The following is a 57,671-nucleotide window of genomic DNA, read 5'->3' as shown; positions in this document are numbered from 1 at the left end:
GGACACCACGGCGTTGCTGAGCACCGAGGGGCTGAGGGGGCCGATGACGGTGAAGAGGTTCGGGAACCCGGCCGAGAGCAGGCCCAGGTGGTTGCGGGGGCCGTCGGCCCACTTCTCCCTGAGGGTGGTGCCGCCCTTGCCGACGATGTCCACGGCGACCTGGGATCCGGTCATGGCGTCGAAGCCGGTGGCGAAGACGATGACGTCGACGGCGTGCTCCCGGTCCGAGGTCTTGATGCCTCGCGGTGTGATCTCCACGATCGGCGTCTCGGTGAGGTCCACGACGTTCACGTGCGGCTCGTTGTAGGTGGCGTAGTAATTGGTGTCCAGGCAGGGACGCTTGGTGCCGAAGGGGAAGGTGCGCGGCGAGAGCGTCTCGGCCGTGGCCGGGTCGGTGACGATCGAGCGGATCTTGGAGCGGACGAACTCGGCGACGGTCTCGTTGGCGGCCCGGTCGGCGAGGATGTCGGTGTACGTGCGCAGGAGGCCGCTGAGCAGGCCCGTCTCCCAGCCCTTCTCGTAGGTGGCCGTGCGCTCCGCCTCGTCCACTTCCAGGGCCGAGCGGGTCGGCAGCTCGAAGACGGTGCCTCCGCGGGAGCGGCGCTGGGCGGCGCGGAACTCCGGGTAGTGGGCCTTGAATGCGGCGTTCTCCGCTGCGGACAGCGGCCGGTTCAGGGCGGGCAGCGCGTAGACGGGCGTGCGCTGGAAGACCGTGAGTGAGGCGGCCTGTTCGGCGAGGAGCGGGATGGCCTGGACGCCGGAGCAGCCGGTGCCGATCACGGCGACCCGTCTGCCGGTGAGGTCGACGCCCTCGTGCGGCCAGTCGGCGGTGTGCAGGGCCCGGCCGGCGAAGGTGCCGGCTCCGGGTATGTCCGGTTCCTTGACGGCCGACATGCAGCCGGTGGCCAGCACGACGAACCGGGTGGTGACCGTCTCCCCGCTGTCGGTGGTGACCTGCCAGAGGTGAGCGCCCTCGTCGTACACCGCGCGGGTCACGCGGGTCTGCAGGGTGACGTCCTTGCGCAGGTCGAAGCGGTCGGCGACGTGGTGGAGGTAGCGCAGGAGCTCCGGCTGCGTCGCGTACCGCTCGCTCCACTCCCACTCCTGGTCCAGTTCGGGAGAGAAGGAGAAGGAGTACGACGTGCTCTCGACGTCGCAGCGGGCTCCGGGGTACCGGTTCCGGTACCACGTTCCGCCGATGTCCTCGCACGCTTCGAAGACGCGGGTGCGCAGGCCCAGTTCGCGCAGCCGGTACAGCTGGTAGAGGCCGGAGAAGCCGGCCCCGACGACGACGGCGTCCAGTTGCGGGGCGACGGGGGCGGACGGGGAGGGGGGCCGGGGGGCGGTGTGCATGCCGTTCTCCTGACAGGTCTCTCGTACCGGGGTCGTACGGGCGGACGCGTGCCGGTGCCGGGGCGGCGGCCTCCGGCGCCCCCGGCCGGCGGTCCCGGCCGACGAGGCCGCCGGTGCCGGTGCCGGTGACCGGCTCCTTCACGTGCTTCCCGTGGCGACACATCCTGGTTCACGCACCGGCGTTCCGGGAAGACCTGCAGCCGGGCCGCCGTCGCTCGCGGCCACGTTCGTTCAGCTCGTCACTGCGGCCTTGTGGTGGGCTTTCCGGAACCGCCAGGGCCGGTCGTCGTACGCGCCCGGCGCGAAGCGTTCCACCGCGGCGACGATGAGGTCGTGGTGCTCGCGCCGGCGCCGGGGCCGGAACATGTTGCCCAGGGCGTAGTACGGCAGGGCCAGGGGTTGCTCCAGCGCACGGTCCTTCCAAGGAAGGGTGGCACCCGCGCGCACGCGGAGCACCAGGACGCCACGGTTCCGCGTGAACTGGACCGCGTCGAGGGCCGACCAGGGGACGGTCTCGACGCCGCGCCGCTGCACTTTACTGATGCCTGCCGCGTCGATCCGCAGTGCGGGCTGCCGCCACGAGCGGAGGAACACCGGCAGCGTGAGCACTCCCCCGGCCACCGGCAATGCCGTGTACCCGGCCACGTCGGGAAGCGTCATGATCTCCATGCCCGCGCTCGTCAGCAGCACGACTCCCAGGCCCGCGACCACTTCGAGCAGCAGCAGGCCCGCCACCACGGTCAGGACGATGCCGAGGTGCCCCACCGCGCGCCGCCCCTTCTCCGCGGGCAGCAGCAGACCACCGCCCCCTGCGGGATCGGCACATGCAGACATCGGGAACCTCCCTGGAAGACCTGGCCAGGGCTCTTGTCGGGCCCCGTTACGGATCGCGTCGGCGAACCGGATGAGAGGATCGTACGTTCGAAACCGGGGGCGAGGCGCAGCGCTGATCACTACGATGTGACGGCATACGAGTCCGAACCCGCAGCATGACCGGCCGTCACGGAGTTTCCATGTCCCCGCAGATGAAGCTCACGGCGATCACGCTCGACTGCGCGGACCCCGAGGCGCTGGCCGCCTTCTATCAGCAGGCCACCGGCCTTGAGCCGCACCCTAAATCTGACGGTGACTTCGCCGGCCTCACCCGCGAGGACGGGCTTTTCATCGGCTTCCAGCGGGTCGACGACTATCAGGCTCCCCGCTGGCCCGGCCGGACCGTGCCGCAGCAGATCCACCTCGACTTCGAGGTCGACGACCTCGACGAGGCGGAGGCCCTCCTCCTGGAGCTGGGAGCGGGCAAGCCGGAGTACCAACCGAACGAAAACAGATGGCGCGTCCTGACCGACCCGGCCGGGCATCCCTTCTGCCTGACCCGAGGCTGACGGGGATTCGTCCGCACGCAGTGGACGGCAACAGGCAAGGGGAATCACCCGCTCCTTGCCACTCTTAACTTATAGCGCACCAGGGGGCTTGCGGCAAGGCCCCGTTCGTACTGCACAATCATCAACCTCGGCCAGAGCCTGCGGAAATAACGGAGCCACGACGTACGTGTGCTGTTGTCCACGTACGGGTCACGCTGCGTGGTGGTGCAGGACGGTGCGTCCGGCATGCACGGCAGTCGGCCGAGATCTGACGTTGTCACATTTATGTTTGTTTGATGGGGGATTCATGATTGACGTCATCGTGGTCGGCGGCGGCCCGACCGGCTTGATGCTGGCCGGCGAGCTGCGGCTGCACGGCGTGCACGTGGTCGTGCTGGAGAAGCTGGCGGAGCCGACCACCGAGTCCCGCGGGCGGGGCCTGCACGTGCGCAGCGTCGAGGTGATGGACCAGCGCGGCCTGCTGGAGCGGTTCCGCGAGGTCAGCGAGCCGTTCACGGTCGGCGGTCCGTTCGCCGCCTTCCCCACGCCGTGGCCGGAGCAGATGGACACCGCGCACCCGTACGGCCTCGCCATGCCGCAGCCGGTCACCGAGCGCGTGCTGGGTGAGCGCGCCGCCGAGCTCGGCACCGAGGTGCGGCGCGGCTGCGAGGTGGCCGGGCTGAGCCAGGACGAGGACGGGGTGACCGTCGAGCTGACGGACGGCACGCGGCTGCGCTCGCGCTACGTCGTCGGCTGTGACGGCGGCCGCAGCACGGTGCGCAAGCTGATCGGCGTCGGCTTCCCCGGCGAGCCCCCCACGGTCGAGACGCTGCTGGGCGACATGGAGGTGGCCGAGGACCCGGCGACGGTGACCGCCGTGGCGGCCGAGGTCAGCAAGACCCACGTGCGGTTCGGCGTCGTCCCCAACGCGGACGGGACGACGTACCGCGTCATCGTGCCCGCCGACGGCGTGGCCGAGGAGCGTGCCGCACCGACCCTGGAGGAGTTCAAGCAGCGACTTCGGGAGGTCGCGGGCAGCGACTTCGGCGTGCACTCGCCGCGCTGGCTCTCCCGGTTCGGCGACGCCACCCGGCAGGCCGAGCGCTACCGGGTCGGCCGGGTGCTGCTGGCCGGCGACGCGGCGCACATCCACCCGCCGGTCGGCGGGCAGGGGCTCAACCTCGGTGTGCAGGACGCGTTCAACCTCGGCTGGAAGCTGGCCGCCGAGGTGGGCGGCTGGGCGCCGGAGGGGCTGCTGGACAGTTACCACGCCGAGCGGCACCCGGTGGGTGCCCGCGTCGTGCTCAACACCCGGGCGCAGAGCGTGCTGCTGCGGACCGATGCGGGCGCGATGGCACTGAAGGAGCTGTTCTCGGAGCTCCTGGAATTCGAGGTCGTGAACCGGTACGTGACCGAGATGATCACCGCGGTCGGGGTCCGCTACGACCTCGGCGAGGGCCACGAACTGCTCGGCCGGCGGATGCGGGACCTGCAGCTGAAGCAGGGGCGCCTCTACGAGCTGATGCACGGCGGCCGCGGTCTGCTGCTCGACCAGACCGGCCGCCTCTCGGTGGACGGCTGGGCCGACCGGGTCGACCACGTCGTCGACGTCAGCGAGGAACTGGACGCGCCCGCGGTGCTGCTGCGGCCGGACGGCCACGTGGCGTGGGCCGGTGAGGACCAGCAGGATCTGCTCGGCCACCTGCCGCGCTGGTTCGGCGCCGCCGCCAACTGACCTGCGGTCGCGGGCCCCGGAGACGGGGCCCGCGAAGCTGCCGCCCCCGGTGGGCGATCCTTGCGGGTCGGCTGCCTATGCTGCGTCGGTGGCTGAAGTGGACATGAAGAAATCGCAGGGCGGGACGGTGGACAGGGGTTTGTACCTCCTGTTCACCTTCGCCGTGGTGGGGCTCGGCTGGATCATTGCCGCGGTCAACACCGGAATCTCGTACGTCGCACTGGGCACGGACCTGATCCCGATCATCACCGGGCTCATCGGGTGCGGGGTCTTCGCGCTCGTCCTGCGTTTCCTCCACTGCGCCTGGTGGCTGGCCTTCCTCTCCTTCCTGCCGGCGGTGTTCGTGCTCGTGGGTTCGGTGCAGTACGCGCCCGAGTCCACGCTCGACGAGCGGGGCGTCCGCGAGACCGTCCGCATCTCCGCCGACAGCGGATCGGCCCACCGCTTCACTCTCACCGGCCGGTCGGGCGAGCTCAAGCAGACCCTGGACTACGACGGCGACCACCCGCAGTGGAAGGTGGGCGACCAGGTCGATGTCATCAGCGACCCGAAGGGCGTCGTCCCGCTGGAAGCGGCCTCCGACGTCGACCCGGACGGGCAGTTCGCCGCTCTCGTCACGGGCGTCGCCGGGTGGACGGGCATCGCCCTGCTCGCCGGCCGGCGCGGATTCGTACGGCGTCGCGCGGGCCGCCGCCCCGCGTTCGAGGACTTCGACTGATGCGAGGACTTCGACTGGGCCGGGCCCGGTGCCCGGCTCACTGGCTCGGTCCTTCGGCCTTTCAGCCCTTCGCTCGCTCCGCCGCGCTGCGCTCGACGCAGAACTCGTTGCCCTCGGGGTCGTGGAGCGTCACCCAGCCCGAGCCGTCGGCCTTGCGGTGGTCGCCCTGCATCACGGCGCCGAGGGACAGCAGGCGCTCGACCTCTTCGTCCCGGGTGCGGTCCTGGGGTTGGAGATCCAGGTGCACACGGTTCTTCACCGTCTTGCGGTCGTCGACCGTGACGAAGAGCAGCGAGACCGCCGCGCTCGTGACCGTGGCCTCCGGGTCTCCGGGGTAGTCGTCGTCGGCGAGCGAGCCGTCCAGGGCAGCAGCCCAGAACGTCGCCAGAGCGTAGGGGTCGGCGGAGTCGATGGTGACATGGCGTATCAAGGAGCTCATGTCCGCAACCTGATCACGATTCACCCATGCCGTCCAGCCCTTTCCGGGGCCTCCTCGCATCGGGAGAACCGGTCGGCTTCCGGTGGTCGTTTCACCAGCGCACGGCGGCGAAGTCGATGGGGCGGGGCCGGAGTTGACCGACGCGGGCGGTCAGGTCGCGAAGCCGTCGGGCCATGGCATCGGCCGGGAGGTGCCGGCGGTCGCCGTGGCCCGGCAGTACCCACTCGAAGCGCAGCCGTCCGGCCGTGCGGGCCAGTGACGCGGCCAGTTCCTCGATGGAGTACCAGGTGACGCTGTGGGCCACTTCCAGATCCGCCGTGGTGCGCGACCAGTAGAAGCTGTCGCCGCTGAAGCAGTACCGGTCGTCGGCGAGGTACAGCACGCTGCCGCGCGTGTGCCCGGGCAGCGGGTGCGCGGTCACTCCTTCGGCGATGCCGGCCGGCTCGGTGCCGCGCAGGATCCGGTCGGCGTCCGGGGCCGCGTCCAGGTCGCCCTCGTGGATCCAGAGCCGGGCGCCGAAGCGGTCGGCGTAGCGGCGGCCGTGCGCGGCGTGGTCCCGGTGGGTGAGGAGGACGTCGGTGACGGGGCCGAGTTCCGCGTAGCGTGCGGCGAGCGCCGGGCCCCAGCGCGGGGTGTCCACCATCATCAGGGTGCCGTCGGGGCGCCGCAGGAGGTAGGAGTTGGCCCCCGCGGTGTGCGGGGAGTTGTGGCCGCAGAGGTACACGGCGCCCGCGCCGGTGCCGGTGTCGTCCAGGGCCATCGGGAAGGGGTCCGGCGACGCGTCGAGGCGGCGGGTCGCGGGGCGGATGGACCGGGTGGGGCAGGCGTGTGCCGCGGCGCCGAGTCGCGCCGCCTCGGAGGGGTTCCGTGGCTGCCGGAGGAGGACCGACCGGCCGTCGGCCTCGCCGATCAGGTCCGGGGCGAGCTGCCGTGCGACGTCGCAGTTCGTGCAGCGCTCGTCGATGTACCAGCCGCTTTCCAAGGGCTTCTTGTGCACCGTATGCCTCCCCGTTCTCCCGTGCGACCGGTCCGGCGGTCGCCCTCCTTCATGGGTACTCCAGGCGTCCTCGGAAGGGGAAGACGGGCCGGATCTTGTTCTTGCGGAGCACCTCTGATCTGAAGAGCCCGGTTAGCGGCTTTTCCGGGGTATTGCCCGGCGCCCCGGCGACGGTGCACTCTGAGGCCCTATGAAGACAGGCATGATGACCGCGCCCGGGGCCGAGATCTACTACGAAGTACGCGGATCGGGCCCACCCCTTCTCCTCATCAACGGCGGTGACGGCGACGCGGCCGTGTTCGGCCCGCTGGCCGACACGCTGGCGGCGGACCACACCGTCATCACCTACGACCCCCGCGGCAACTCCCGCAGCCGCTTCACCGGCTCCCCCGCCCCGCAGTGGATCGAAGAGCACGCCCGCGACGCCCACTTGCTGCTGGACACGGTGGCCGCCGGCGAACCGGCGTACGTCTTCGGCACCAGCTACGGCGGCATGGTCGGCATGGACCTCCTGGTCCGGCACCCCGGCCGGGTGCGGGCGCTGGTCGCGCACGAGCCGTTCGTGATCGACCTGCTCCCCGACGCGGACGAGTGGCACGCGCTCTGCCAGGAGGTGTACGAGCTCTACCAACAGGCCGGCACCGACGTCGCGATGCAGAGGTTCAGTGCGGCGATCGGCGTGGAGGGACCACCTCCGGCGTCGGCGTCGGGCCTCCCCGCCCCGGTCCGGGAGATGCTGGCCCGCGTCCACGCCAACATGGAGACGTGCCTGGCGTACGAACTGCGCTCCTTCACCCGCTTCCGGCCCGACGTCGACGCGCTGCGCACGGCACCGTTCGCCCTGGTGGCCGGCAGCGAGGGGCCCGAGACACTGATGCACCGCGTCACGCGGACCCTGGCGGAGCACACCGGCAGCGACGTCGTCGGCTTCCCGGGCGGACACGTGGGATTCCTGACGCACCCGGCCGACTTCGCCGCGGCCCTGCGCGCGGCACTGGGTGCGGCAGCGGGCACGGCGGCACCAGAGCGCTGAGCCGCGCGGCGGGGCGGGGCGGGGCGGCGGGGCACCTCGTCGCCCCGCTCCGGTGCCGTCCGGACCCGTACAGACTGATGCAAGAAATTTGCTTTAAGCTGGCCGTATGAGTCGCAAGCCGATGGTTCGCCCCGGGGGCCGCAGCGCACGGGTCCAGCAGGCGGTCCACACCGCCGTCCGCGAACTCCAGGCCGAGGTGGGGCGCGCAGAACTGACCATCCCGCTGCTCGCGGCCCGTGCCGGAGTCACCCCCTCGACGATCTACCGACGCTGGGGCGACCTGCAGGAGCTGCTCTCGGACGTCGCCGTCGAGCACCTGCGTCCGGACACTCTCCCGGAGGACCGCGGCCGCCTGCTGGACGACCTGCAGAGCTGGGCCGAGCAGTTCCTGGAGGAGATGGCGACCCCGGCGGGACGGGCCTACATCCGCGACGCCCTGCTGGGAGACCCCGACGGGGACAACGCAGGGCAGTGCTCGGACTACGCGGCGGGCCAGATCGGCACCATGCTCGCCCGGGCCGCGGAGCGCGGCGAGGACGCCCCCGACGCCGAGACCGTGCTCGACCGGGTCGTGGCGCCGATGATGTACCGCATCCTGTTCCGCCCCGACGGCCTCACCCCCGCGTACGCGCGCCGTCTCGCGCAGGAGGCCGTGGAGGGCTTCGGCGCCGCCCGCTGATCCGCTGCCGGCACGACCCGCGCGCCCGACGGGAGCCCCACAGAATGCGCCGGGCCGGACGTCGCCGGTCACGGCTTCGAGCCGGTAGCCGTCGCCGTCGCCGACCACGCGCCCGGCGGTCGGCGAGGGGAAGTGCGTGCCGAGGACGAGAGCACCGGTGCCGGCGAGCCGGGCGAGGAGCGTGCGGCGGGTCGCCTCGGCCTGCACGGGGTCGATGTCGACGCAGCTGCCGATCTCCGGGTGCGCCAGCTGGACGGGGTGGTGGATGCAGTCGCCGGTGATGAGGGCCGTCGCACCCGCGCTGCTCACCTGCACGGCGACATGCCCGGGCGTATGCCCCGGGGCGGGTATCAGGCGCAGGCCGTCGGCCACGTCGATGCCGTCGTCCGGCACGTCGATCAGGTCGAGCAGTCCCGCCTCCTCGACCGGGAGGACGGAGTCGTCGAACATGCCGCGCCGCGCCTCGTCCATGTCGTACGCGGCCCAGAAGTCGTATTCCCTCTTCGCCGTGAGGTAGCGGGCGTTGGGGAAGGTCGGCACCCACGCGCCGCCGGCCTGCCGGGTGTTCCACCCGACGTGGTCGGTGTGCAGGTGGGTGAGCACGACCAGGTCGACGTTCTCGGGGGTGAATCCGGCGGCGGCGAGGCGTGCGAGGTAGTCCGTGCGGAGGTCGTGCCACGCGGGGTTCGCCCTCGTCTTGCCGTTGCCGATCCCGGTGTCGACGAGGACGCGCAGTCCGTCCACGACCAGTGCGAAGCTGTGGCTGTCGAGGCGCAGGACGCCGTCCGTGCCGGCGAAGTCGGGCCGCAGCCAGTCGTGTTCGGCGACGACGTCCGCCGTGGCGGCCGGCAGGAGCCACGGTCCGGTCGGGGGCGGCAGCGGGATCTCGTCGATGCGGTGGACCGCGACCTCCCCGACGGTCCAGTGGGCCGCGGAGGCACCGGAGGAGGGGGCCTGCTCGGCGAGCCGTGCTGTGCGCATGCGTGTGCTTCCTTTCCCGCGGCTCAAAAGGGGCCGGGATGACGGACCTTCGCAATAAAAGCTATGAGTTTGCTTTAAGCGACCGTAGGCCCTACTGTCCACTAACGCAAGCTGTTAGCTTTAGCGCTCAGGAAGGCACCGCATGTCCTTCACCGACCTCACTCCCCCCGAAGCCGCCCGCTGGGCCGCACGAGCCGGGCTCCCGCTGGTGCGGGAGCGCCACGCGGGAGTGGCCGCCACCGCCGACCACATCCATTCCGTCGTCTCCGTCCTGCGCGAGCTGGACTTCGGCGACACACCGCCGTCCGCCGCGTACCACGCGGGATGGGAGCAGCACGATGCAGCCGCATGAGCAGCACAAGCCGTACCAGGCCGACGGGTCGGACGAGCCCTACGCACTGACCCTGGCCGGCGCGGCCGAGGCCGTACGCACCCGGCGGATCTCGCCGGTCGAGCTGGTGGACTCGGTGCTGAAGCGCATCGAGCAGGTCGAGCCGCGGCTGGGAGCCTTCGTCACGGTGACGGCGGACCACGCGCGAGAGGCGGCGCGAAAGGCGGAGGCCGAGATCTCCGGCGGCGCGCCCAGAGGTCCGCTGCACGGCGTACCCGCCGGTTTGAAGGACCTCATCGACGTGGCCGGGATGCCCACCACGGCGAGTTCCCGGGTGCGGGCCCGTCACCGGGCGGAGACCGACAGCACGGTCGCCGCGCGCCTCGCCTCGGCCGGCGCGGTGTTCGTCGGCAAGACCCACACGCACGAGTTCGCCTACGGCCTGACCACGCCTCAGACCGCCAACGCCTGGGCCCGGGAGCGGGTGGCGGGCGGCTCCAGCGGCGGTTCGGCCGCCGCCGTGGCCGCGGGGGCCGCCACCTTCACCCTGGGCACCGACACCGGCGGGTCGATCCGGGTGCCCGCCGCGCTGAACGGCGTGGTCGGCCTGAAGCCGACGTACGGGCTGGTGCCCCGGTACGGGGTGACCTCGCTGGCCTGGTCGCTCGACCATGTCGGTCCCCTCACGCGCACGGTGGAGGACGCGGCGCTGGTCCTCGCCGCCCTGGTCGGTCACGACCCGCGCGACCCCGCGTCCGTCGCGGCTCCTCCCGTGGACTACCGGCCGGGCGCCGAAACGGACCTGACGGGGCTTCGGGTCGGCGTGCCGGGCAACTACTACTTCGACCGGGTGGACCCCGAAGTCGAAGCCTCCGTGCGCCGGGCCATCGGCCGGCTGGAGGAACTCGGCGCCCGGCTCGTCGAGGTCGAGATCCCGATGGCGCGCTACGTCCAGCCGACCCAGTGGGGCCTGATGGTGCCCGAGGCCTCCGCCTATCACGAGCGGACGCTGCGGGCGGTCCCCGGCCTGTACGGGGCCGACGTCCGCGTGCTCCTGGAGGCGGGCGAGCTCATGACGGCCGGGGACTACCTCCGGGCCCAGCGCGCCCGCACCCTGATGCAGCAGGCCTGGCGGGAGATGCTGAAGACGGTCGACGTCATCGCCGCACCGACCGTGCCGCTCACCGCCGTGGAGTCCGGCCGGCCGACCGTGACCTGGGGCGACGGGAGCGTGGAGAGCGTCTCCGACGCCTATGTGCGCCTGTCGGCGCCCGCCGACATCACCGGCGTCCCCTCCCTGACCCTGCCGGTCGGCCGGGACGCGGCGGGCATGCCCATCGGCATGCAGCTGATGGGGCGCCCCTTCGGCGAAGCCACGGTGCTCCGTGCGGGACACGCCTACGAACGGACCGTCCCCGCCCTCGGCCTGGCCCCGGCCGCGTAGTGCACGCCCCCGGGCCGCACGTCCCTCCAGGCGTCGCCCGGAGGGCGCGGCGCCGTACCGGCCGTTCCGTTCTGCTAAGCGCGGTAGTACAGATGCCACTGGTGGTCGTACTGGCCGGGGTGCCTCTCCTCGCGCTTGCAGCGGTACTCACGCCACTTGTTGTCCTTCTTGCCCTGCTCGCCGGCCTTCTTGCAGGCCGCCTCGTCGTCGTACCAGGCGCCCGGCTTCCAGTCGGCCTGCGCCTCCTCGCTCGGGGCACTGCTCGCCGGGGGCGGGGACTCGTCCGACGTAGCCGCGACGGCCGCCCCCGCCGTGCCGGCGAACAGCAGTCCCGCGGTGGCCACCGCCACCGCCGGAGCGAGGCGGAAGTTCCTCGATTTCACGGGTTTCCCTCTCTCGTTTCCAGCCTTCGCCCTGATAGTGGGCTCGGAACCGCGCCCTCGGAAGCCGGTGACCCGGGCGTGCGGAAGTGGGGTTCCCCGCGCTGCCTGCGCGGGCGGGTTCGAACCTCACGCGGCGTGAGGAGGCGGGGGTCGCCGGGCGTCCCTGTGACGCAATCGCCGATGAAGCAGGATCATGGAAGGGAAGGAGCAGAACCCCTTTCGGTACGAGGCGGTGGGAGCGATGGAGTTTCCTCTGGTCGTCGGTGTCGACGGCTCCGACGGCAGCCTCGTGGCGCTCGACTGGGCGGTGGAGGAAGCCGCTCGCTTCGGGCTTTCCTTGCGCGTCGTCCACGCCTCGCTGTGGGAGCGCTACGAAGGGCCCGTGCCGTCGTTCAATGATGAACGGCCCGCGGACGGGTTCATGGCCGAGCGTGTCCTCGCCGCCGCCCGGCAGCGCGCCGGGCAGCTGCATCCGGAGGTGAAGGTGGATGCCGTGACGGTGCCGAGCGACGCCGCGGATGCGCTCGTGGACGAGTCACGGAAGGCGGCCGCGCTGGTCACCGGTTCCTCGGGGCGCGGAGTGCTCAGAGGGATGCTGCTGGGGTCGGTGAGTCTCGCCGTGGCGGGCCGCGCGCACTGCCCGGTGACGGTCGTGCGCGGAGAGGAGCGCAACATCCGCGGCACGGCTCACAAGGTCGTCGTCGGCGTCGAGGAAGGACAGGAGGCGGCCGGCGCCGTGCGCTTCGCCCTGCGCGAGGCCGAACGGCGGGGCTGCGAGGTCGAGGCCGTACGGGCCTGGCGCGCGCCGCAGCAGCCCACGGACCCGCTCATGGTCCTGGACGACAGCGCACGCGTCTACGCGGAGCAGGCCACCGACGTCCTGGAGGAGGTGCTCGACGCGGCGCAGAGCGAGTACCCCCAGGTCACGATCCGGCGCACGATCGTCGAAGGACCAGCCCACAAGGCGCTGCTCCAGCCGTCGGCCGACGCCGGCCTGCTGGTGCTGGGCGCCTCCCGGCGGCAGGACCACCGGGGACTGCACCTCGGCCGGGTCAGCCACACGGCGCTGCACCACGCGGCCTGCCCCGTCGCCATCGTCCCGCACGGGTGAGCGAATCTTCACGCTTTGTTGTGAATAGAGGACGACTGAGGCTTACGCCGGCCGGTCCGGGCAGGTGTGCAGTACACGCGCCTGGCGCGTGGTACCGCCTACCGCGGAGGGAAACGGACCATGGCAACCGATCCCGCTACCGGACTCCAAGGAATCGACCCCGGCGTCTGGGACCAACTGGCCCGGGCCATCAACGAACGGAAGAAGGACGACGAGCCCGCCACCACCGCCGAGGAGGTGAAACAGCACTTCGTCTCCGAGGCCCGGCGCTTCGAGGCCGAGGGCGTCGAGCCGCCCACGATCATCAAGTCGGTGACCGGCGAGACCGACAGGTGGGAGCCCTGGGAGTTCCAGGTCATCGGCCCCATCAGCGTCTACGGCGGCATCGAGTTCAGCGGCGGCAGCGAGTGGACCGCCCGCGCCGAGGTGGGAATCAAGCTCTCCGGCAAGGTGATCTGGTCGGAAGGCTTCCACCTCACCTCCAAGATGAACAGCGTCAGCTGGGAGAAGAGCCTGGGCGTCGTCCGGGGCAAGCTCACCGTGGGCATCTTCGGTGACAACAAGTGCCTGAAGGTGACGGGCGAGGGCTGCTACTGGTGGGTCAAGTGGCGCTGCGCGGGCTTCGACGAGACGCTCGGGTGTTTCGGCTGACGGACGTCGTCACGCCCTGACGAGCACTGGGTGGAGGGGTTCTCCTGCTCCGGCGGGAGAACCCCTCCACCTGTCTTGCGCCCCCTCCACCTGTCTTGCCCCCTCCACCTGCCTGCGCAGGCGTGGCGACCACCACCATTCACCCCACCGGAGAGGCGAGCATTCCGTGGGGGCGCGGGACGGGATTCTGCGCGGGCAGCACCCATGTACGGGTGGCGCGGATGGCGTTGAGTGAGGCGTGCCGATCGGCCGGTACGACCCGATGTCAGCCGCGCGTCCCGCGCACTCGCCCCTCGGAGGAGGTGATCCGGATGAGCGTCCTCAAGCTGCAGAACATGGAGGCCCGCACCACGCAGAGCGCCGCTGCCACCGTCAGCCTGACGAGCAGCGGCAGCAACTGCTGCAGGTCCATGGAAGACCCGGGTACCCCGGAGTGACCTGACGGATCCGTGCGGGGGCTTGCCGGGCCTCCGCACGGATCCCGCCGTTCCCACCGGCCGCTGCGCCCGCGGCCCTCGCACGATCACAGAGGCTGACATGCGCAACGAACGATGGGTCAACCGCTTCCTCTTCGCCTGGAACAACACGCTCTTCTTCGACCCGCTCGACGTCTCCTACGAGCCGAGCGCGGACCACTTCCTCGCCGGGTTCGACGAGAAGACGCGGAGGCGGTTCGTCCGCAGCGGCATCTGGTGGAGTCACCGGCACCACCCGGACCTGCCGGCGCAAGGCTGGAAGATCCACGTGTCGTCGGGCCACCGCCATGTGCGTGAGGTCGCCGCCTCGGTGATCGGGTACCTGACGGAGCACGCGGTCGACTTCAAGATGGCTCTCGACCTCAACGTCTTCGAGATGCTCAACTCCAAGGCCGTCACCCGGGGCAGCGGCGGCAAGCTCGTCACCGTCTACCCGCGCGATGACGACGAGTTCAGGGCGTGCCTGGCCGGCCTGGCCCGCCTCCTGGAGGGCAAGGAGGGGGCCTACGTCCTGTCGGACCTGCGCTACCGGGACTGCAAGGCGCTCTACTTCCGCTACGGCCAGTTCCTCGACACCCACACCGTCGACGTCCTCGGGCGGCGCCTGCCGCGGATCCTCGGGCCGGACGGCCCCGTCCCGGACGACCGGCGCCCGGGGTACGCCCACCCGGACTGGGTACCCTGGCCGTTCGACGACTGGAAGCCCGCCGACGAGGACGACGACGGGGACGGCCTGCTCGGCGGCCGCTTCCGGGTGACCGGAGCGCTCCAGTTCTCCAACAGCGGCGGCGTGTACACCGCCGAGGACACGGAGAACGACGACCGGCCGGTGGTGCTCAAGGAGGCCCGCCCGTACACCAACCCCAACCCCCGCCAGGACCACGACGCAGTGGACATCCTCGACCGCGAGTGGATGTTCCTGAACCGGCTGGCCGGCGTCGGCGCGTTCCCCGCTCCGGTCGCGAGGTTCCGCCACTGGGAACACCACTACATCGCCGAGGAGTTCATCGACCGCACCGACATGCGCTCGGTGCTGCTCGAACACAACCCTCTCGCCCGACCGGGCTCCGACGTCGGGAAGTCCCGCGAGTACCTGCGGATCTTCCTCGCCGTCTTCCGCGGGCTGGCGCGCGCGATCCGGGCCGCGCACGACCGTGGTGTGGTCCTCGCCGACTTCACCGCCGCGAACCTGCTCATCGACCCGGACACCCACGAGGTGACCATCGTCGATCTGGAGGCCTGCCGGCTGACCGATACCGAAGCCGGCGCAGCGGACCTGAGCAAGCCCGTCGAGCTGTACACACCGGGGTTCAGCCTCTCCCGCAACCGCTTCAAGGCGTACGGGCCCGAAGGCGACCGGTACGCCCTGGCGTCCACCATGGCGTACTTCGTCTTCCCGATCGCGGCGATGTCGTACCTGCGTGAGGACGTCCTCGACCTGTACCGGATCTTCATCACCGAAGGTCTGGGCTGGCCGGAGCGGGTTCACCGGCTGATCACCGACCTCGCCCGGAACCGCATCGGCCTCACCGACGTGCTGGAGGCGCTGGAGGACGAGGAGGACCTGCTCCGCCGGGTCGAGGCCGCACCGGCGCGCCCGGTCGTCGAGGAGCGGCTCGGGCTGGTGGACGCGGAGGCGGGGGTGGCCGCGTTCGTCGAGGCCGCCGCCGACCCCGGCCGGGACACCCTCTTCCCCGTGGACCCGTTCGCCCACGTCACCAACCCGCTGAGCCTCGGCTTCGGGGCGAGCGGCGTCCTGTGGGCACTGAACGCCTCCGGCATCACGATCCGGCCCGAATGGCACGGCTGGCTGAGCGAGGAGCTGGCGGGCATCGACGTGGCGCGGTACCCGGACGGACTCATGAACGGCCTGTCGGGCATCGCCTGGGCCGCCGCCTCGCTCGGGCTCGGGGCACACGCCAGGGAACTGCTGGCCCAGGCCAACCGGCGCGCGGTGGAGAAGGGCGACTACACCTTCTACTACGGCCTCGCCGGGGTGGGGATGACGAACCTCCGCTTCTTCCTGCACGGCCGGGACCCGCACGACCTGGCCGCGGCACAGGAGTGCGCGCGCGTGCTCTGCGACACGGCGCAGCGTGACGGCGGCCGCGCCCACTGGCTCAACGAGTTCTCCGCCAAGGGGCCGCTGACCGGCCTGGGCTTCGGGCAGGCGGGTGTCGCGATGTTCCTGCTGCGCATGCACCAGGTCACAAAGGAGGAGCACTACCTGCGGCTCGGGCGGGAGGCGCTCGCCTGGGAGATGGCCCACGCGAAGCCCATCGACGGCGACGGCAACGGCACCGCCGACGGCCCGATCATGTTCGAGCACGAAGGGACCATGGAGCCGTACGTCGAGGTGGGATCCGCGGGCGTGGCGCAGGTGCTGCTGCGCTACGGGGACCACGCCGCGGCACGCACCGTCCTGCGCGGTCTGGACGTCAGGTACGCGATCCTCCCCGGGTACGGCTTCGGCATGAGCGGGATCGCCGACGCCCTGCTGGACGCGGCGGAGTTCACCGGCGACCGCTCGTACCGCGACACGGCGCTGCGGCAGCTCAACTTCGTCCGGAAGGTCTTCCTGTTCGAGCCCTCCGAGCGCTTCGCTCTGCCGCGCGAGGACGGCCGGAGCCTGCTGGCCCTTCCCGGCGAGGGGCTGCTGCGCTGCTCCACCGACTACCTGACCGGCTCGGCGGGCGTGCTGCGGGTGCTCCACCGCGTGAACACCGGGGGCACGGCCGACTTCCTGCTGGACGAGGTCGGGCGGTGAAGCAGCTCTGGCGCACCCTGCGGGGTCACCGGGCTCCGTACGTGGTGATCCTCGTCGCCGAGGCCGGCATGAGCGGGCTCGAGGCCCTGCTGCACCCGCTGCTGCTGAAGGCCCTGTTCGACCAGGCGATCCTGACCGCGGACTTCCGGCGGTTCCTCGTCCTCGGCTCGGCCTACCTCCTGCTGGGGCTGACCCTCAACGGCACCGGGTACTGGATCGCCTGCCGCCGCAAGCGGTTCGAGAACGCGTTCGTGCTGGTGCTGGAGACGGAGCTGCTGGGCCGCACGCTCGGCCTGGACGGCCGTAAGGTGTCGGAGGCGGGGAACGCCTCGTACGTCAGCCGCATCCACAACGACGTCTCCCAGGGCGTCCTGCCGGCCGTCGACGTCTCCCTGCGCATCGCGCGCCAAGCGGTCACGTCGGTCGTCTTCGTGGGTGTGCTGGTCTACCTGTCCTGGCAGGCCGGCCTCATCCTGCTGGTGATCGTGCCGCCGCTGGTGCTCGTCAGCAACCGGCTGGGCAAGCGGATCGAGAAGAACACCGGGCCCGAGCGCGAGGCGGAGGCGCGGTACGTCAACGTGCTGACCCGGACGCTGGAGGCGTTCCCGGCGCTGCGCGGTCTGCCCTCGCTGCTGCCGGGCACCCGCGCGGCGAACCAGGAGGCGTTGCGCGGATTCCTCGGCATCACCTTCGTCAACTTCCGCCTGTCCCAGAGGCAGCGCACCCTCAGCGACCTGGTCATGAACCTGTCGGACACCGCGTCGATGGTCGTCGGAGCCTTCTTCGTCTTCTCCGGGCGGATGTCGTTCGGCAGCTTCCTCGCCTTCGTGAACTCGCTGTGGCGGGCGGTGACCGGGATGTTCGACCTCGTCAACATGATCCCGCAGGCCCGCCGGAGCACCGCCGTCCTCCAGCGGATCGAGGCGCTGCGCGACGCCCGGGAGCGCCCGTACCACGAAGAAGGAGCCCTGGTGCGGATCCGCGGCGCCCGGGTCGGGTACGGCGACGGGGCCGAGGTGTCGATCGACGGCTTCGAGCTGCGCGCCGGCGAGCACGTGCTGCTCCGCGGCCCCAACGGCTGCGGAAAGACCACGCTCCTGCACCTGGTCTCCGGGACGCTCGCCCCCGACGCCGGGTCGGTCACCCTGCCGCCCCGGGTGGCGAGCCTGACCGCACCGGTGAACCTCCCCCCGCTGCCGGTGCGCGACCTGGTCCCCGACGCACGGCTCCGCGCCGCGATGGACCTGGACGGGCCGGCCGACCAGCTGCCCTCGGAACTGTCCTCCGGCCAGCGCCAGCGGGTCGGGGTCGCCGCGCTCCTGTGCGAGGACGCCGACGCGTACCTCGCCGACGAGCCGTTCGCCAACCTCGACGAGCACGGCAAGGAACTGGTGTTGCGCATGCTGCGCGAACGGACCGAGGGACGCGCCCTGCTCGTCGTGCACCACGGGGACGAGGAACTCGACGGCCGCTTCGACCGCGTGGTGACCTTGGCCGGGGCCGCCGCGCTCCCCTAGGCCTGTCCGGCCGGCAGGCCTTGCGGAACCAGGCCGCGGGCGGCGCTGGCGAACGCTCTGCGGTTCGGGTGGCCGGTCTTCTGGAGGAGGCTCGACACGTGCTTCTCGACGGTGCGCGGCGAGATGTGCAGCCGTCCGGCGATGTCCTTGTTGCCGATCCGTTCGGCGACCAGCCGGGCCACCTCGAACTCGCGGACGGTGATGCCGCAGCGGCGCAGTTCCGGCGGCACCTGCTCCGTACCCGTACGCCGCTGCCGGACCGAGGCGCCCATTCCGCGCAGCAGGGCCCGGCTCGCACCGGCGACCGCCCGGAGGCCGGCGCCGTGGAAGTACTCCTCCGCCTCGCGGAGCCACTCGACCGGCGCGCCCCAGCCGTCCTCGTACGCCGCCTGCGCGACCAGGCGCTGGCACAGGCGGCGCGCCATCGGGTAGGGCGCGGCCGCCTCCAGGGCCTTGCCCGCGGCGGCCGTCGCCCCGTCGGAGCGGCCTTCCCGGCCGAGCAGCACGGCGTGGGCCAGGCCGGTGAACTGGTGGTTCCAGCGGGTTCCGCCGACGCCCGTCCCGGCGGATTCGGCGTAGTGCCGCCGGCCCATGCGTCCGGCCAGGACGCCGAGCAGCAGGATGACGCCGTGTTTGCCGAACTCGCCGGTCGCGGGGTTCTCCGCGTCGTAGGCGAGAGCTTGCGCGAACTCCTGCCCGGCTGCGTCGTGCCGCTCTTCCAGCAGCGAGCAGAACGCCCGCGCCAGCCCGCACGACATCGCTCGCACGCCCGGCGCGGCGTCGACGAGCGGAGCAAGTCGCTCCAGCGCCTCCTCCATTTCGGCGCGCCGGCCCTGGTGGGCGCACCGTACGGCGTCGGCGAGCCGCAACGCGGCCAGCGCGCCGGCCAGTCCCCGTCGTTCCGCATCGGCCGCCCCCTCGCGGATCCGGTCCCGGGCCGCCGTGAACTCGCAGCGCCGGATCCGCTCCAGCGCGAGGGCGAAGCCCGCTTCGTGCGCCAGCGGTCGCAGGCCCATCTGCAGGGCCTCCTGCCGGGTCTGTTCGACACGGTCCGGCCGGCCGTCGCGACTCGCCGTGGCAACGGCCAGGTGCACCTCGGCGGACATGCGGTGCACGGGGAGCCGGTGAGCGAGGGCGATCGCACGAGCCTGTACGAAGTGGGCCGTGGCCGGCAGCTCGTCCTGTTCCCGGGCCAGCTGCCCGAGCAGCAGCAGCGCCGTGCACGCCCGGTCCGGCAGGCCGGCGCGCCGGGCGGTGTCCAGGGCCCGGTGGGCCGAGCGGGCGGCGGTGTGCAGCCGGTCGGGGGCCGGCCGGCTCAGCTCTGCGCGGGCCCCGGCGATGTCCACGAGGGTGGCGTGGTCATCGGTCGGTCGGCTCCCGAGCAGCCTCCGGGCGGTGTCCAGGTGCCGCAGGGCTTCCGCGGGACGGCCCCTCAGGGCGGCGATGTCGCTCAGGCGGGCGTGGAGCGCGGCGCGGCGCTGAGCGGGTACGGGGTGCTCGCCACCGGTGACGCCGGCGGTGTCTGGGTCACCGCCGCCGTCACCGCCGAGGATGTCCGGGGCGGAGGCCGGCGCGGGCAGCAGGTCGAACCGTGCCGAGCAGGCGACGGCGTCCAGCAGCTGCTCCAGCACCGTGGCGCGTACTTCGGGTGCGGCACCGGGCCCGAGATGGCGGTGGGCCCGGGCCAGCAGCACCGCCGCCCGTTCCACCGATCCCTCGCGCATCGCCCGCCCCGCCGCCTCGCCGTACAGGCGGGCGGCCTCACGGGTGTCGCCGGCGTGCTCGTGCAGCCGGGCGGCGTGCGCGCACCAGGCTCCGGGGAGACCTGGGTGGAGCGCGGTCAGGGCGAGCGCCGCCCGCCGCGCGTATCCGGCACGCTCACCCGGTCCGAGGCCGTCCAGCAGGGCCTCGGCCGCCACCTGGTAGCGGAAGGCGTACCACTGCGTGCCCGCGCCGTCCGGCGTGATCAGGCACGACGCGACCGCGGCGCGCAGCGTCGCGGACAGCTCCGCGTGATCGCGGCCGATCGCGTGCTCCAGCACCGGCAGCGGGAAGCGCTGACCGAACAGGGCCGCCGTGCTGAGGAACTCCACTCCGAGCGGGCCGAGCTTCTCGGCCCGGCGTCTGACGTCGCCGGCCACGGTGGAGGGGACGGGCGGGGTACAGGTGGCGTCGGGGGCGGGGCCGCCGGCGAGGTCGTGGACGAGCTCCTTGACCACGAACGGGACCCCGGCGCTGCCGGCCGCGGTGCGCTCGACGAGTCGGGGACAGACGTCGGCCGGGGCGATGCCCAGCTCGCTCGCGACGAGCAGGTGCACGTCGGCGCGGCTGAGCGGACGCAGGTCGAGAACCTCCGCGGCTCCGCGCCGGCGCGCCCGCGCTGCCAGGTCGGCCGCCGCGCAGGGTTCGCGCCCGGCGATGAGCAGGAGTACGGCCGGCTGGTGGCCGATGTGGTCCAGGAGGTATTCGACGACCGCCAGCGTCCCGGCGTCGGCGTCGTGCAGGTCGTCGAGGACGAGCAGGCAGCCCCGCTGTCCTCCGACGACGGCGAGCAGGCGCAGCATCGTTTCGGCGACCACGATGGGCGACGCCGCGCCGGGGCCCGCGGCGGGGGCCTTGCCGGGGCCGGTGCCGTCCCGGGGGGCGCCCAGCAGCCCGGCCAGGACCGGCCCGTAGCCGCCCAGCTCGTCCGGGTCCGGCAGCAGGCCGGCGCGGGCCAGCAGGAGCAGCGCTTCGACCAGGGGCCGGTACGGGACGGGCGAGCCCACCGTGGCGGCCCGTCCCCGTACCGTGATCATGTCCGCTCCGGCCGCCGCGGCGAGGGCCTCGGCAGCGAGCCGGGTCTTGCCGACGCCGGGCTCGCCGGTGACGACGAGCGCGCCGCCCCGCCCGGACCGGGCGGCGGCCAGCAGGGCCGCGACCCTTCCCATCTCGGCTTCGCGGCCGACGAGTTCCCCCCGCCTCGTGTGCGGGCCGCGTTCCGGTTCCGCGGCGGTACAGGCAGTGCGGGCAGTACAGGCCGTACAGGCGTCGTCCGGCAACGCCGGCCAGCAATCGGACACCGGCTCGTCCCCCTCCCGGCGGGCCGTCCGAGGCGCCGCCCGGGGATGACGTTAGGGAGGGCACGAGCACCTCTGAAGCCGTCTGTTTGGGGGGCTTGCGCCGGGTGGTCAGCCCGCTTCGAGGCTGTCCTCCCGCACCCGCCGGGCGAGGTCGAGCTTGGTGTACGTGGGGCGGCCCGCCTGCTGGTACTTGGCCTTGACCCGGTCCAGGTAGTCCTTGGCGGTGTGGACCGTGATGCCCGCGCGCCGGGCCGCGGACTTGAGGGTCATCCCGGAGGCGTAGTCGAGCAGGATCTGCCGCTCCCTGGGCGAGAGGCTGGGGCGGGCGGGGCTGTTGTCGTAGGCGCAGGCGAAGGCGAGTTCCGCGGAGTGGGCGCTGCGGCCCTCCGCGAGGTCTTTGACGGCGGCGACGAGCGTCGGCAGGTCGTGGTCCTTGGTCAGGTAGCCGTCGGCGCCGGCCCGGATGGACTCGATGATCGCGGAGCGGTCCGGCACCGTGCTGATCATCAGGATGCGGCTCCCGGTGCGCAGGAGCCGCCGGATGTTGTCGACGGGGGCGGAACCGTCGCGCAGGAGGAGGTCGAGCAGGACGACGTCGGCCGGGGTGTGCCCCGGCCCGCCGGAGCCGTACGGGAGCTGCGCGTCCGGTTCGCCGAGGAGCTCCCCGACGGTGGCCGCGGTCGCCACGAGCCGCAGTTCCGGCACCCGGCCCAGCCAGGCCCGCAGGCCGTCCAGGAGCATACGGTCGTCGTCGACCACCGCGACCGTGATCACCCGGGCCATCTCAGCTCCACTCGCACGCCCTCGCCGGGGGCGGTGTCCACGACGGCGCGGCCTCCCACCTCTGCCATCCGGCCGTGGACCGAACCGCTCAGCCCGAGGCCGGGCTCGTACCGCTCGAGGTCGAATCCGGGCCCCCGGTCGACCACGGTGACGACGGCTCCCCCTCCTCCGTCCGGGTCCCCGGTCGCGGTGAGGTAGGCGTGTCCGGTGCCCGCGTGCCGCCGTACGTTGTTGAGCGCCTCCCGCACGGCGTCGCCGAGGGCGGCGGCGACCTCGGGCGGCACCTGCGGCAGGTCGTGGTACTGGGCGGTGACGCGCAGCTGAAGGCTCTCGACGGAGCCGACCGCCTCCTCCAGGGCCGTACCGATCTCCCGGTGGTGGACCTCGTCGGCGGTCTGCTGGATCAGCCGGCGCAGGTACGCGGCCTCGCGGGCGCAACGTTCCCTCACCTGGGGGGCGTTGGCGTCGATCCCGCCGGCCGCCAGGGTGGTGAGCGTGGCGAGGACGGTGTCGTGCAGCGCCCGGTGGTGTTCCAGCCGCTCGGCGTAGCGCGCCTTGTGCGCCTCGGCCGCCAGCGCGCGGGCGTTGGCCTCGTCGAGGAGATGCCCTTGGCGGCGCAGGTACCACCTGAAGGCCCAGGTCAGTATCGCCGACGTCACCAGCGAGTTGAGGTGGCCGACGATCACGGCGGGGCTCGCGTCCACCGCCCGGTAGCCGATGAAGTGGGTCACCACGAGGAGCGCGACCACGGTGAGGGCCTGGAGCCGTTCGAGGGCGATGGCCGCGACGGCGCTCGCCGACCCGCCGAGCAGCATCGCCCAGCCGATCGTGGCGGGCTCGCGCACCCCGCCCCAGGCGCACAGGGCCAGGGGCAGCACGCATCCGGTCACGAGGACGTCCGCCCAGATGTGCCGCCGGTCGAACCAGCCGCGGCGCAGAGCAGTGCCGTAGACGAGCACGCTGACGCCCAGGGCCACGGCGAATCCCACGTACTGCAGGGGAAGGTGCGACCTGCGCTGGACGACGGCGAGGACGCCGACGGTCAGATGGCTCGCCCGGTAGAGCAAGGTGGCCACGATCATGAAGGACTGGGCCCGCTGCAGACCCGACCCCACCCCGGTCGTCCCCTGCCGCCGCAGTACTCGCATGCGCCGTATCGGTAAGGACAGCACTGCCAAGACCACACCCCCCGTAGCGGTGGCACCGCGGGGCCCCGGAGCCGCCCCGCGCGGGACGAGGTGGGGCCGCTCAGCCCGCAATTGCCAGTGACATCGCGCATTTTGCCGCAGCAGGTGCACGCCAAGAAGGTGCCGGCATGACTGCTCACGGCCTTGGCCGAGTCACTACCTCTGCTGGCCGGAAAGCGCTCGCAGCGCTGTCCGCGCATTCCACGGCAACGCTCGCTTCCCTCGCGGACTCGACACCCGACGCCTCAACCGGCCCGGATCCCGGCCCTGTTATGAGCATTACATTTCTTTGACTTCTTTTTGACCATCAGTTGCCGGTAGCGTCCCGTCTGGTCGGCGATGTCGATCAAGGCCGACCCCCAGGATCCGTTGGATGTCACCGGAGGATGCCATGCCTTCTCGTATCGCCGCAGCCGTCGCCACGTGCGCGCTGAGCCTCGGGGCCCTCGCCTCGGGTGCGAGCGTCGCCACAGCGGCTTCGCCGGCCCCCGCCACCGGATCCGCCGCCAAGGCGCCCTCGCTCCAGGCGGCGGTCACCGGGCGCGCCGCGGCCGTGGACCGGTGCAGCTACCAGGTCGTCCGCGACGACGACTCCCGCTACGTCTACTCCGTGAGCGGGATCATCGGCGGCGCCGTCCGCGAGCTGCCGCTGCAGAAGGAGGACTTCGTGAGGTTCTCCGGCCAGTGGCTCAAGGTCGCCCAGGTCGATGCGTGCGCGGGCGGACAGAGCCAGGCCCCCACCGCGCTCCGCATCACGGGGAAGCTGGACAACCCGGACGGCTATGACCCGTCCGTGCCGCGCACGATCCGCAGCAACGACATCAAGCCCGCCGCCTCCTCGGTGATCCCGAAGGCGCCGGCGGTGACGTCGATCGACCGTCTCGACGCCGCCACCGTCCGCGTCAACTGGAGCCCCGCGCAGGGCAGCCCCGACCAGGTCATGCTGATGGAGCGCAAGCCCTTCTACAGCAGCGAGATCGGCATATGGCACCCCTACACCTTCCAGCGGGACGCCCAGAGCGGCACCACCTCGATGAACCGCAAGCTGGAGCGCAGCTCCGACATCCCCGCCGGGGTCCGGGCCCACGGCTACTGGATGCGCGTGGCCAAGGGCGGCTTCGTCAGCGACCTGCGCGCGGAAAAGCCGACCGAGGTGCAGCCGTAACCCCCTGCTGACGCACTCGGCGATCTGCGATACGCCTCCCCCACCCGGCTCGGCGCCGTCGGCCCTCCCGACGCGCCGGGCCGGGTGCAGGCGCAGGTGCAGGTGCGGGTGCGGGTGCGGGTGCGGCCGCCATGATCAGGCTAGTCATTTTCATGACTACGATGGACCGCATCCGACGGCGAACGGCGGCAGTCATGGAGGAGGTCACCCGGTGGCACTACGGCACGCCGTGCTGGCGGCCCTGCTCGACGGAGAGCTCAGCGGTTATCAGCTGGCCAAGTCCTTCGACCTCGGCGTGGCGAACTTCTGGCACGCGCGGCCGCAGCAGCTCTACTCCGAGCTGAGCCGTCTGGAGAAGGACGGGCTCATCACCGGCAGGGAAGTGGCCCAGGAGAACCGCCCCAACAAGCGCCTGTTCCACGTCACCGAAGACGGCCGGGCGGAGCTGGCCCGGTTCGCCGCCACCAGTGCCAAGCCCTCCTTCATCCGCGACGACCTGTTCGTCAAGGTCCAGGCCGCCGACCACGTCGACGCCGGGCCTCTGATCGCACAGCTCACCGAACGCGCCGCCTTCGCCCGGGCCAAGGCCGAACTGTTCACGAAACTGCTGTGCGACATGCGGGGCGACCGGACGGAGGAGGACTTCCTTCGCCACGGTGACCGCATCGGCCCCTACCTGACCTGCCGGCGCGGCCTGGCCTTCGAAGAAGGCAACCGCGACTGGTGCCTGCACACGATCGCCGTCCTCCGGGAACGACAGCAGGCCTAGGGAGAGTCCCCCACGGCTCCCCACGACTCCCCCACGGCCGGACCGCCGGGACCGTCAGTGGTCGACGGTGACGACGATCTTCCCCACCTGCGCCCCCGCTTCCATGTAGCGATGCGCCTCGACGATCTCGTCCAGCCCGAAGGTGCGGTCCACGACGGGCCGGAAGGCACCCGTCTCCAGGCCGGAGGCGACGAAGGCCTCGGCCCGGCGCAGCCGCTGCGGATCGGTGGTCGTCTCGAAGAGCGTGAAGGTGCGCATGTTGAGCGCGGGCATGCCGAGTTCGAACCCGGGGTAGGGCGTCGGCTCGCCGCTCAGCGCCCCGTACAGGAAGAGCGTGCCGCCGGGGGCGACGGTCTTGGCCAGGTCCACGACACCGCGGCCGGCGACGGCGTCGAAGACGAACTCGGCGCCACGCCCGCCGGTCAGACCCAGCACCCGTTCGACGACGCTCTCCTCCTCGGTGACGATCACCTCGGCCGCACCCGCCTCCAGGAGGGCGTCCCTCTTGGCGGTGGTGCGGGTGGTGGCGATGGGCACCGCGCCGACGCGCCGGGCGATCTGGATCGCGGCCAGGCCCACGCTGCTGGAGGCGGCAGTCAGGACGACCGTGTCCCCGGGGCGCATTCCGCCGACCTCGACCAGCGCACCGTAGGCCGTCAGGTACGGCATCCACACCGCGGCGCCCTCGACCGCACCGAGGCCCTCGGGGCGGCGGACGACCGCGGCCGCGGGGACGATCGCGCGGTCGGCGTAGACGGCGTAGTCGTTCATCGAGAACGCGGGCACCACGCTGACCGGCTGACCGACCGCGAACCCCGTCACCCCGGCCCCCACGGCCTCGACCACTCCGGCGGCCTCGGACCCGAGCCGGGCGGGGAACTCCTTGACCTGCTCGATGTAGTGGCCGCCGCGGAACAGCACCTCCGCGCGGTTGAGGCCGATCGCGTCGACGCGGATCAGCAGCTCGCCGGGGCCGGGGTCACCGGCCTCCACGTCCTCCAGCCGCAGCACCTCGGGCCCGCCGTGTTCGTGGAACCGCACTGTTCTGGCCATCACGCATCCCCTCGGGTCGACGACGGCGACGCCGGTGCGTGCCGCCGTTCCCCACTCAAGCTCAAAGTACGACCACTGTCAAACTTTGATTCACGTCAAACTTCTACAGGAATCAAACTTCGGCGTACGTCATACTTTGATGTACGCCATACTTTGAAGCCGTAGGACCAGCCCAGCCCAGCACGCGAGCGGAAGGACGGCGCACCATGGCGGCGACTGCGCGACGAAGCGGACGGGACCGCGTCCCGCCCCACCCGGACATGCACACCATCACCCTTCAGCAGGTGCTCGAAGCGCTGGTCGACCCGGTACGCCGTCGCATCGTCCGCGAGTTGCACGCCGCCGGCGAAGACCTCACCTGCGGCACGATCGAACTGCCGGTGAGCAAGTCCACCGCCACCCACCACTTCCACGTGCTGCGCGAGGCCGGCCTCATCCGGCAGTACTACGTCGGCACGTCCCGCATGAACGCCCTGCGCAGCGACGAGTTCGACAAAGCCTTCCCCGGCCTCCTGAGCGCACTGATGGCACAGCGCGATCCGGAGTGAGCCGCGGGGCACGGTCCCGGCGCCCCCGAAGGCCGCCCTGCGCACGGCCTACCATGACCCCGTGATCCATTCTTCGCCGACCGCTCCCTTCGGCCGCTTCGACGCGTGCTGGCCGGCCGTCAGCCGCCCCGACCTCCTCGCGAAGCCCGTCGCCACAGCACTCGAGAAGTGCGGCGACGCCGGGCTCGTCGAGTCCGTGCTGGTCGTCGACACCGACCCGGAGGTGGCCGATACGGCGGCCTTCAGTGAGGCGTACGAGGTCCCGCTGGACCTCTCCGCGAACTGTGTCGTCATCGCCGCCAAGCGCGGCCAAGCGGTGACCCACGCGGCATGCGTCGCCCTCGCGAACACGCGCGTCGACGTCAATTCGGCTGTGCGCAAGCGCCTGGGCGCCCGCAAGGCCTCCTTCGCTCCGATGGACACGGCCGTGGCGGAGACCGGCATGGAGTACGGCGGGATCACCCCCGTCGGGCTGCCGGAGGACTGGCCCCTGCTCGTCGACGAGGCCGTCGCCGCCGCTCCGTACGTCCTCGTCGGCAGCGGCGTGCGCCGGAGCAAGCTGATCCTCCCCGGTGCGCTCCTGGCCCGGCTCCCGAACGCCGAGGTCGCCGCCGGGCTGGCCGGCTGAGCCCGGCCGGCCGGTTCCGCCCGCTCCGGGTGCCGGCGCCCCCTACCGTGAATCCATGACGGACAGGACCCGGGAACGCCGCCACGCCTTCGGGGAGGACCCCGAGCAGTACGACGCCGGCCGGATCGGGTACCCGGTGCAACTCGTCGAAGACGTCCTGGACTTCGCCGCCGGGGCCGGCACGGCACCCGCGCTGGAAGTCGGCGCCGGAACCGGAACAGCGACGGCGGCCTTCGCGAGGCGCGGTGTCCCGGTGACGTGCGTCGAGCCGGACGCACGGATGGCGCGGGTGCTGAGCCTCAAATGCGCCGGGCTGCCGGGTGTCTCCGTCGAGATCGCCGGCTTCGAGACCTGGCAGCCGGGCGGCCGCCGGTACGGCCTGTTGTTCTGCGCCCAGGCCTGGCACTGGGTGGATCCGGCCGTGAGGTGGACGCGGGCCGTGGCCGCGCTGCGGCCCGGAGGCGCTCTGGCGCTCTTCTGGAACCACTGGTTCCTTGACGACGAGGAGCTGGTGCGGCAGCTGACCGGCGCCCACGCCCGCCGGGAAGTGGAGATCCCGCGCCACACCCTCCTCGACCCGCGCCCGCGCCCGGCCCACCGGGGCTTCGAGGCCCGGCAGTGGCGGGAGATGGAGGCGCACGGCGGCTTCACGGACCTGGACGCGTTGCGGGGCCGTGACCGACCTGCCCCGCCGCCTGCCCCGCTCGTAGGCCGTACGCCATGCGCCTGCGGGCGCCGCCGCCCTCTCCTCGCGTTGTCGCCATAGGGCACGTGTGCGAACCTGGACGGAGGAAGATCAAGAGGGATGCGATGCCATGACTTCCTCATACCGCGAATTCCACGAACCCCACGGCCTCCCCGGAGGCCTCGGTGTCCTGGCGTACGCCGGCTGGCAGGTGCTGCTGGGTGCGGGCATCGCCGCGATGGCGCTGGGAGCCATCGTGCTCGCGTGGCCCGAAGCCTCGCTCATGGTCGTCGGCGTCCTCTTCGGCCTGTATCTGCTGGCGATCGGCATTCTGCAGCTCGTCGGCGCCTTCGCCGCCCACATTCCCGGCGCCCTGCGCGCCCTCGGGCTCGTCAGCGGCGGCCTGTGCGTACTGCTCGGACTGGTGTCCTTCCGGGGCCCCGCGCAGTCGATCCTGCTGCTCGCCCTGTGGATCGGCTTCGGCTGGCTGCTGCGCGGGGTGGTGCTGACGGGGGTGGCCCTCTCGACGAAGGACCTGCCGGCCCGGGGCTGGCAGGTGTTCGTCGGCCTCCTCAACGTCGTCGCCGGCATCCTGATGATCGACCTGCCCTTCGGGTCGATCGCCGCGCTGACCGTCGTGACGGGAATCTTCCTTCTGGTCATGGGCGTGTTCGAGGTCTTCCACGCCGTCCAGCTGCGCAGCCACCTCAAGAAGGCGTTGCGCTGAGCGCCCCGGACGGGTGCGCCGTCCCGTCGGGCACCCTGCGTTCATGTGAACGAGCAGGCGCCGGGAAACCCTCTTCGGGTTCCCCGGCGCCTGTCCGCTGGTGGTGGCGTACGTGCCCTACGTGTCCTACGTGCCCTGGCGGCGGCCCCGCATGAGCAGGTAGAGGAAGTACGGCGTGCCGATCACCGCGGTCATCAGGCCGGCGCCCAGCTGGGCCGGGGCGATGACGGTGCGGCCCAGCATGTCTGCGGTGCAGACGAGCAGGGCGCCCAGGAGCACGGCGACCGGGATCACCCTCGTGTGCTGCCGGCCCACCAGGGCCCGGGCCGCGTGCGGTGCCACGAGGCCGACGAAGCCGATCGTGCCCGCGGCCGCCACGGCGGTGGCGCTGAGCAGGACGCTCAGCGCGAGGAAGGCCAGGCGGCCCCGCGCCAGGTCGAGGCCCAGGAGCCTGGGGGTGTCCTCGTCGAGCGATATGAGGTCGAGTTCGGCGCGCCGCAGCACCGCCACGAACAGGCCCACGGTGAGCACGGCCGCGAGCGGCGCGATGTCCGGGAAGGTCCGCCCGTAGGTGGAGCCCGAGAGCCAGGTGAGGGCCTTCGTCGCGTTGAACGGGTCGGTGAGGACGATGAGCATGCTGATCAGCGCGGACGTCCCGGTGGCCATGCCGAAGCCGACGAGGACGAGCCGGTTCTGCCGGAACCCGCCTCGCGCGGCGAGCCCGAAGACGACGACGGCACCGATCGCGGAGCCCGCGAAGGCGGCGCCGGCGAGGCTCCACGAGCCGACCGACGGCACCGTCGTCACGAGGAGGACGGCGCCGAGCGCGGCCGCGTTGGAGACGCCCAGGGTGCCCGGCTCCGCGAGCGGGTTGCGGGTGACGGCCTGCACGAGCGTCCCGGACAGGGCGAGGGCCGCGCCCGCCAGGAGCGCCGCGAGGACCCGGGGCACGCGGGTGTCGAGGATGAAGCCGACGGTGCGGCCCGCTCTGCCCTGGGCCCAGTTCACCACGTCGCCGAGCAACAGCTTGCTGTCGCCCAGCAGCACGGCGGCGACGGCCACGCCGACGAGGACGACCACCAGGGCGGCCGTGGTGGTGAGGAAGACGGTCCTGCTCCTGAGGCGCAGCCGTTCGGACGCGGTGGCGCCCGCGGTGTCCCGGACCCGGGTGGCCATCACGATGAGGAACACGGCGCCGACGAGGTTGGTGGCGACGCCCGTCGGTACGGCGACCGCAACGTCCGCCGGCACAAGGGTGCGCAGGAGCACGTCCGAGCCGAGGACGAGCACGGCACCGGCCAGGCCCGTGAGCGGAAGGCTCGCGCGCGCCCGGTTGAACGCGCGGACCCTGCGGGCGAGGGGGCGGATGAGAGCGGGGGCGCACAGGCCGACGAAGCCGATGGGTCCGGCGAGGGTGACGGCCGCCGTGGAGAGCAGCGCCGCGAGCACGACCACGGTGATCCGGGTGGTGCGGACGTTGACGCCGACGCCGCGGGCGGCGTCGTCACCTAGGGCCAGGGCGTCGACCCGGCGGGCGACGAGGAGCAGCCCGAGGAGACCGGCGAGGGCGACCGGCGCCATCTGCAGGACGCCGTCGAACCCGTTCTGGGCGATGCTGCCCTGGTTCCACTGGAAGAGGCCCTCCGTCTGCCGGGGGAACAGCAGGAGCAGTCCCTCGGTGACGGCGGTGAGCCCCAGGGTCAGGGAGCTGCCCGCGAGGACGAGCCGGACGCTGCCCGCGCCCAGGCCGGAGAGCCCGAGCACCACGGCCGCCGCGACGAGGCCGCCGGCGAACGCGACGGCGGACGAGGCGAACAGCGGGAGCGAGACGCCGGTGGCCGCGGCCAGGCCGAGGGCCAGGTAGGAGCCGGCGTTGACGGCGAGGGTGTCGGGCGAGGCGAGGACGTTGCGGCTGACCGCCTGCAGGGCGGCGCCCGCCATGCCGAGCACGGCCCCGACGAGCAGTCCGGCGGTCATTCTGGGCAGCCGGGAGGAGACGACGACGGAGGCGTCGGCGGGGTCGGCTTGCCCGGTGAGCGCCTTCCAGACCTCGGGCGCGCCGACGGCGGCGGTGCCCTGGGTGATGTCGACGAGCGCGAGGCCCGCGACGAGGAGGACCAGAGCGGCCGTCACCGCGGCCGCGCCCGTCCGGGAGGCGGCCGCCGACGGACGGGTGGCGGGAGGGGATGCGGTGACGGCCATGGGGCTACTTCTTCTTCAGCGCCTCGACGACGGCGTCGATGTACTTGTTCATCGACTCGGGGCCGCCGAACATCCAGATGCCGTCGGGCAGGCGGTGGACGTTGCCCTTCTCCACGAACGGCAGGGACGTCCAGGCGGAGTCCTTGGCCAGGGTGCCGGTGAACGGCGTGCTGTTCTTGTCGCCGTCGCTGCCGATGTAGGCGAACTCGACGTCCTCGCCGAGCTTGGTGAGGCCCTCGACGTCGGTGGAGCCGAGGCCGTAGCTCTCGTCGCCCTTGACCGACCAGGCGTTCTTCAGGCCGAGCTTCTCGTTGACCGCGCCTACGAGGGAGCCGCTGGTGTACGGGCGGATCGTGGTCTGGTTGGAGACGACGTAGCCGTCGGCGAAGGCGTACTCCGCCCCGGCACGGCCGGCGTCGGCGAGGGCCTTCTTGCCCTCGTCGAGCTTCGTCCGGAACTGCTTCTTGAGCTCGTCGGCCTTCTTGGTGGTGCCGGTGGCCTGGGCGATGAGCTCCAGGTTCTTGGTCATCTGACCGATCGGGTCGGACGCGGCGGCGGCCCGCAGCTCCAGGACCGGGGCGACCTTGCGCAGCTGCTTCAGCGCGGCGGCCGGCAGGTCGTTGGTGGCGACGATGAGGTCCGGCTTGAGGGCGGCGATGGTGTCCGTGCTGGGCTCGCCGCGCGTGCCGATGTCCTTGGGGTCGTTCTTCAGCGGGACGGCGGTGTTCCAGGTCTTGTAACCCTTGACGTCGGCGATGCCGGCGGGGTCGACGCCCAGCGAGACCAGGCTCTCGACGACGTTCCACTCGGTTCCGACGACCTTCTTGGCCGGGCCCTCGAGCTCCACCTTCGCGCCGGTGGCGTCGGTGAGGGTGATGCGCTCGGCGGTGTTCTTCTTCTCGTCGTCGGCGGCGGGCTCGGTGGTTCCGCAGGCGGTGAGGGTGAGGGCTGCGACGGTGGCGGCCGCTGCGGTGATGAGGAGGCGTCTCATGAGGTGGTGCTGAGCCTTTCGCTTCTGGTGTGGTGCCGGCCGATCGCTCGGGTGCGCAGGCGGCCTGTGAGAGGGTCGGTGTCGACCTCGATGCGGATGCCGTAGGTGCCGGTCAGGCGCTCGGGAGTCAGGACGTCTTCGGGGTCGCCGTCGGCGATGACCCGCCCTGCGTGGAGCAGGACGATCCGGTCGGCGACGGCCGCGGCCTGGTCGAGGTCGTGCAGGACGGCGCCGACGGCTATCCCGTGCTCGTCGGCCAGGTCGCGCATGAGGTCGAGGAGCTCGATCTGGTAGCGCAGGTCGAGGTAGGTGGTGGGCTCGTCGAGGAGCAGCACGCCGGTCTCCTGGGCGAGACAGCCGGCCAGCCAGACGCGCTGGAGCTGTCCTCCGGAGAGGTGTTCGGCGCCGCGCTCGGCGAGTTCCGCGACGCCCGTCAGGGCGAGCGCGCGGTCCACGGCGTCCCGGCCGTCCGGGTCCGTTTTGCCCCAGTGGCCCCGGTACGGGTAGCGGCCGAATTCGACGACGTCCCGTACAGTCAGCCCGCTGGGGGCGGGGCGCCCTTGGGTCAGCAGGGCCACGCGGCGCGAGAACTCGCGCGGGGACAGCGCGAGGCCGTCGGTGTCGGCGTCGATGACGAGCGTGGCGGTGCGGGGCCGCTGCAGGCGCGCGATGGTGCGCAGCAGCGTCGACTTGCCGCTGCCGTTCGGGCCCACCAGGACGGTCACCTCGCCGGGCTGCAGCGTCAAAGACGCGTCGTGCACGACGTCGGCGCCCTCGTAGGCCACAGTGACACCCGTGGCCGACAGTTCATGACCGCGGGGGCGTCCGGCCGCGGAGGTCTCTTTACCGACATTCACGCGGCGAAGGTTAGCCTAACCTTAGGCCGTACTGAAAGGGGCCCCTGCAGAGGCGAGCGCAAGGGGAAAATTCGCCATCTTCAGTGAAGTTTCAGCCGCAACATCTCTGTGTGGACGGCCGGCCGCCGCCTCGTGCGAGGCGGCGGCCGGGGAAGCGACCGATCAAGAGCTGCCCGACGTCACGCGCCCCGCGCTGCGGACGGCCGCAGCCTCCCGGCCGGCCGGCGGCCGGGCCCGCAAGGCGAACACGCACAGCAGGAACAGCACCAGGGCGGGCAGGGCGATCGCCAGCGCGAGCATCGGGGCGTCAGGAGACCCCGGGATGCCGGTCAGAGCGGTGTAGCAGGCCCCCGACGCCATCTGCAGGAAGAAGAACAGCCCCGAAGCGGCTCCGGCGTACTCGCCCTCGTACCGCATCATCCCGGCCTGGCAGGTGGGGAACAGCGCGCCCACGCCGAGCATGCACACGGCCATCGGCAGGACGATGCTCAGCGTGCTGCCCGGCCACAGGTGCACCGTGACCGGCATCAGCAAGGCGGTGCCCGCCGCCACCGCGGCGGCCGTGCGCGCGATGAACTCCAGCGAGCGCGTCCTGCCCAGCCGCTTCGCCGTGGTGCTGCCCGCCACGTACCCCGTGATCACCAGCGTGTACAGCGCTCCGTAGACGGTGGGCGAGGCGCCCAGCTGCAATTGGAGGAGGTCGCTGGAGTAGGTGGTGAAGGTGAAGTAGGTGCACCAGGCGAGGCTGATGGCACCGGCGAACACCGTGAAGTCACGGTTGGCGAGAACCGTGCGGTACGCCCGGGCCAGCCCGGCGAGGCCTCCCGGCGGCCGCACGGAACCGGCCGGGGTGCCCGCGGCCCCGGCCTCGGCGCCGCCGTCCGCCGGCAGGAGCCTGGCGACCGCGCCGACGGTGACCGCGCCCAGCACGGCCATGAAGGCGAACAGCGCACGCCAGGAGGTGTGTTCCACGACCAGGCCCGCCAGCGGCGGCGACGCGGCCGGGGTCACCGCGATCACCGTGGACAGCGCCGTCAGCATGGGCAGCCGCTGCTCCTTGGGCAACGCCCGCTGCACCCACAGCCGGGAGATCACCGTGCCCGTACCGGCGCCGAGCGCCTGCAGCACCCGGCCCGCCACGAAGACCCCGTACCCGGGGGCCAGCAGGCACAGCAGGGACGCACCGGTGAAGATGACGAGCCCGGTCAGCTGGATGCGCCTGGAGCCGTAACGGTCCGCCAGGTTGCCGGTGAGGATCATGCACACGGCGTACGCCGCCATGTAGCCGACCAGTGAGCTGCTGGTGCTGCCCGGCCCGACCCCGAACGACCTGCCGATGGCGGGCAGCGCGGGAACGTAGGCGGCGAGCGCCAGCTGAGGCACGAACACCAGTGACATCAAGCAGACGGCCAGCCCCCGCGGCAGTCCGGCCTGCTTCACGCGACGGCCCCCACCAGGAGACGGTCCGAGGCCGGTACGAGCTGCGCCGCCACCTTGGCGGCCTGCCGTGCGACCAGCTCCATGGAGCTCACGTGGAAGTGCTCCCCCGAGGCCAGGTCGCCGAGCACGTAGAGCCGGGGGAACGCCGCTCCCGCGGAACCCCGCACCTGGTTGGTCTCGGGGTCGACCCGGATGCCGCCCAGCGGGTGGGAGACGAAGGTGCCGTTGCGCACCAGCCGGGACGTCAGGGAGGAAGCGGACGCGGCGGCCGTGTTGTTCGTGCGCCCCACCGCGTTGACGACCGCGTCGTAGTGCCCGGTGCGCCCGTCGGTGAAGGACGCGGTGAAACCGCCGCCCGCAGCGGCCGTGACGTGGGTGATGCCCCTGGCGAAGCCGAGCCGGCCCTCCTCGTGCAGGCCGAGCAGCCGGTGCGCGTTGGTCACCGGCATCGGATTGCGCAGGCAGTTGTACGTCCGGTAGTGGTCCCGCAGGAACAGGCGCCGGCTCGCCTCCGGAAGGGACCGCCACAGCTCCGAGTAGAACGGGGTGAGAGCGCCGACGCAGCGCTGCGCGAGGCCGCCGGGCAGCGGATTCTCCAGCCGGTGGCGCATCAGCTCGGGCGCGGACCAGGAATCGGTGTACGGGAGAAGGGCCTCGCGCATGCTCGTTCCGCCCAGCCGCAAAGCGGAGTCGACGAGTTCATGGATGCCGCGCAGGCTGACGCCGCCACGGGCGAGCAGCCGGCTCGCGCCGGCCAGGAGCTCGGGCAGCTCGCCGGTGCCGAGGTCGGTGCGGACGTCCGGGATCCTGCCGGACCGCGAGGCGAGGGTGATCCGGCGCTCCTGTCCGGCGTCCGCCAGGACGACGGCCACGTCGATGGCCGTCAGCCCGGCCCCCAGGACGAGCACCTCCGCACTCGGGTCGACCTCGTCCAGCGAGCTGACGAGGGGGTAGGGCTGGGCGACGAATCCGGCGGTCCCGGCGAGCCCGTAGACATCGGACGGCGCGATGGAGCCGAACGCGATGACCACCTCGTCGGCGACGAAGCGCTCCCCGTCGGCGGTGGTCAGGACGTGCCCGTCGCTCCCCCCGGCCCCTCCGGCCTCCACGGCCAGGTCGACGACGGCGGACGGCACGAGAGTCACCTGCGCGCCGAGCAGCCGCAGGTCCTCCCGGGACTGGCAGAAGACGTTCTCCAGATACTGGCCGAACAGCGAGCGGGAGACGAAGTGCGAACGCGGCGTCCGCCGCGCCTGCGGGTCGCCGCCCTCACCGGCGGAAGCCTGCCGGTAGAGCCAGCGGCGGAACTGCCCGGGGTCGCCGTAGTCCACGGACATGGCGGAATAGGGCCGGTTGAGCAAGGCGGTGTCGGCGTCCTCGGCATAGGCGATGCCGGGGCCGAAACTCTTCCCTGGTTCGAAGACGATGACATCGGCCGCCGCGCCGGCCACGTCGCCCGACAGCCGCCGGGCGTACGCGGCGAGGAATGCGGTGCAGGCGGCGCCGCCGCCGACCACGGCGATGGTTCGTTTCTTCAACACTGCTACTCCGGTGTGTGGTGGACAAAACCCGCTCTACGGGCGGCGTTCGGCATCGGCAAAAGGTGCGCGCGAAAGACCGGGACGGTCGGTGCGGCGGCGGGGGCTCCGGCAATCGGCTCACAGGATTTCCGGTATGCGTATGGAGCCGTTCCCCCTCAACTCACCTGGTGAGAAGCGATGTCGTACCCGGGCGGGTAAGGATCACCTCACCAGGTCCGAACGAGGTTCCACAGTGACGGAGGCCATAATTCCCCCCATGGGTTTACCGGCCACGGAACCGGTTTTTCAAGGAAGTTGAAAAACCGGATCGCCATCCTGTGCCCGGCACTTACCTCCGGTCGCACGGCGGGGAAATATTCCCCTGCTTACACGTGAAGGCCCGGCGTCCGCCGGGCCTTCACCGCCTCCTGCGCAAGGGTGGGCTCAGCCCTCCAGGCCGTAGCGCCGCGCGGCCTCGCGCACCGTCTCCGGCTTGATATCGCCCCTGCGGGCCAGCGCCGCGAGCGCCGCCACCGTGACCGACTCGGCGTCGACCCCGAAGTGACGCCGCGCAGCCTCCCTCGTGTCGGAGAGGCCGAAACCGTCCGTGCCGATGGACGTCCAGTCCTGCTCGACCCAGGGGGCGATCTGGTCGGGGACGGCCCGCATCCAGTCGCTGACGGCGACGACCGGCCCCTGCGCGCCGTGGAGCGCCCGGGTCAGGTACGGGACCCGGTCCTCGCCCCTGAGCCGCGCCGCGTCACAGGACAGGGCGTCGCGGCGCAGCTCGGTCCAGGAGGGCGCGGACCACACGTCGGCGGCCACGCCCCAGTCACCGGCCAGCAGCCGCTGGGCGTCCAGAGCCCAGTGCACGGCGGTGCCGGAGGAGAGCAGCTGCAGGCGCGGGGCGCCGTCCCGGGCGCCGGTGGCTTCCTTGAAGCGGTAGAGGCCCTTGAGGATGCCTTCCTCCGCGCCCTCGGGCATGGGCGGCTGGACCTTGGTCTCGTTGTAGACGGTGAGGTAGTAGAAGACGTCCTCGGCGTCGGGGCCGTACATCCGCCGCAGGCCGTCGCGGACGATGACCGCGATCTCGTACGCGAACGCCGGGTCGTAGGAGACGGCCGCCGGGTTGGTGGAGGCGATCAGGTGCGAGTGGCCGTCGGCGTGCTGGAGGCCCTCGCCCGTCATGGTGGTGCGGCCCGCGGTGGCGCCGATGACGAAGCCCCGGCCCAACTGGTCCGCCAAAGCCCAGAACTGGTCGGCCGTCCGCTGCCAGCCGAACATGGAGTAGAAGATGTAGAACGGGATCATCGGCTCGCCGTGCGTGGCGTACGACGTGGCGGCCGCCGTGAAGTCGGCCAGTGAGCCCGCCTCGGTGATGCCCTCGTTGAGGATCTGGCCGTCCTCGGCCTCCTTGTAGTACAGGAGCTGGTCGCGGTCGACGGGGTCGTAGGTCTGGCCCGCCGGGGAGTACAGGCCGGCCGAGGGGAAGAGCGACTCCATGCCGAAGGTGCGGGCCTCGTCGGGGACGACCGGCACCCAGCGCCGGCCCGTCTCCTCGTCCCGCATCAGCTCCCTGACCAGGCGGACGAACGCCATGGTCGTGGCGATCTCCTGGCGGCCCGAGCCCTTGTGCAGGGCCTCGAAGGGCTTGGCGGGCGGCTCCGGCAGCGGCTTGGCGACGACCTTGCGGGCCGGGGCCGGGCCGCCGAGCGCCGCGCGGCGCTCGCGCAGGTACCGCACCTCCGGGGAGTTCTCGCCCGGGTGGGCGTAGGGGACCATCCCGCCGTCCAGGGCGCTGTCGGGGATCGGGAGGTCGAGCAGGTCCCGCATGGCCCGGAACTCCTTCCCCGTGAGCTTCTTCATCTGGTGGTTGGCGTTGCGCGACTCGAAGCCCGGGCCGAGCGTGTAGCCCTTGACGGTCTGCACGAGGACGACGGTCGGCGCGCCCTTGTGGTCGACGGCGGCCCGGTAGGCGGCGTGGACCTTGCGCGGCTCGTGGCCGGCGCGGGAGGTCCGGAAGAGCTCCAGGAGCCGGGCGTCGGAGATGCCCGCGCCGAGGGTGTGCAGCGGGGAGCCGGGGCCTTCGGGGCCGAAGAAGTGCTCGCGGAGGTAGGCCGGGTCCGCGGTGGCGTAGGTCTGGAACTGCGCGTCCGGCACCTCGCGCAGGCGGCGCACCAGCGCGCCCCCGGCGTCCTGCGCGAAGAGCGCGTCCCAGGCGGTGCCCCACAGCGACTTGACGACGTTCCAGCCGGCGGCGCGGAACTGGGCCTCCAGCTCCTGCACGATCTTGAAGTTGGGGCGGACCGGCCCGTCCAGGCGCTGGAGGTTGCAGTTGACGACGAAGGTCAGGTTGTCGAGCCGTTCCCGGCCCGCGAGGGCGAGGGCGGCGGTGGACTCCGGCTCGTCCATCTCGCCGTCGCCGAGGAAGGCCCACACGCGCGACTGCGAGGTGTCCTTGATGCCGCGGTGCTCCAGGTAGCGGTTGAACCGCGCCTGGTAGATCGCGGAGAGCGGGCCCAGGCCCATGGAGACGGTGGGGAACTCCCACAGCCAGGGCAGCCGGCGCGGGTGCGGGTAGGAGGGCAGCCCGTCTCCCCCGGCCTCCTGCCGGAAGCGGTCCAGCTGCCCCTCCGTCAGGCGGCCCTCCAGGAAGGCGCGTGCGTAGATGCCCGGGGAGGCGTGGCCCTGGACGTAGAGCTGGTCGCCCGAGCCTCCCCCGGCTACCGCCGGGGGTGCCCCCAGGCTTTCCTTGCCGCGGAAGAAGTGCTGGAAGCCCGTCTCGTAGAGCCAGGCCGCCGAGGCGAACGTCGCCATGTGGCCGCCCAGGCCCGCGCGCTGGTTGCCGCGGGTGACCATGGCGGCCGCGTTCCAGCGGTTCCAGGCGGTGATCCGGGCCTCCAGCGCCTCGTCGCCCGGGTAGCCGGGCTCGGCGGAGGTCGGAATGGTGTTGACGTAAGGGGTCTCCAGGAGCGGAGGGAGGCCCAGCCCGGTCCGCTCGGCGTGTTCGAGCGTACGGCGCAGCAGGTACGCCGCCCGGTCGGCTCCCCCGAACCGGGCGGCGGAGTCCAGGGACTCGCGCCACTCGGCGACCTCCGACGGGTCCTTGTCGGGCAGTTGGTCAAGCTGGGACACGGGCGATCCTCTTTCACGATCCCGGGGTGGGGGACGGGGGATGGCAGCAGATTCCGTGTTACGAAACCTTGTTTCCGTCAGTCCACGCTAGGAGCGGCAAGTTGATGCAGTCAACGGTTACCCGGCAGTAATGATCGATGATCGATCAAAATGGCGCGCACCGGTCCCCCGACGCAGCGCTGCCGGGCGCCGCGACGAGGGCGCCGAGAGGGCGCCGGTCTCCTACCGCTCCGGCGACACGACCGGCCGCTCCGACGACACGACCGGTGCGGGCATGCTCAGGGCCCGGGCAAGGGCGGCGGCAACCGCAGCCGCATGATCCGGCAGATGCCGCCCGGCCCATCCGGCAGCCAGCCGAAGGAAGTCGGCGAGGTCGCGCTCCACGTCGGCGAGCAGGCGGCGCCACTCGGCGACGGGCAGTTCGATGACCGGGCTGTCGTCCGCCTCCGTGTCCGCAGTCAGCCGGATCAGGTCGCCACAGCGCTCGACAAGGGGGCCGGGGTCATGACCGAGGTCGAACGGGGCGCTGCCGTCGACGAACCCGAACCCGTCGCGCCAGTCCTCCAGTCCACTGCAGCAGCCGGGCAGCACGGTGACGCCGGTCGCGGTGTCGGTGACCCGCAGGCCGCCGGCGGCGAACAGCACGTCCATGGTGAAGAGCCCGTGCAGGAAGGCGCCGACCGGATCGCCGGGCCGCGGCGGACGGCCGTCCCCTTCCGGGTCGACGTCATTACAGGCGGCGATACGCATCACCGCCGCTCCGACCTCGGCAGGAACGAGCGCACCGGTGAGCGGCAGGAAGCCGTAGTCATCGAACTCGGCCACCGGCCACAGGGTGAAGCCCTCGGAGGGGAAGACCTCCAGGACAGGATGCATCTCGAACATCCGCGCAGTCTGCCGCACGCGCCACCCGCCGCGCTTCTCACCTTCCGGCGGCGAGCACCTCACAGCGCGGCATTCGCGATGACGTGCGGTCATTCTCCCCTTCGGGTGAACGGTGGACGGGCCCGGAACCGGGCCGCCGGGCGGCTCCTACGCTGACGCCACAACGTCATGTGTCCCAGGGGGAGGACCGATCATGCTCGGCAGGACCCTGCTCGCCCTCACCGCTCTCACCACCGCACTGGTCATTCCGTCCGCGGCCCCGGACGCCGACGCAGCGGTGCTCGCCACCACGTCGCTGACCAATACCTCTCATGGGCGAACTCTCAACCTCCCCACCGGCGATCAGATCAGCGTCCGCCTCCGCCCCATCCAGGGCAATGGCGAGAAGTGGACGTGGAGCACGCCCGTGGTCTCTTCGGCCGACGTCCTCACCCGGACGGAGGGTCATGAAACCCCGGACGGGGGCGCCACCGCCGACATCCGTGTCGACGGACCCGGTCAGAGCGACATCACCGCCCAGCGCACGTGCACGTCCACCCGCCCGCAGCACCGGTGCCGGCACCTCACCTTCCAGTGGCGGGTGACCGTCAACGCCCACTGACGACGAAGAGACGAACGGCAGCCCCGCCCGCCCTGAGCTACAAGACAGGTATGGACCCCTCGCCGCGCCGACGCACGTATCGCACGCCGGTGTCCGACAGCACCCGCTGGGACCGATTCCGGCCACGCTCGGACGACATCATCATCAGCACGCCGCCGAAGTGCGGCACGACCTGGATGCAGCGCATCACGGCATGCCTGGTCTTCGGGCACACCGGGCTGCCCGGCCCGCTGCGGAGCGTCTCGCCATGGCTGGAACACCTGCGTGCCGACAGCGATCTGGACACCGTCCTGGCCCGCCTGGAAGCCCAGGATCACCGACGGTTCGTCAAGTCGCACCTTCCCGCGGACGGGCTGCCGCCGCTGCCCCGCACGGTGTCGTATCTCGTGGTCTTCCGGGACCTGCGTGACGTAGCGCTGTCCTACCACCACCACATGCACCGGACCGGGGTACACGGTCCTCTGCCGAGCGATCCGCGGGCCTTCTGGCAGGCGCTCTTCTCCGGTGAGCCGATGGGCCGCGACGGCGCGGTTCATCTGGAAAGGTTCACCACCCACATGCTGTCCTGGTGGGAGGTGCGGCACGAATCCGGTGTGTTCCTGCTCCACTACCAGAACCTGCTGGACGACTTGGAAGGCCAGATGCGGCACGTGGCCGCATGCCTGGGCTTGGACCTCCCCGAGGAGGTCTGGCCCGGACTGGTCGCGGCCTGCCGCTTCGAGGCCATGCGTGCGGACAGCAGCCACCTCGCGCCCGTGGCGAGGGGACCACAGGGCGGAGCAGAGAGCGGGGCGTGGTTCTTCCACCGCGGCGTGAGCGGGCAGTGGCAGGAGACCGTGACCGGGGAGGACCTGGAGCTGTACGAGCAGGCCGTCCGCGGCCTTCCGCACGGTCTCCGCCACTGGCTGGAGCATGCCGGGCCCCTCACCTGACAACAGCGCTCCAGCGGGGCATGCCGCTCAGCCGGTTGTCGTCCCGGAGCCTTCAGACAGGCTCAAACGCTCGGTCAGGAAGGCGAGGATCTCGTCCCGGGCCTGCCGCGTGGGGTGTCCCTCCTCGTCGACGAGGTGGGCGGTGACGACGCTGTGAGGGGTTCCGACCACGTCGCGGAAGAACGGGGGAGGCTCGGTGTTGGCGGAGCTTCCGGGAAGGACGCGGCCGTCGAAGGCGTCGCCGAGGAGCGCCCGGTAGGCGGCGAAGCGCCGGCCGGTGCACCAGCGGTCGTCGTCGAAGCGGTAGGCGAGAACCTTCAGCCCGTCGCGCGCGATGCGGTCCCGGACCGCGCGCGCGTCCTCGTCGCTGATCTCCAGCCCCGCGGGATCGTCGAAGGGCAGTGACGGGTGGTTGACCACCGGCGCGATGACGGCCGGTTCCATCGCCATGGTGAGGGCGAAGTTGCCGGTGAAGCACAGCCCGATCACGCCGACCCCCGGACCGCCGCATTCGGCGTGGGCCCGGCGCGCCAGCCCGCGCAGCCATACGGTGACGGGGCTGGTGCCGCCCCCGGCGAACGCACGGAACTCGGCGCTGACGCACGCACGACGGACGGTCTTCTCACCGGCCTCGGCCGTGGGGTAGGCGCCGTCAACCCCGAAGAGGGAGGGGACGTGGACGGTGAAGCCCGCATCCCGCACCCACCTCGCCAGCCGGAGGACGTCGGGGCTGATGCCGGGCATCTCCGGCATCAGGACGACGGCCGGCCCGGAGCCCGCGACGTAGACCGTCTTCACCACCCCGTCCACGTCGACGAGTCGGCGGGAGAAGTCCGTGATCGCGTCGTCAAGATATCCATCGGCAGCAGTCATAGCTGACAAGAGTGGACTGACGACCCGCGCACGGTGAGGCGTCAAGTCGCCATGCACAGGAGAAATCTCGCCAAGAAGGGCGCTCGCACCTTGCTGCGCGGGGCCGTGAGGAGCGCGTGACCGGCCGGCACACGCTCCCCTCGGCTCAGCGGTCAGCGGTCAGCGGTCAGCGGTCAGCGGTCAGCGGTCAGCGGTTCAGTGGCCGCCGACGAGGCGGGGAAGTTCCGCCAGGACGTCGTTCAGCCGCTCGGCGGGGATGCCGCCGCCCTGGGCGATCTCCGCAGAGCCTCCGCCGCGGCCGCCCAGGAGCTGCTTGACCAGCGCGCCGGCGTTCAGCCCGGCTTCCCGGGCCGGCGCCGTGAGGGCCAGGACCAGTCCGCCGGACGCGGTGGCGGCGGCGACCGCGCCGGGCCGGCCCTGCGGGAGGCGGTCGCGGACGGCGAGGGCCAGGGCGCGGGCCTCGTCCGTGGTGCCGTCGGCAGTGGTGGTGACGACGAGCGTGCCGCCCGCGTCCACGGCCCGGCCGGCCAGTTCGGCGGCCTGAGCCGCGGTGGCCCGCGCCTTGAGGCGGGCGTTCTCCCGGTCCGCGGCCTTGAGGCGGTCCAGGAGGCCGGCGATCTTCTCGGGGAGTTCGGCGCGGGGCGCGTTCAGCTGCTCGGCGATGCGGGAGACCAGGTCGCGTTCCCGGGCGAGGTAGCCGAAGCCCTCGACGCCGACCGCGGCCTCCAGGCGGCGCATGCCGGCGCCGACCGAGGCCTCCGCGGTCAGGGCGACCGTGCCGACCTGGGAGGCGTGGTCGACGTGGGTGCCGCCGCAGAGTTCCCGGGACCAGGCACCACCGATCTCGACGACCCGGACCTGCTCCCCGTACGTCTCGTCGAACAGGGCGAGCGCGCCGAGCTCCTTGGCCTCCGCCAGGGGCATCCAGCGCACGCCGACCGGCAGGTCGCGGCGCAGGGCGCGGTTGGCGGCCTCCTCGATCTCACTGCGGACCCTCTGCGAGAGGGCGCCGCGCCAGGGGAAGTCCAGGCGCAGGTAGCCGGGCCGGTTGTACGAGCCGGACTGCAGGGCCGTCGGGCCGAGGGTCTCGCGGAGCGCGGCGTGCAGGACGTGGGTGCCGGAGTGGGCCTGACGGGCCCCGAGGCGCCACTCGGGGTCGACGGCCGCGACCACCGGGTCACCGGCGGCGAGCTCTCCGGCAGTGATGCGCACCTGGTGCACCACCAGGCCGGGCAGCGGGCGCTGGACGTCGAGGACCTCGGCCTCGGCCGAACTGCCGGAGATGCGGCCGGCGTCGCTGTCCTGGCCTCCGGACTCGGCGTAGAACGGGGAGCGGTCCAGGACGACCGAGACGATCTCGCCCTCACGGGCGGCCGGCACCGGGCCGTTCGCGCCGAGGACGGCGAGCACCTTCGACTCGGTGGTCAGGGTCTCCCAGGCGCGCCATTCGGTGGGGCCGTGGGCGTCCAGGACGGTGCGCAGCGCGCCGGTGTCGGTGGCGCCGCCGGACTTACGGGCCCGGGCGTCGGCGCGGGCCCGTTCGCGCTGCTCGTTCATCAGCGCGGTGAAGCCCTCGCGGTCGACCTCGACCCCCTGTTCGGCGGCCATCTCCAGGGTGAGGTCGATGGGGAACCCGTAGGTGTCGTGCAGCAGGAAGGCCTGCTTGCCGGGCAGCGAGCGGCCGCCTTCCGCCTTGACCTTCGAGACGGCGGTGTCGAGCACGGTGGTGCCCTGCTTGAGAGTGGCGCGGAAGGCGTCCTCCTCGCCGTACGCCTGGTCCACGATGCGGGCGAAGGCCTCGGTGACCTCGGGGTAGCCGGGGGCCATGCAGTCGCGGGCCACGGTCATCAGCTCGGGCAGGGCCGGGTCGTGGAAGCCGAGCTGGCGCATGGAGCGGACGGACCGGCGCAGGATGCGGCGCAGCACGTAGCCACGACCCTCGTTGCCGGGTGCGGTGCCGTCGGCGAGCAGCATCAGGGCGGTGCGGACGTGGTCGGCGACGACCCGCAGGCGGACGTCGGCCTGTGCGTCGGCGCCGTAGCGGACCCCGGCGAGTTCGGCGGCTCGGTCGAGGACCGGGCGGGTCTCGTCGATCTCGTACAGGTTGTCCTTGCCCTGGAGGAGGGTGGCCATCCGCTCCAGGCCCATGCCGGTGTCGATGTTGCGGCGGGGCAGTTCGCCGAGGATGGGGTAGCCGGACTTGCCGGCGCCCTCGCCGCGCTCGTACTGCATGAAGACCAGGTTCCAGAACTCCATGTAGCGGTCCTCGTCGACCGCCGGGCCGCCCTCGCGGCCGAGCGCCGGGCCGCGGTCGTAGTACAGCTCGGAGCAGGGCCCGCACGGGCCGGGGACGCCCATGGACCAGAAGTTGTCCTCGTCGCCGCGGGCCACGATCCGCGCGTCCGGCAGCCCGGCGACCTCGCGCCAGATGCCGCGGGCGTCGGTGTCGGAGTGGTGGACGGTGACCCAGATGCGGTCGGGGTCGAGGCCGTAGCCGCCCTCGGCCTGCGCCTTCGTCGACAGCTCCCAGGCGAAGCCGATGGCCTCTTCCTTGAAGTAGTCCCCGAAGGAGAAGTTGCCGTTCATCTGGAAGAAGGAGCCGTGCCGGGTGGTCCTGCCGACCTCCTCGATGTCGAGGGTGCGGATGCACTTCTGCACGCTGGTGGCGCGCGGCCAGGGCGCCGCCTGCTCCCCGGTCAGGTACGGCTTGAAGGGAACCATGCCTGCGTTGACGAACAGCAGGGTCGGGTCCGGCGTCGGCAGCGGGGCGCTGGGGACGATGGTGTGGCCGCGTTCGGCGAAGAAGTCGAGGAATCTGCGGCGGATGTCGGCGGTACGCAAGGTGTGCTGCTCCGTTGCTCGGATCTCAGGCGCGGGTCTGGGACGGGACGGGGGACGGCGGTGCGGGCCGGCGGGCAGGGGACGGGGGGCGGCCACGCGGACCGATGCGCGGGGCCGGGGCGCCGGGGGCCGGAAGGGATCACGCTGCCCGGACGGCCGACCGGGCGAGCGGGGTCAGGGCCGCGTACTCGAGCGGAGCCGAGGGGTCGATCGACACGTCGAGGGGCGCCGGTTCGGCGCCGGAGCGGACGAGGAGGTCGCCGACGGCGGCGATCATCGCGCCGTTGTCGGTGCACAGGGTCATGGGCGGGACGCGCAGTTCGATCCCGGCCGAGGCGCAGCGCTTCTCCGCCAGGGCGCGGACCCGGGAGTTGGCCGCCACTCCCCCGACGACGATCAGCGTCCTGACGTCGTACGCGCGGCAGGCGGCGAGCGCCTTGCGGGTCAGCACGTCGGCCACGGCCTCCTGGAGGGCGGCGGCCCCGTCGGCGACCGGGACCTCCTCGCCGCGCAGCCGGTGGCCCTCGACCCAGCGGGCCGCCGCGGTCTTGAGGCCGGAGAAGGAGAACGCGTACGGGTCGTCGCCGGGCCGGGTCAGCGGGCGGGGGAAGGCCACGGCCTTCCGGTCGCCCTCCCGTGCCGCCCGGTCGATGGCGGGGCCGCCCGGGTACGGCAGGCCGAGGATGCGGGCCACCTTGTCGAAGCACTCCCCCGCCGCGTCGTCGAGGGTGTCGCCCAGGTGCAGGATCGGCTCGCGGACCAGGTCCCGTACGAGCAGCAGGGAGGTGTGGCCGCCGGAGACGATCAGCACCACGCACGGTTCGGGCAGCGGGCCGTGTTCGAGGGTGTCGGCGGCGACGTGCCCGGCCAGGTGGTGGACGCCGTACAGCGGAACCCCGGCCGCGTAGGCGAGGGTCTTGGCGCCGGACAGTCCCACCTGGAGGGCGCCGGACAGGCCGGGGCCGGTGGTGACGGCGACGGCGTCGATCCGGCTCAGCCGCATCCCGGCCTGGTCCAGGGCCTGGCGCACGACCGGGTTGAAGGAGTGCAGGTGCGCCCGGGCGGCGATCTCGGGCACCACCCCGCCGAACCGCGCGTGCTCGTCCATGCTCGACGCCACCACGTGCGCGAGCAGTTTCCCGTCCCGCACGATGCCCACGCCCGTCTCATCGCACGACGACTCGATTCCCAGCACCACCGGTGCACCCACAGCACGTCTCCCTCTGCTTTTTCCTCGCAACTGCAATATATGTGCAATAAGAGGAGAGGTGGGCACGGCCCCTGTCCGCCGAGCCCGTACCCCGCGCCCGGGTTGGCGAGGGGAGGCCGCGCAGCCGGAGCGTCGCCTCACCTCTGCGGCCTCGCCCGCGCGAGGATCGCGGGGACGGCTCCCTGCACGCACTCCCGGAGGACGCGATGCCGACCAGGATCCTGCTCGAAGGACGGCCGGGCGTGGGCAAGACGACCGCCGTGCGGCGACTGGCCTCCCTGCTGCGCACCCGTACGCCCGTCGGTTTCACGACGGAGGAGATCCGGGAGGGCGCCGCCCGCGTGGGATTCGCGCTGGAGACGCTGGACGGCAGGCGGGCCGTACTCGCGCATGTCACCTTTCCCGGGCCGCCGCGCATCGGCCGGTACGGTGTCGACCTCCGCGTCATGGACGAACTGGCCCTCTCGGCCCTCGCCCCGCTGTCACCGGGCCCGGCGGCCGGGGTTCTTGCGCTCATCGACGAGCTGGGCGGCATGGAGCTCGCCAGCTCTGCGTTCCGGGCGGCCGTGGAGGAACTGCTCACCGCCGACATCGACGTCGTCGCCACCGTCCACGCGCGCCACGCCCCGTTCACCGACGCTCTCAAGCAGCGCGCCGGCATCGAACTGGTCCACGTGACGGCGCAGAACCGGGACGCGCTGCCCGGGGAACTGGCGGCACGGCTGGAGACATAAGAGGACTTCGCCGGAAGTGCTCATCCCCCGCCCGTACGACGGGTAACCGACATCCGGACCGGCGCGGATGCGCGGACCGCTCCGGCGTAGGCTTCGCCCAACACGGACGCGGTGGGGGGCGCAGCAGCACATGACGGCTGAGACGGCACAGAGGTGGGGATCGACCCTCGATTCGGTCGTGGTGTACGCGCAGGGCGCGCTCTGCCGCCGCCTGGCCCGGGGCAGCGTGCCGCCGGACGGCCGGGTGCGGGTGACGGGACTTCCCCGCACGCTTGACCCCGGCTCACTGCGGGCCCGGGTCCTGGGCGCTCCGGGCGTACGTGTCACCGAGGCCCGGGTGGAGTTCGAGGCCGAACCGCCCGGCACCGGTGCGCCCGAGGGGTTGCGGCGCGAGGTCGAGCGGCTGCACGACGAGTGCGCGGCCGCGCAGGGCCGCCGGGACCGGCAACTGAGCCTGATCGAGGAGGTCAGGGCTCTGCGCCCGGCCCCGCCGGCCCGCAAGCGCGAGGAGTCGCACCGCCGCACCCCGGTCGACGCGTGGCTGGGGCTCGCCGACTTCGTCGAGGAGCGGCTGACCGGGCTGCACGCCCGCCTCGTCGAGCTGGAGGAGGCCCTGCGCCGCGTCGAGCACGAACTCGGCGTCGCTGTGGACAAGCTCGACCGCGCCTCTACCGACGCACCGTCAGCACACGTGGAGACCACGGTCTCCGCGGTCCTGACGCTCGACGGCACCGCAGACGGCACCGCTGAGACGGAGGCGGGGCCGGACCTGGAACTGGAGCTGGAGTACGGGGTGCCGGGCGCCGTCTGGGTGCCCGCCTACCGCCTCGCCCACCGTCAGGGCGACGGCACCGGCGATCTGGTGCTGCGCGCCTCGGTCGCGCAGCGCACCGGCGAGGACTGGACCGGCGTGCGCATCGCCCTGGCCACCGCCGACCTTCGGCGCCGCACCGACCTGCCGAGGCTCCGCTCGATCCGGATCGGACGCCGTCAGCCGGTCCTCGCGCCGTCGGGCTGGCGCGAGCCCCCGGCGGGGCTCGCCGACCTGTTCGCCGGATACGAGGCGGCCGGCCCTCGCCCTGATACGACCGGCGCCGCGTGGGCCGGTTCCGCGCCCGGTGGCGCCGCGGGCGGTTCCGCGCCCGGTCCCGTTCCGCCGCCGCCGGCAGTCATGGCGGCAGCAGCACCGGCGCCGGCGCCGCAGGGTTACGGCGCACCGCAGGGCTACGGCCCACCACCCCCGGCGCCCGGCGGCGCAGGCGGCCACTACCCGGAGGGCTTCGCGGGCGAGATGCCCGAGCGGTCGCAGCCTGCCCGCTCCCGGTCGGGAGCCGGACCGCACCCCGGCGGCAGCCCCTTCGCGGCGGCCCCCGCCCCCATGGCGCCCGCGGCTCCCGGCCGGGCTGCGCCGCCACCACCGCCTCCGGCACCCGGTCCGCCGCAGCCGAGCACCGCCGAGCTCGACTACGCCGGCCTCGTCCTGTGCGGCCCCGACGAGCAGGGCGGTCGCCGGGGCAGGCTGTTTCCTGACGCTCCCTTCGACGCGGTGACGGCCGAGTACCAGCGCCGCGCCGAAGCGGTGGCCGCGCTGCCGCTGCCCGGGCACGCCGTGCGGCCCCGCGAGTCGGCGGGCTCCTTCGACCACCGCTTCGACGCCACCGCGCGCGCCGACGTTCCGTCGGACGGCACCTGGCACACCATCACCGTCGCCCGGATCCCGGTGGGTCTGCGCCACGAGTACCTCTGCGTGCCGTCCGTGGAGCAGACCGTGTACGGCTCGCTGGTGCTCTCCAACGCCACCGGCCAGGCGCTGCTGGCCGGCCCGGTGGAGGTCACCGTCGACGACGACTTCCTGCTGACCGCCGCTCTGCCCACGCTCGCCCCCGGCGGTGTCCGCCGCGTGGGGCTCGGGCCGACCGAGGGCATCCGGGTCACCCGCCGTACGAACCTGCACGAGTCGACCTCGGGCCTGCGCAACAACATCACCGTGCTCGACCACCGCGTCCACGTGGAGCTGGCCAACCGGCTCGCGAGGCCCGTCACCGTCGAGGTCCGCGAGCGGGTGCCGGTCACCTCCGAACCGGACGTCCGCATCGAGGAGCGGGCCGACTGGACGGCACCCGAGCCCGGCACGGGCCCCGAACACCACGCCCCGGGCACCCGCGTCTGGCGGGTGGAGCTGTCCGCCGGCGACACCGCCGCCCTCGACGGCCGTTACGAGATCCGCATCCCGGCCGGCAAGGCCCTGGTCGGCGGCAACCGCAGGAGCTGACACCACCATGTCCACGTCGCCGAACACCTCCCCGAACGTCTCCCCGAACACGGCGCCGGAGCCGATCGCCCTCCCCGTCACCGCCGTCACCTGCATGGAGGATCGCGCCCACGTCGAGCGCTCCACCGTGCTCGACCTGGAGGCCGGGGTCCAGCGGCTGCGTCTGGGGCCGGTCAGCGCCCTGGCCGTCGACCGCACCCTCCACGCCGAACTGACCGCCGATCACCCCGCGACCGTGCTCGACGCACGGATCGTCCGCACCTGGACGCCGCGCGAGCCGTTGCCGTCCGCCGACGACTCCGCCCTGCGCCGACGCGTGCGCCTCCTCGAAGAGGAGCAGCTCGCCCTGGAGCAGCGACGCGATCGGCTGCGCGCCCGCCTCGACCTCCTGGGCCGCCTCGCCACCGATGTGCTGCGGGAGATCGGCGAAGGCGCCGGCGCCGGGGAGGCCGAAGGGCCCCGCTGGGCCCGCGAGCTGGACCGGGTGGACGACGAACGCGACTCGTACGGCGAGCAACTCCGCTCCGTAGAGGCCCGGCTGACCGCCCTCGCCGCCGAACTCAGAGAGGTCTGGCAAGCCATGGACCTCTCCGAGGAGGAACCGGCGGAGCTCACCGGTCACATCGAACTGACCGTGGAGGCCGCGGCCGCCGGGCCGGTCGCGCTGCGCCTGAGCCACCTCACCGCGTGCGCACTGTGGCGCCCTGCCTACCGGGCCGTGCTCGACGGGGACTCCCTGACGCTGGAGACCGAGGCGACGGTCTGGCAGCGCACCGGCGAGGACTGGACGGACGTACGGCTGACGCTGTCGACGGCACGCTCGGCGCAGGCCACCGAGCCGCCGCGGCTGGGCGAGGACCGGCTGACGCTGAAGGACCGCTCCGCCGCGGAACGCCGCACGGTCGACGTCGAGATGCGCGAGGAGGAGATCGCAGACCTCGGCCCGGTCCCGGTGGTCGGCCTGCCCGGGGTGGACGACGGCGGCGAGACGCGGGTGCTGCGCTCCCCCGCCCCGGTCTCCGTGCCCGCGGACGGCCGCGCCCACCGGGTGCCGCTCTCCGTCTTCACCACGGCCGCGAGCAGCGAATACGCCTGCTCACCCGAGCTGTCTCCGCTGGTCACCCAGGTGGTGCGGTTCGACAACCTGTCCGGCCACGCGCTGCTCGCCGGGCCCGTGGACCTGGTCCGCGGCAGTGGCTTCAGCGGCCGCGGCACGCTGGACTTCACCGCTCCCGGCACCCCTGTCGAGCTCGCATTCGGCAGCTGCGACGACCACCGGGTGGTCCGGGAGAGCGAGGAGTCCCGTGACTCCGCCGGCATCATGCAGCGGACCGTGGTCACCCGCACGGTCCGGTTGCACCTGTCCCGGTTCTCCGCCCCCGGCGAGCACGGCGAGCGGGTGGTCGTCCTGCGGGAGCGGATCCCGGTCTCCGAGGTCTCGGCGGTGGAGGTGCGCCTGCGCAAGGAAGCCTGCTCCCCGGCGCCCGCCGTGGTCGACGCCGAAGGCATCGCCCGCTGGGACGTCCCCCTTCCACCGGGCGGCCGCCGCACGGTCACCCTGGTCTACGAGCTGTCGGCGAGTTCGAAGGTCGCCGGGCTCTGAGCCCGGCGGCGCCGGCCCGCTGCGAACACGCTGCCGGGCCGGTACGTGTTACGCGGGGGTACTCTGCGTGTTTTCGTGACGGTTCGGTCCGCGGTGCGCGACCATACGGATTCCGGCTCGGCAGCAGAAAGGCGACAACGCCAGGAGCGAGCAGCCGGCAAAGGGAAGCACCGAGGCAGGAAGAAGGACGGACGTGGCCGGCAGCGAAAGTGAGAACCCGGTAATCCCCTCCCCCACCCCGACGCCGTCTCATCCCCGGACGAACCGGGACTGGTGGCCGGAACAACTGGACCTTCAGGTTCTCCACCAGCACTCGCCTCGGTCCAATCCGCTGGGCGCGGACTTCAGCTACGCGGAAGAGTTCGCGACCCTGGACGTGGACGCGCTGAAACGGGACGTCTTCGAGCTGATGACGAGGTCACAGGACTGGTGGCCCGCCGACTACGGCCACTACGGGCCGCTCTTCATCCGGATGAGCTGGCACGCCGCGGGAACGTACCGCATCGCCGACGGCCGGGGCGGCGGCGGCTCCGGCGCCCAGCGCTTCGCTCCGCTCAACAGCTGGCCGGACAACGCGAGCCTGGACAAGGCGCGCCGTCTGCTCTGGCCGGTCAAGCAGAAGTACGGCCGGAAGATCTCCTGGGCCGATCTGCTGATCTTCGCCGGAAACTGCGCCGTGGAATCGATGGGGTTCAAGACGTTCGGTTTCGGCTTCGGGCGGGAGGACATCTGGGAACCCGAAGAAATCTTCTGGGGGCCCGAGGACACCTGGCTCGGAGACGAGCGCTACCGCGGTGACAGGGAACTGACCGGTCCTTTCGGTGCCGTGCAGATGGGACTGATCTACGTCAATCCGGAGGGGCCCAACGGAAACCCCGATCCGATCGCCGCCGCCCGGGACATCCGCGAGACGTTCGGGCGCATGGCGATGAACGACGAGGAGACGGTCGCGCTCATCGTCGGCGGGCACACGTTCGGCAAGTGCCACGGTGCCGTCGATCCCTCGTACATCGGCCCGGAACCGGAGGCCGCCCCCATCGAGCAGCAGGGCCTCGGCTGGCGGAACACCTGCGGCAGCGGCAAGGGCGCCGACGCGCTCACCAGCGGGCTGGAGGGCGCATGGACCTCTGCGCCGACGACATGGGACAACGGGTACCTGGACAACCTCTTCAGGTACGACTGGGAGCTGACGACGAGCCCGGCCGGCGCGAAGCAGTGGACTCCCACCGATCCCTCGGCCCGGGACACCGTGCCCGACGCCCATGACCCGTCGAAGCGGCACGCCCCCATGATGCTGACGACGGACCTCGCGCTGAAGCTGGACCCGGTCTACGCGCCGATCGCGAAGAGCTTCCACGAGAACCCGGACAAGCTGGCGGAAGCGTTCGCCAAGGCCTGGTACAAGCTGTTGCACCGCGACATGGGCCCCCTCCCCCGCTACCTCGGCCCGTGGATTCCCGAGCCCCAGCTGTGGCAGGACCCCGTCCCCGGCGTCGATCACCAGCTGATCGCGGACGAGGACGTCGCCGACCTCAAGAGCAGAATCCTCGCGTCGGGCCTGACCATCCCCCAGCTGGTCACCACCGCCTGGGCGTCGGCGGCGAGCTTCCGCGGCACCGACAAGCGCGGCGGGGCCAACGGGGCACGCATCCGGCTCGCGCCGCAAAAGGACTGGGAGGTCAATGCCCTTCCCGAGGTGGCCGAGGCCGTCCGGACACTTGAGCAGCTCCGGCAGGACTTCAACGGCTCACAGGCCGGCGGAACGAGGGTTTCCCTCGCCGACCTGATCGTCCTGGGCGGGTGCGCGGCCGTCGAGCAAGCGGCGAAGAACGCCGGGCACGACATCACGGTGCCGTTCGCGCCGGGGCGCACGGACGCCTCGCAGGAGCAGACCGACGTCGAGTCGTTCTCGGTGCTCGAACCCAAGGCGGACGGGTTCCGCAACTACCTCCGGGCGGGAGAGAAGCTGTCGCCGGAGACCCTCCTGCTGGACCGCGCCAACCTGCTGACGCTGACCGCCCCCGAGATGACGGTCCTGGTCGGCGGAATGCGGGCCCTCAACACCGGCCACGAGCAATCTCCGCACGGCGTCTTCACCCACCGGCCGGAGACTTTGACTAACGACTTCTTCGTCAACCTGCTCGACATGGGCACCGAGTGGAAGGCGTCGACCTCAAACGAGAACGTGTTCGAAGGCCGGGATCGCGCCACGGGCGAAGTCAAGTGGACGGCCACCGCCGTCGACCTCATCTTCGGCTCGCATTCCCAGCTCCGGGCCATCTCGGAGGTCTACGGGTCCGAGGACGCGGGTGAGAAGTTCGCGCGTGACTTCGTGGCGGCGTGGGACAAGGTGATGAACCTCGACCGGTTCGACCTCGTCTGAATCCACCGGTTCGACCTCGTCTGATTCCGGGGTCGCAGTCCCGGCCGGCTGCTCATGGGCTGCCGGCCGGGACCTCGCTGCCCGCCCGAAGCGCGACTTGCCGACATGCCCCGGAGCCGGACACTGCCGCGGGCCGAGCCTCCCTGTGGCACACTCATGATCACTTTTGAGCGAGCGCCCGGCAGGGCGTTCCGACTGACAGAGTGAGGAACTCATGACCAAGGTCCGGCTCAGCACCAACCATGGCGACATCGTGCTGGAGCTCAACAGTGAGAAGGCCCCGAAGACGGTCCAGAACTTCCTGGAGTACGTCGACGCCGGCCACTACAACGGCACGATCTTCCACCGCGTGATCTCGGGCTTCATGATCCAGGGCGGCGGCTTCACCCCCGACATGGAGCAGAAGCCGGCCAACGCCCCGATCGAGAACGAGGCGAACAACGGCCTCCAGAACAACCGTGGCACCGTGGCCATGGCACGCACGAACGACCCGCACTCGGCGAGCGCGCAGTTCTTCATCAACACCGTCGACAACGACTTCCTGAACCACACCTCGCCGACGCCGCAGGGCTGGGGCTACGCGGTGTTCGGCAAGGTCGTCGAGGGTGACGACGTCGTCGACGCGATCAGGGATGTCCGGACGGCCAACAAGGGGGCCCACCAGAACGTTCCGGTCGAGCCCGTGATCATCGAGCGCGCGGAGCGCGTGGCCTGACCTGAGCAGGCATGGAGGGCGGCCCGCCGTCACTCCCGGCCGACGCCCCCCGGCGGCACCGGGGGGCACAGTACGCAGGGAACCGGAGCGTGCGGTCAGTTCGGCTGCCGGCGGACCTGCTTCACCTCGCGGTCGACGGCCCAGGCGTCGGCGACCGGCCCGATGTGGCCGAGCTTGTCGGGGTTGATGACCGAGCGGATCGTCTGGATCTGCCCGTCGAGCACGTCGAGGACCATGGTGTGGAGCACCTTGCCGTCCCGGTCCCGGAAGATCGCGCCGGGCTGGCCGTTGACCTCGTGCGGCTCGAACGACACGTCGATCCGGACCAGCCAGGGGTAGACCGTGCCCAGCAACCGGGCCACGTTCTTCGCACCCACAACAGCCCTGGCCAGCTGCGGAGCCTTACCGCCGCCGTCCCCGACCATCTGCACGTCGGCGGCCAGCAGGTTCTGCAGCCCGGCCACGTCGCCGTTCTGCAGCGCGTCGAAGAACCGCGTCGCCAGTTCCTGCCGCTCCTGGCGATCCGCCGCGAAGCGCGGCCGCCCGTCCTCCATGTGCCGCCGCGCCCGCACCAGCAGTTGCCTGCAGGCCGCCTCCGAACGTCCCACCGCCGCGGCGACCTCGTCGAACCCGAAGGCGAACACCTCCCGCAGCAGGAAGACCGCCCGCTCCAACGGGCTGAGCCGCTCCAGCAACAGCAGCGCCGCCATCGACACCGAGTCGGCCAGCTCCACCGAGCGCGCCGGATCCTGATACGGATCGTTCAGCAACGGCTCGGGAAACCACGGCCCGACGTACTCCTCCCGCCGCACCCGCGCGGAGCGCAGCACATCGATCGAGATCCGTGTCACCGCGGCCGACAGGAAGGCCTTGGTCGACGTGGGCCGTGTCGACGAGCCGTCGAAGCGCAGCCATGTCTCCTGCACCGCGTCCTCGGCCTCACTCACGCTGCCCAGAATCCGATAGGCGATCGAGAACAGCAGCGGCCGCAGCTCCTCGAACTCCTCAACCTTGCTCACGCCGAACCCTCTTCCCGCTTGCTCATGCCGATGGCGTTGCTTCCGGCGCCGCTCAGTGGAACTGCCCGGGCTTGTAGTCACCGGCCGGCTGCCGGGTGATGACGTTCATCCGGTTGGCCATGTTCATGAAGGAGACCAGGATGACCAGGGCGGTGAGCTGCTCCTCGTCGTAGTGCTCGGCGGCGCGCGCCCACACCTCGTCGCTGACCCCGCCGGCCGCGTCCGCGACCCGGGTCCCCTCCTCCGCCAGCTCCAGCGCGGCACGCTCGGCCTCGGTGAAGACCGTGGCCTCCCGCCACGCCGCCACCAGGTTCAGCCGCACCGACGTCTCGCCGGCCTCAGCGGCCTCCTTGGTGTGTATGTCGATGCAGGCGGCACAGCCGTTGATCTGGCTCACGCGCAGCGACACCAGTTCCTGCGTCACGGCCGGCAGCGGCGAGTCCTTGAGTGCCTTGCCCGCCGTCATGAGGTGCTTGATGGCCTTGCCGGCGGTCGGGTCGGTGAAGAAGTTCAGTCGCGCGTCCATGGTGTGCTCCTCAGTGGTCGTTCGTGGCTACACCCTCTGAGACGAGGCAGCCCGGACCCCTGTGACATGGACTGATGTGACCTGGCTCTCTCCCCCGCAGCGGACGGCGAAGGCGAGGGAAACAAGAAAGGCAAGGAGGATTGCTCACTCCTTGCCACTCTTAACTTATAGCGCACAGGGGGCCTTGCGGCAAGGCCCCGGCCGTGGGGCACAATCACGGACCCAGCTCGAAACCCGCCGAAATCGGAGACCCACTAAGTGCGTGTGTTGTCGTCGGAAATGGACTCCCTGTCCACCAGCGCGTTCGACCTTCCCGACCACCTCTCCCCCAAGGCCGACCCGGCACTGATCGACAGCGACGAGCAGCACTTCGCAGCCATCTCCGAGAGCCTCCGGCAGGCGATCGCCGAACTGTCCGACCGCCTCGAAGCCGCACGCAAGGCGCCCGGCGGCATCGGCCGGGAGGCGATGGACCGCGACGCGGAGATCCACCGCCTGACCGGTCGCCTGCGCACCCTGCGCCGCTTCGGCCTGGACCTGTGCCTGGGACACATCGTCCATGCGGACAACCCCGAGCCCGTGTACGTCGGACGCCTCGGCCTCACCGATAGCACGGGGCGCCGGCTGCTGCTCGACTGGCGCTCCCCCGCGGCCGAGCCGTTCTTCGCTGCGACCCACGCCAACCCGATGGGTCTGGCGAGCCGCCGCAGGTACCGCTGGACCCGCGGCCGGATCAGCGACTACTGGGACGAGGTGTTCACCGCCGAGGGGCTCGAAGGACACGCCGCGCTCGACGACCAGTCCGCGTTCATCGCCAGCCTGGGCAGCAACCGGTCGGCCCGGATGCGTGACGTGCTCTCCACCATCCAGGCCGACCAGGACGCCATCATCCGGGCGGGATCCCGTGGCGCTCTCGTCGTCGACGGCGGTCCGGGTACGGGCAAGACCGTCGTCGCTCTGCACCGCGCCGCCCACCTCCTCTACTCCGACCCCCGCCTCGGTCACCGCCGTGGCGGCGTGCTGTTCGTCGGTCCGCACCAGCCCTACCTGGCCTACGTCGCCGACGTCCTGCCCAGCCTCGGCGAGGAGGGCGTGCAGACCTGCACCGTGCGCGACCTCGTCACCGAAGGCGCCGGCGCAGCGGTCGAGACCGACCCGGGCGTGGCCCTCCTGAAGTCCTCCGCGGACATGGTGAAGGCGATCGAGGCCGCCGTCAGGTTCTACGAGGAGCCGCCCACCAAGGGGATGACGATCGTCACCCACTGGTCCGACCTCCGGCTGAGCGCCGGCGACTGGGCGGCGGCCTTCGAAGCGGTGGAGCCGGGCACTCCGCACAACGAGGCGCGCGAGCAGATACGGGAGGAGCTGATCGGCATTCTGATGGACCAGGACGGCGGCGAGGCCCCGCCCGAGCTGCTCCGCAGGTCGCTGCTGCAGGACCGCGAGCTGAACGGGGCCCTCAACCGTGCGTGGCCGATGATCGAGGCGGGCGACCTCGTCGGAGATCTGTGGTCGGTGCCCGCCTACCTGCGCAAGTGCGCTCCCTGGCTCGGCCCCGACGACGTTCGCGCACTGCAGCGCAAGGAGGCCCAGGCCTGGACGGTGTCCGACCTGCCCCTCCTGGACGCGGCCCGGCAGCGGCTCGGCGACCCGGAGGCGTCCGTGCGCAAGCGCCGGCACGACGCCTCTGTCGCCGCCGAGCGTGCGCGCAGGTCCGCCGCCATCGACAGCCTGCTGCAGAACGTCGTCATCGACGAGAGCGAAGGCGCGGTGGGGATGCTGCACGGACGGGACCTGCAGGACATCCTGATCGACGAGAGCGCACTGCCCGCCACCACGCCGGACCTGCTCGCCGGCCCGTTCGCGCACATCGTCGTGGACGAGGCCCAGGAGCTGACCGACGCCGAGTGGCAGATGCTGCTGCTGCGCTGCCCGTCCCGGAGCTTCACCATCGTCGGTGACCGCGCCCAGGCCAGGCACGGGTTCACGGAGTCGTGGCAGGAGCGGCTCGAACGGGTCGGGATCGACCGGATCAACGTGACCTCGCTGAGCATCAACTACCGCACGCCGGAAGAGGTCATGACGGAGGCCGAGCCGGCCATCCGTGCCGCGCTCCCGGACGCCAACGTGCCGACCTCCATCCGCAGCAGCGGCATCCCCGTCGTTCACGGATCCGTTGCGGATCTGGATTCGGTTCTCGGCACCTGGCTCGCTGCACACGCCGACGGAATCGCCTGCGTCATCGGCGATCCCACGTTCCGGGAGACCTCCCGCGTCCGGTCGCTGACGCCGTCGCTGTCGAAGGGTCTGGAGTTCGACCTGGTCGTCCTCGTCGACCCGGAGACGTTC

The 57,671-nt window shown here is 72.0% G+C and carries 47 protein-coding genes and 1 pseudogene (2 of these 48 only partly in view); 26 read left to right on the top strand and 22 right to left on the bottom strand.

The genetic code is table 11. The features are described from left to right. Both NQU55_RS15155 and NQU55_RS15150 read right to left on the bottom strand, forming a co-directional pair. Positions 1-1,353: the 5' portion of a flavin-containing monooxygenase gene (locus NQU55_RS15155; RefSeq protein ID WP_168095201.1), read on the bottom strand. Its footprint begins 294 nt before the window's first position; only the first 1,353 of its 1,647 coding nucleotides appear in the window; its start codon is at positions 1,351-1,353; its stop codon lies beyond the left edge, outside the window. A 231-nt stretch (positions 1,354-1,584) separates the two neighbouring features. Beyond that, the gene (locus tag NQU55_RS15150; protein WP_168095202.1) at positions 1,585-2,187 is read right to left on the bottom strand and encodes a hypothetical protein; all 603 of its coding nucleotides are present in this window, start codon (positions 2,185-2,187) and stop codon (positions 1,585-1,587) included. 179 nt (positions 2,188-2,366) lie between these two features. On the opposite strand from NQU55_RS15150, the gene NQU55_RS15145 reads away from it, so the two are divergent. The 3 genes from NQU55_RS15145 (at position 2,367) to NQU55_RS15135 (ending at position 5,167) form a co-directional block, all read left to right on the top strand. After that, positions 2,367-2,735 (top strand): VOC family protein, encoded by a 369-nt coding sequence (locus NQU55_RS15145; protein WP_168095203.1) that lies wholly within the window; start codon positions 2,367-2,369, stop codon positions 2,733-2,735. Positions 2,736-3,021: 286 nt separating this feature from the next. Beyond that, a complete protein-coding gene (rox, locus tag NQU55_RS15140; RefSeq protein ID WP_256790689.1) occupies positions 3,022-4,449 on the top strand; it encodes a rifampin monooxygenase in 1,428 nt (475 codons plus the stop codon). A gap of 88 nt (positions 4,450-4,537) precedes the next feature. Then, positions 4,538-5,167, top strand: a complete 630-nt coding sequence (locus NQU55_RS15135; RefSeq protein WP_256790688.1) for a hypothetical protein — start codon at positions 4,538-4,540, stop codon at positions 5,165-5,167. Between the two features lie 61 nt (positions 5,168-5,228). Here NQU55_RS15135 and NQU55_RS15130 read toward each other — a convergent pair whose 3' ends face one another. Next, a complete protein-coding gene (locus NQU55_RS15130) occupies positions 5,229-5,606 on the bottom strand; it encodes a VOC family protein (protein ID WP_168094365.1) in 378 nt (125 codons plus the stop codon). 91 nt (positions 5,607-5,697) lie between these two features. After that, complete coding sequence (locus NQU55_RS15125) at positions 5,698-6,603, bottom strand: MBL fold metallo-hydrolase (RefSeq protein WP_256790686.1); 906 nt, start codon at positions 6,601-6,603, stop codon at positions 5,698-5,700. A 202-nt stretch (positions 6,604-6,805) separates the two neighbouring features. Between NQU55_RS15125 and NQU55_RS15120 the strand changes: the two genes are divergently transcribed. Then, entirely contained in the window at positions 6,806-7,636 is an 831-nt protein-coding gene (locus tag NQU55_RS15120; protein ID WP_168094364.1) for an alpha/beta fold hydrolase, read from the top strand. 106 nt (positions 7,637-7,742) lie between these two features. Continuing rightward, on the top strand, positions 7,743-8,315 hold the full coding sequence (locus tag NQU55_RS15115; protein WP_256790684.1) for a TetR/AcrR family transcriptional regulator: 573 nt from the start codon (positions 7,743-7,745) through the stop codon (positions 8,313-8,315). A gap of 63 nt (positions 8,316-8,378) precedes the next feature. Here the strand turns inward: NQU55_RS15115 and NQU55_RS15110 are convergent. Then, a pseudogene (locus NQU55_RS15110) lies at positions 8,379-9,296 on the bottom strand (MBL fold metallo-hydrolase); the annotation flags it as partial. Between the two features lie 142 nt (positions 9,297-9,438). Here NQU55_RS15110 and NQU55_RS15105 point away from each other — a divergent pair. Together NQU55_RS15105 and NQU55_RS15100 are read left to right on the top strand one after the other, a co-directional pair. After that, positions 9,439-9,648: a hypothetical protein gene (locus NQU55_RS15105; RefSeq protein ID WP_240976623.1), complete on the top strand. Its 210-nt coding sequence runs from the start codon at positions 9,439-9,441 to the stop codon at positions 9,646-9,648. After that, positions 9,635-11,071, top strand: a complete 1,437-nt coding sequence (locus NQU55_RS15100) for an amidase (protein ID WP_240976622.1) — start codon at positions 9,635-9,637, stop codon at positions 11,069-11,071. Before NQU55_RS15105 ends, NQU55_RS15100 begins: the two co-directional genes overlap by 14 nt. A 74-nt stretch (positions 11,072-11,145) precedes the next feature. On the opposite strand, the gene NQU55_RS15095 is transcribed toward NQU55_RS15100, so the two are convergent. Beyond that, entirely contained in the window at positions 11,146-11,454 is a 309-nt protein-coding gene (locus NQU55_RS15095; RefSeq protein ID WP_168094361.1) for a hypothetical protein, read from the bottom strand. 193 nt (positions 11,455-11,647) lie between these two features. Between NQU55_RS15095 and NQU55_RS15090 the strand changes: the two genes are divergently transcribed. From NQU55_RS15090 to NQU55_RS15070, 5 genes are all read left to right on the top strand, one after another. Then, positions 11,648-12,565 carry a universal stress protein gene (locus tag NQU55_RS15090; protein WP_240976620.1) on the top strand — a complete coding sequence of 306 codons (918 nt, stop codon included), beginning with the start codon at positions 11,648-11,650 and terminating at the stop codon, positions 12,563-12,565. Positions 12,566-12,685: 120 nt separating this feature from the next. Beyond that, the gene (locus NQU55_RS15085) at positions 12,686-13,216 is read left to right on the top strand and encodes a hypothetical protein (RefSeq protein ID WP_168094360.1); all 531 of its coding nucleotides are present in this window, start codon (positions 12,686-12,688) and stop codon (positions 13,214-13,216) included. Positions 13,217-13,527: 311 nt separating this feature from the next. Then, entirely contained in the window at positions 13,528-13,653 is a 126-nt protein-coding gene (locus tag NQU55_RS15080) for a class III lanthipeptide (protein ID WP_206329663.1), read from the top strand. A gap of 100 nt (positions 13,654-13,753) precedes the next feature. Further along, positions 13,754-16,459 (top strand): class III lanthionine synthetase LanKC, encoded by a 2,706-nt coding sequence (gene lanKC, locus NQU55_RS15075; RefSeq protein ID WP_256790683.1) that lies wholly within the window; start codon positions 13,754-13,756, stop codon positions 16,457-16,459. Next, positions 16,456-17,976, top strand: coding sequence for an ATP-binding cassette domain-containing protein (locus NQU55_RS15070; protein ID WP_206329823.1), 1,521 nt, complete (start codon positions 16,456-16,458; stop codon positions 17,974-17,976). Before lanKC ends, NQU55_RS15070 begins: the two co-directional genes overlap by 4 nt. Here the strand turns inward: NQU55_RS15070 and NQU55_RS15065 are convergent. From NQU55_RS15065 to NQU55_RS15055, 3 genes are all read right to left on the bottom strand, one after another. Next, on the bottom strand, positions 17,973-21,038 hold the full coding sequence (locus NQU55_RS15065; protein ID WP_308402235.1) for a helix-turn-helix transcriptional regulator: 3,066 nt from the start codon (positions 21,036-21,038) through the stop codon (positions 17,973-17,975). The two genes, NQU55_RS15070 and NQU55_RS15065, sit on opposite strands and share 4 nt — an antisense overlap. A 108-nt stretch (positions 21,039-21,146) precedes the next feature. Next, positions 21,147-21,821 carry a response regulator gene (locus NQU55_RS15060; protein ID WP_168095078.1) on the bottom strand — a complete coding sequence of 225 codons (675 nt, stop codon included), beginning with the start codon at positions 21,819-21,821 and terminating at the stop codon, positions 21,147-21,149. Beyond that, entirely contained in the window at positions 21,809-22,969 is a 1,161-nt protein-coding gene (locus tag NQU55_RS15055; protein WP_256790682.1) for a sensor histidine kinase, read from the bottom strand. Before NQU55_RS15055 ends, NQU55_RS15060 begins: the two co-directional genes overlap by 13 nt. A gap of 430 nt (positions 22,970-23,399) precedes the next feature. On the opposite strand from NQU55_RS15055, the gene NQU55_RS15050 reads away from it, so the two are divergent. After that, entirely contained in the window at positions 23,400-24,173 is a 774-nt protein-coding gene (locus NQU55_RS15050) for a hypothetical protein (RefSeq protein WP_256790681.1), read from the top strand. 211 nt (positions 24,174-24,384) lie between these two features. After that, positions 24,385-24,942: a PadR family transcriptional regulator gene (locus NQU55_RS15045; protein WP_168096844.1), complete on the top strand. Its 558-nt coding sequence runs from the start codon at positions 24,385-24,387 to the stop codon at positions 24,940-24,942. 54 nt (positions 24,943-24,996) lie between these two features. Here the strand turns inward: NQU55_RS15045 and NQU55_RS15040 are convergent, their stop codons facing one another. After that, entirely contained in the window at positions 24,997-25,995 is a 999-nt protein-coding gene (locus NQU55_RS15040; RefSeq protein ID WP_168096843.1) for a zinc-dependent alcohol dehydrogenase family protein, read from the bottom strand. A gap of 206 nt (positions 25,996-26,201) precedes the next feature. On the opposite strand from NQU55_RS15040, the gene NQU55_RS15035 reads away from it, so the two are divergent. The 4 genes from NQU55_RS15035 (at position 26,202) to NQU55_RS15020 (ending at position 28,583) form a co-directional block, all read left to right on the top strand. Then, on the top strand, positions 26,202-26,543 hold the full coding sequence (locus NQU55_RS15035) for an ArsR/SmtB family transcription factor (protein WP_256790680.1): 342 nt from the start codon (positions 26,202-26,204) through the stop codon (positions 26,541-26,543). A 64-nt stretch (positions 26,544-26,607) separates the two neighbouring features. Next, positions 26,608-27,171 (top strand): YbaK/EbsC family protein, encoded by a 564-nt coding sequence (locus NQU55_RS15030; RefSeq protein WP_168096962.1) that lies wholly within the window; start codon positions 26,608-26,610, stop codon positions 27,169-27,171. Between the two features lie 55 nt (positions 27,172-27,226). Beyond that, positions 27,227-27,937: a class I SAM-dependent methyltransferase gene (locus NQU55_RS15025; protein WP_168096960.1), complete on the top strand. Its 711-nt coding sequence runs from the start codon at positions 27,227-27,229 to the stop codon at positions 27,935-27,937. Between the two features lie 49 nt (positions 27,938-27,986). Next, a complete protein-coding gene (locus tag NQU55_RS15020; protein WP_256790677.1) occupies positions 27,987-28,583 on the top strand; it encodes an HdeD family acid-resistance protein in 597 nt (198 codons plus the stop codon). Between the two features lie 126 nt (positions 28,584-28,709). Here NQU55_RS15020 and NQU55_RS15015 read toward each other — a convergent pair whose 3' ends face one another. The 7 genes from NQU55_RS15015 to NQU55_RS14985 form a co-directional block, all read right to left on the bottom strand. Further along, positions 28,710-30,785: an iron ABC transporter permease gene (locus tag NQU55_RS15015; RefSeq protein WP_256790676.1), complete on the bottom strand. Its 2,076-nt coding sequence runs from the start codon at positions 30,783-30,785 to the stop codon at positions 28,710-28,712. A gap of 4 nt (positions 30,786-30,789) precedes the next feature. Next, the gene (locus NQU55_RS15010; protein ID WP_256790675.1) at positions 30,790-31,776 is read right to left on the bottom strand and encodes an ABC transporter substrate-binding protein; all 987 of its coding nucleotides are present in this window, start codon (positions 31,774-31,776) and stop codon (positions 30,790-30,792) included. Beyond that, positions 31,773-32,633, bottom strand: a complete 861-nt coding sequence (locus NQU55_RS15005; protein WP_168095582.1) for an ABC transporter ATP-binding protein — start codon at positions 32,631-32,633, stop codon at positions 31,773-31,775. The genes NQU55_RS15010 and NQU55_RS15005 overlap by 4 nt, the downstream gene beginning before the upstream one ends. 162 nt (positions 32,634-32,795) lie before the next feature. Next, positions 32,796-34,073 (bottom strand): MFS transporter, encoded by a 1,278-nt coding sequence (locus tag NQU55_RS15000; protein WP_256790674.1) that lies wholly within the window; start codon positions 34,071-34,073, stop codon positions 32,796-32,798. Further along, on the bottom strand, positions 34,070-35,611 hold the full coding sequence (locus tag NQU55_RS14995) for an FAD/NAD(P)-binding protein (protein ID WP_168095584.1): 1,542 nt from the start codon (positions 35,609-35,611) through the stop codon (positions 34,070-34,072). The genes NQU55_RS15000 and NQU55_RS14995 overlap by 4 nt, the downstream gene beginning before the upstream one ends. 426 nt (positions 35,612-36,037) lie before the next feature. Then, a complete protein-coding gene (gene aceE / locus NQU55_RS14990; protein WP_256790673.1) occupies positions 36,038-38,728 on the bottom strand; it encodes a pyruvate dehydrogenase (acetyl-transferring), homodimeric type in 2,691 nt (896 codons plus the stop codon). A 222-nt stretch (positions 38,729-38,950) separates the two neighbouring features. Continuing rightward, entirely contained in the window at positions 38,951-39,613 is a 663-nt protein-coding gene (locus NQU55_RS14985) for a hypothetical protein (RefSeq protein ID WP_256790672.1), read from the bottom strand. A gap of 193 nt (positions 39,614-39,806) precedes the next feature. Between NQU55_RS14985 and NQU55_RS14980 the strand changes: the two genes are divergently transcribed. Beyond that, on the top strand, positions 39,807-40,214 hold the full coding sequence (locus tag NQU55_RS14980; protein ID WP_256790671.1) for a hypothetical protein: 408 nt from the start codon (positions 39,807-39,809) through the stop codon (positions 40,212-40,214). An 89-nt stretch (positions 40,215-40,303) separates the two neighbouring features. Then, positions 40,304-41,146 (top strand): sulfotransferase domain-containing protein, encoded by an 843-nt coding sequence (locus tag NQU55_RS14975; RefSeq protein ID WP_256790670.1) that lies wholly within the window; start codon positions 40,304-40,306, stop codon positions 41,144-41,146. A 27-nt stretch (positions 41,147-41,173) separates the two neighbouring features. Here the strand turns inward: NQU55_RS14975 and NQU55_RS14970 are convergent, their stop codons facing one another. The 3 genes from NQU55_RS14970 to tsaD all read right to left on the bottom strand — a co-directional run bounded on the left by NQU55_RS14970 (position 41,174) and on the right by tsaD (position 46,070). Then, positions 41,174-42,019, bottom strand: coding sequence for a dienelactone hydrolase family protein (locus NQU55_RS14970; protein ID WP_256790669.1), 846 nt, complete (start codon positions 42,017-42,019; stop codon positions 41,174-41,176). A gap of 195 nt (positions 42,020-42,214) precedes the next feature. Beyond that, positions 42,215-44,860, bottom strand: coding sequence for an alanine--tRNA ligase (alaS, locus tag NQU55_RS14965; protein WP_168094773.1), 2,646 nt, complete (start codon positions 44,858-44,860; stop codon positions 42,215-42,217). A 139-nt stretch (positions 44,861-44,999) separates the two neighbouring features. After that, positions 45,000-46,070 (bottom strand): tRNA (adenosine(37)-N6)-threonylcarbamoyltransferase complex transferase subunit TsaD, encoded by a 1,071-nt coding sequence (gene tsaD, locus NQU55_RS14960; RefSeq protein WP_256790668.1) that lies wholly within the window; start codon positions 46,068-46,070, stop codon positions 45,000-45,002. A 206-nt stretch (positions 46,071-46,276) separates the two neighbouring features. Here tsaD and NQU55_RS14955 point away from each other — a divergent pair, with 206 nt between their 5' ends. The 5 genes from NQU55_RS14955 to NQU55_RS14935 all read left to right on the top strand — a co-directional run bounded on the left by NQU55_RS14955 (position 46,277) and on the right by NQU55_RS14935 (position 53,777). Beyond that, the gene (locus NQU55_RS14955) at positions 46,277-46,804 is read left to right on the top strand and encodes a nucleoside-triphosphatase (RefSeq protein ID WP_168094774.1); all 528 of its coding nucleotides are present in this window, start codon (positions 46,277-46,279) and stop codon (positions 46,802-46,804) included. 130 nt (positions 46,805-46,934) lie between these two features. Then, complete coding sequence (locus tag NQU55_RS14950) at positions 46,935-49,076, top strand: DUF4139 domain-containing protein (RefSeq protein ID WP_168094775.1); 2,142 nt, start codon at positions 46,935-46,937, stop codon at positions 49,074-49,076. Between the two features lie 7 nt (positions 49,077-49,083). Beyond that, positions 49,084-50,679, top strand: coding sequence for a DUF4139 domain-containing protein (locus NQU55_RS14945; RefSeq protein ID WP_256790667.1), 1,596 nt, complete (start codon positions 49,084-49,086; stop codon positions 50,677-50,679). A gap of 193 nt (positions 50,680-50,872) precedes the next feature. Continuing rightward, a complete protein-coding gene (gene katG, locus NQU55_RS14940) occupies positions 50,873-53,062 on the top strand; it encodes a catalase/peroxidase HPI (RefSeq protein WP_256790666.1) in 2,190 nt (729 codons plus the stop codon). A 214-nt stretch (positions 53,063-53,276) separates the two neighbouring features. Continuing rightward, a complete protein-coding gene (locus tag NQU55_RS14935; protein ID WP_256790665.1) occupies positions 53,277-53,777 on the top strand; it encodes a peptidylprolyl isomerase in 501 nt (166 codons plus the stop codon). Positions 53,778-53,872: 95 nt separating this feature from the next. On the opposite strand, the gene NQU55_RS14930 is transcribed toward NQU55_RS14935, so the two are convergent. Next, the gene (locus NQU55_RS14930; protein ID WP_168094891.1) at positions 53,873-54,796 is read right to left on the bottom strand and encodes an RNA polymerase sigma-70 factor; all 924 of its coding nucleotides are present in this window, start codon (positions 54,794-54,796) and stop codon (positions 53,873-53,875) included. 52 nt (positions 54,797-54,848) lie between these two features. After that, positions 54,849-55,322: a carboxymuconolactone decarboxylase family protein gene (locus tag NQU55_RS14925; RefSeq protein ID WP_168094892.1), complete on the bottom strand. Its 474-nt coding sequence runs from the start codon at positions 55,320-55,322 to the stop codon at positions 54,849-54,851. A 279-nt stretch (positions 55,323-55,601) separates the two neighbouring features. On the opposite strand from NQU55_RS14925, the gene helR reads away from it, so the two are divergent. Further along, positions 55,602-57,671, top strand: the 5' portion of a protein-coding gene (gene helR / locus NQU55_RS14920; protein ID WP_168094895.1) for an RNA polymerase recycling motor ATPase HelR. It continues 84 nt past the right edge of the window; 2,070 of the gene's 2,154 nt are visible here — the first part of the coding sequence; the start codon lies at positions 55,602-55,604; the stop codon falls past the right edge of the window.

This window comes from Streptomyces telluris, assembly GCF_024519335.1.
Classification (GTDB): domain Bacteria; phylum Actinomycetota; class Actinomycetes; order Streptomycetales; family Streptomycetaceae; genus Streptomyces; species Streptomyces telluris.
This window is presented reverse-complemented; position numbering and strand designations above follow the sequence as displayed.

Excerpts from the sequence above, each read along its gene's own strand:
- NQU55_RS15085 (WP_168094360.1), top strand. The coding sequence starts at position 12,686 with ATGGCAACCGATCCCGCTACCGGACTCCAAGGAATCGACCCCGGCGTC.
- lanKC (WP_256790683.1), top strand. The coding sequence starts at position 13,754 with ATGCGCAACGAACGATGGGTCAACCGCTTCCTCTTCGCCTGGAACAAC.
- NQU55_RS15120 (WP_168094364.1), top strand. The coding sequence starts at position 6,806 with ATGATGACCGCGCCCGGGGCCGAGATCTACTACGAAGTACGCGGATCG.
- NQU55_RS14985 (WP_256790672.1), bottom strand. The coding sequence starts at position 39,613 with ATGTTCGAGATGCATCCTGTCCTGGAGGTCTTCCCCTCCGAGGGCTTC.
- NQU55_RS15035 (WP_256790680.1), top strand. The coding sequence starts at position 26,202 with ATGGCGGCGACTGCGCGACGAAGCGGACGGGACCGCGTCCCGCCCCAC.
- NQU55_RS15040 (WP_168096843.1), bottom strand. The coding sequence starts at position 25,995 with ATGGCCAGAACAGTGCGGTTCCACGAACACGGCGGGCCCGAGGTGCTG.
- NQU55_RS14970 (WP_256790669.1), bottom strand. The coding sequence starts at position 42,019 with ATGACTGCTGCCGATGGATATCTTGACGACGCGATCACGGACTTCTCC.
- NQU55_RS15150 (WP_168095202.1), bottom strand. The coding sequence starts at position 2,187 with ATGTCTGCATGTGCCGATCCCGCAGGGGGCGGTGGTCTGCTGCTGCCC.
- rox (WP_256790689.1), top strand. The coding sequence starts at position 3,022 with ATGATTGACGTCATCGTGGTCGGCGGCGGCCCGACCGGCTTGATGCTG.
- NQU55_RS15060 (WP_168095078.1), bottom strand. The coding sequence starts at position 21,821 with ATGGCCCGGGTGATCACGGTCGCGGTGGTCGACGACGACCGTATGCTC.
- NQU55_RS15100 (WP_240976622.1), top strand. The coding sequence starts at position 9,635 with ATGCAGCCGCATGAGCAGCACAAGCCGTACCAGGCCGACGGGTCGGAC.
- NQU55_RS14935 (WP_256790665.1), top strand. The coding sequence starts at position 53,277 with ATGACCAAGGTCCGGCTCAGCACCAACCATGGCGACATCGTGCTGGAG.
- NQU55_RS14945 (WP_256790667.1), top strand. The coding sequence starts at position 49,084 with ATGTCCACGTCGCCGAACACCTCCCCGAACGTCTCCCCGAACACGGCG.
- NQU55_RS15015 (WP_256790676.1), bottom strand. The coding sequence starts at position 30,785 with ATGGCCGTCACCGCATCCCCTCCCGCCACCCGTCCGTCGGCGGCCGCC.
- NQU55_RS14950 (WP_168094775.1), top strand. The coding sequence starts at position 46,935 with ATGACGGCTGAGACGGCACAGAGGTGGGGATCGACCCTCGATTCGGTC.
- NQU55_RS15055 (WP_256790682.1), bottom strand. The coding sequence starts at position 22,969 with ATGCGAGTACTGCGGCGGCAGGGGACGACCGGGGTGGGGTCGGGTCTG.
- NQU55_RS15130 (WP_168094365.1), bottom strand. The coding sequence starts at position 5,606 with ATGAGCTCCTTGATACGCCATGTCACCATCGACTCCGCCGACCCCTAC.
- NQU55_RS15145 (WP_168095203.1), top strand. The coding sequence starts at position 2,367 with ATGTCCCCGCAGATGAAGCTCACGGCGATCACGCTCGACTGCGCGGAC.
- NQU55_RS15010 (WP_256790675.1), bottom strand. The coding sequence starts at position 31,776 with ATGAGACGCCTCCTCATCACCGCAGCGGCCGCCACCGTCGCAGCCCTC.
- NQU55_RS15090 (WP_240976620.1), top strand. The coding sequence starts at position 11,648 with ATGGAAGGGAAGGAGCAGAACCCCTTTCGGTACGAGGCGGTGGGAGCG.
- NQU55_RS14955 (WP_168094774.1), top strand. The coding sequence starts at position 46,277 with ATGCCGACCAGGATCCTGCTCGAAGGACGGCCGGGCGTGGGCAAGACG.
- NQU55_RS15080 (WP_206329663.1), top strand. The coding sequence starts at position 13,528 with ATGAGCGTCCTCAAGCTGCAGAACATGGAGGCCCGCACCACGCAGAGC.
- NQU55_RS14925 (WP_168094892.1), bottom strand. The coding sequence starts at position 55,322 with ATGGACGCGCGACTGAACTTCTTCACCGACCCGACCGCCGGCAAGGCC.
- NQU55_RS15105 (WP_240976623.1), top strand. The coding sequence starts at position 9,439 with ATGTCCTTCACCGACCTCACTCCCCCCGAAGCCGCCCGCTGGGCCGCA.
- NQU55_RS15115 (WP_256790684.1), top strand. The coding sequence starts at position 7,743 with ATGAGTCGCAAGCCGATGGTTCGCCCCGGGGGCCGCAGCGCACGGGTC.
- NQU55_RS15025 (WP_168096960.1), top strand. The coding sequence starts at position 27,227 with ATGACGGACAGGACCCGGGAACGCCGCCACGCCTTCGGGGAGGACCCC.
- NQU55_RS15020 (WP_256790677.1), top strand. The coding sequence starts at position 27,987 with ATGACTTCCTCATACCGCGAATTCCACGAACCCCACGGCCTCCCCGGA.
- NQU55_RS15050 (WP_256790681.1), top strand. The coding sequence starts at position 23,400 with ATGCCTTCTCGTATCGCCGCAGCCGTCGCCACGTGCGCGCTGAGCCTC.
- NQU55_RS14980 (WP_256790671.1), top strand. The coding sequence starts at position 39,807 with ATGCTCGGCAGGACCCTGCTCGCCCTCACCGCTCTCACCACCGCACTG.